Source organism: Mesorhizobium neociceri (genome assembly GCF_013520985.1).
Classification (GTDB): Bacteria; Pseudomonadota; Alphaproteobacteria; order Rhizobiales; family Rhizobiaceae; genus Mesorhizobium; species Mesorhizobium neociceri.
Map to the genome: position 1 here is coordinate 1 of NZ_JACDTY010000034.1, position 45,698 is coordinate 45,698.

General features: G+C 60.9%; 33 protein-coding genes. 24 read left to right on the forward strand and 9 right to left on the reverse strand.

Annotated features, from left to right (window positions below; all coding sequences use genetic code 11):
• Positions 1 to 77: 77 nt before the first annotated feature.
• From H0241_RS33575 to H0241_RS33615, 9 genes are all read left to right on the forward strand, one after another.
• The gene (locus H0241_RS33575; protein ID WP_181062010.1) at positions 78 to 1,481 is read left to right on the forward strand and encodes a lipopolysaccharide biosynthesis protein; all 1,404 of its coding nucleotides are present in this window, start codon (positions 78 to 80) and stop codon (positions 1,479 to 1,481) included.
• A complete protein-coding gene (locus H0241_RS33580; RefSeq protein WP_181062011.1) occupies positions 1,481 to 2,761 on the forward strand; it encodes a GNAT family N-acetyltransferase in 1,281 nt (426 codons plus the stop codon). Before H0241_RS33575 ends, H0241_RS33580 begins: the two co-directional genes overlap by 1 nt.
• Positions 2,762 to 2,997: 236 nt before the next feature.
• Positions 2,998 to 4,371, forward strand: a complete 1,374-nt coding sequence (locus tag H0241_RS33585) for a coiled-coil domain-containing protein (RefSeq protein ID WP_181062012.1) — start codon at positions 2,998 to 3,000, stop codon at positions 4,369 to 4,371.
• A 334-nt stretch (positions 4,372 to 4,705) separates the two neighbouring features.
• Positions 4,706 to 5,863 (forward strand): YVTN family beta-propeller repeat protein, encoded by a 1,158-nt coding sequence (locus H0241_RS33590; protein ID WP_181062013.1) that lies wholly within the window; start codon positions 4,706 to 4,708, stop codon positions 5,861 to 5,863.
• A 416-nt stretch (positions 5,864 to 6,279) separates the two neighbouring features.
• Positions 6,280 to 7,557 (forward strand): hypothetical protein, encoded by a 1,278-nt coding sequence (locus tag H0241_RS33595; protein WP_181062014.1) that lies wholly within the window; start codon positions 6,280 to 6,282, stop codon positions 7,555 to 7,557.
• A 440-nt stretch (positions 7,558 to 7,997) separates the two neighbouring features.
• Positions 7,998 to 9,422: a tyrosine-type recombinase/integrase gene (locus H0241_RS33600; RefSeq protein ID WP_181062015.1), complete on the forward strand. Its 1,425-nt coding sequence runs from the start codon at positions 7,998 to 8,000 to the stop codon at positions 9,420 to 9,422.
• 686 nt (positions 9,423 to 10,108) lie between these two features.
• Positions 10,109 to 15,844, forward strand: a complete 5,736-nt coding sequence (locus H0241_RS33605) for a GAF domain-containing protein (protein ID WP_181062016.1) — start codon at positions 10,109 to 10,111, stop codon at positions 15,842 to 15,844.
• Positions 15,841 to 16,230: a response regulator gene (locus tag H0241_RS33610; protein ID WP_181062017.1), complete on the forward strand. Its 390-nt coding sequence runs from the start codon at positions 15,841 to 15,843 to the stop codon at positions 16,228 to 16,230. The genes H0241_RS33605 and H0241_RS33610 overlap by 4 nt, the downstream gene beginning before the upstream one ends.
• Positions 16,227 to 17,480, forward strand: coding sequence for an adenylate/guanylate cyclase domain-containing protein (locus H0241_RS33615; RefSeq protein ID WP_181062018.1), 1,254 nt, complete (start codon positions 16,227 to 16,229; stop codon positions 17,478 to 17,480). The genes H0241_RS33610 and H0241_RS33615 overlap by 4 nt, the downstream gene beginning before the upstream one ends.
• A 222-nt stretch (positions 17,481 to 17,702) precedes the next feature.
• Here H0241_RS33615 and H0241_RS33620 read toward each other — a convergent pair whose 3' ends face one another.
• From H0241_RS33620 to H0241_RS33650, 7 genes are all read right to left on the reverse strand, one after another.
• Positions 17,703 to 18,077 carry a nuclear transport factor 2 family protein gene (locus tag H0241_RS33620; protein WP_181062019.1) on the reverse strand — a complete coding sequence of 125 codons (375 nt, stop codon included), beginning with the start codon at positions 18,075 to 18,077 and terminating at the stop codon, positions 17,703 to 17,705.
• A gap of 61 nt (positions 18,078 to 18,138) precedes the next feature.
• Complete coding sequence (locus H0241_RS33625) at positions 18,139 to 18,570, reverse strand: tautomerase family protein (RefSeq protein ID WP_181062020.1); 432 nt, start codon at positions 18,568 to 18,570, stop codon at positions 18,139 to 18,141.
• A 148-nt stretch (positions 18,571 to 18,718) separates the two neighbouring features.
• Positions 18,719 to 20,098 (reverse strand): aldehyde dehydrogenase family protein, encoded by a 1,380-nt coding sequence (locus H0241_RS33630; protein WP_181062021.1) that lies wholly within the window; start codon positions 20,096 to 20,098, stop codon positions 18,719 to 18,721.
• Between the two features lie 34 nt (positions 20,099 to 20,132).
• Positions 20,133 to 20,549, reverse strand: a complete 417-nt coding sequence (locus tag H0241_RS33635; protein ID WP_181062022.1) for a nuclear transport factor 2 family protein — start codon at positions 20,547 to 20,549, stop codon at positions 20,133 to 20,135.
• 38 nt (positions 20,550 to 20,587) lie between these two features.
• Positions 20,588 to 21,607: an alcohol dehydrogenase catalytic domain-containing protein gene (locus H0241_RS33640; protein ID WP_181062023.1), complete on the reverse strand. Its 1,020-nt coding sequence runs from the start codon at positions 21,605 to 21,607 to the stop codon at positions 20,588 to 20,590.
• Between the two features lie 276 nt (positions 21,608 to 21,883).
• On the reverse strand, positions 21,884 to 22,804 hold the full coding sequence (locus H0241_RS33645; RefSeq protein WP_181062024.1) for a helix-turn-helix domain-containing protein: 921 nt from the start codon (positions 22,802 to 22,804) through the stop codon (positions 21,884 to 21,886).
• Positions 22,804 to 23,436 (reverse strand): TetR/AcrR family transcriptional regulator, encoded by a 633-nt coding sequence (locus H0241_RS33650; RefSeq protein WP_181062025.1) that lies wholly within the window; start codon positions 23,434 to 23,436, stop codon positions 22,804 to 22,806. Before H0241_RS33650 ends, H0241_RS33645 begins: the two co-directional genes overlap by 1 nt.
• Before the next feature lie 414 nt (positions 23,437 to 23,850).
• Between H0241_RS33650 and H0241_RS33655 the strand changes: the two genes are divergently transcribed.
• The 3 genes from H0241_RS33655 (at position 23,851) to H0241_RS33665 (ending at position 26,242) form a co-directional block, all read left to right on the forward strand.
• Entirely contained in the window at positions 23,851 to 24,126 is a 276-nt protein-coding gene (locus tag H0241_RS33655; RefSeq protein WP_181062026.1) for a hypothetical protein, read from the forward strand.
• A gap of 244 nt (positions 24,127 to 24,370) precedes the next feature.
• The gene (locus H0241_RS33660; RefSeq protein WP_328824959.1) at positions 24,371 to 25,039 is read left to right on the forward strand and encodes a sigma-70 family RNA polymerase sigma factor; all 669 of its coding nucleotides are present in this window, start codon (positions 24,371 to 24,373) and stop codon (positions 25,037 to 25,039) included.
• A gap of 213 nt (positions 25,040 to 25,252) precedes the next feature.
• Positions 25,253 to 26,242 carry an alpha/beta fold hydrolase gene (locus tag H0241_RS33665; protein ID WP_181062041.1) on the forward strand — a complete coding sequence of 330 codons (990 nt, stop codon included), beginning with the start codon at positions 25,253 to 25,255 and terminating at the stop codon, positions 26,240 to 26,242.
• A 573-nt stretch (positions 26,243 to 26,815) separates the two neighbouring features.
• Here the strand turns inward: H0241_RS33665 and H0241_RS33670 are convergent.
• Positions 26,816 to 28,669, reverse strand: a complete 1,854-nt coding sequence (locus tag H0241_RS33670) for an adenylate/guanylate cyclase domain-containing protein (protein ID WP_181062028.1) — start codon at positions 28,667 to 28,669, stop codon at positions 26,816 to 26,818.
• Positions 28,670 to 29,211: 542 nt separating this feature from the next.
• Between H0241_RS33670 and H0241_RS33675 the strand changes: the two genes are divergently transcribed.
• From H0241_RS33675 to H0241_RS33730, 12 genes are all read left to right on the forward strand, one after another.
• Positions 29,212 to 30,225 (forward strand): ABC transporter substrate-binding protein, encoded by a 1,014-nt coding sequence (locus tag H0241_RS33675; protein WP_181062029.1) that lies wholly within the window; start codon positions 29,212 to 29,214, stop codon positions 30,223 to 30,225.
• Between the two features lie 29 nt (positions 30,226 to 30,254).
• Entirely contained in the window at positions 30,255 to 31,262 is a 1,008-nt protein-coding gene (locus tag H0241_RS33680; RefSeq protein WP_181062030.1) for an ABC transporter substrate-binding protein, read from the forward strand.
• Between the two features lie 45 nt (positions 31,263 to 31,307).
• Positions 31,308 to 32,315 carry an ABC transporter substrate-binding protein gene (locus H0241_RS33685; RefSeq protein ID WP_181062031.1) on the forward strand — a complete coding sequence of 336 codons (1,008 nt, stop codon included), beginning with the start codon at positions 31,308 to 31,310 and terminating at the stop codon, positions 32,313 to 32,315.
• Positions 32,316 to 32,346: 31 nt separating this feature from the next.
• Positions 32,347 to 33,357 carry an ABC transporter substrate-binding protein gene (locus H0241_RS33690; RefSeq protein WP_181062032.1) on the forward strand — a complete coding sequence of 337 codons (1,011 nt, stop codon included), beginning with the start codon at positions 32,347 to 32,349 and terminating at the stop codon, positions 33,355 to 33,357.
• Positions 33,358 to 33,401: 44 nt separating this feature from the next.
• Positions 33,402 to 34,409: an ABC transporter substrate-binding protein gene (locus tag H0241_RS33695; protein WP_181062033.1), complete on the forward strand. Its 1,008-nt coding sequence runs from the start codon at positions 33,402 to 33,404 to the stop codon at positions 34,407 to 34,409.
• A gap of 30 nt (positions 34,410 to 34,439) precedes the next feature.
• The gene (locus H0241_RS33700; protein ID WP_181062034.1) at positions 34,440 to 35,459 is read left to right on the forward strand and encodes an ABC transporter substrate-binding protein; all 1,020 of its coding nucleotides are present in this window, start codon (positions 34,440 to 34,442) and stop codon (positions 35,457 to 35,459) included.
• A 38-nt stretch (positions 35,460 to 35,497) separates the two neighbouring features.
• Positions 35,498 to 36,496 (forward strand): ABC transporter substrate-binding protein, encoded by a 999-nt coding sequence (locus tag H0241_RS33705; protein ID WP_181062035.1) that lies wholly within the window; start codon positions 35,498 to 35,500, stop codon positions 36,494 to 36,496.
• Positions 36,493 to 37,098: an SCO family protein gene (locus H0241_RS33710; protein WP_181062036.1), complete on the forward strand. Its 606-nt coding sequence runs from the start codon at positions 36,493 to 36,495 to the stop codon at positions 37,096 to 37,098. Before H0241_RS33705 ends, H0241_RS33710 begins: the two co-directional genes overlap by 4 nt.
• On the forward strand, positions 37,064 to 39,718 hold the full coding sequence (locus H0241_RS33715; protein ID WP_181062037.1) for a GAF domain-containing protein: 2,655 nt from the start codon (positions 37,064 to 37,066) through the stop codon (positions 39,716 to 39,718). Before H0241_RS33710 ends, H0241_RS33715 begins: the two co-directional genes overlap by 35 nt.
• Positions 39,715 to 40,080 (forward strand): response regulator, encoded by a 366-nt coding sequence (locus H0241_RS33720; RefSeq protein WP_181062038.1) that lies wholly within the window; start codon positions 39,715 to 39,717, stop codon positions 40,078 to 40,080. Before H0241_RS33715 ends, H0241_RS33720 begins: the two co-directional genes overlap by 4 nt.
• A 12-nt stretch (positions 40,081 to 40,092) precedes the next feature.
• Complete coding sequence (locus H0241_RS33725; RefSeq protein ID WP_181062039.1) at positions 40,093 to 41,241, forward strand: response regulator; 1,149 nt, start codon at positions 40,093 to 40,095, stop codon at positions 41,239 to 41,241.
• Positions 41,242 to 41,781: 540 nt separating this feature from the next.
• Positions 41,782 to 42,108, forward strand: a complete 327-nt coding sequence (locus H0241_RS33730) for an ATP-dependent DNA ligase (RefSeq protein ID WP_328824960.1) — start codon at positions 41,782 to 41,784, stop codon at positions 42,106 to 42,108.
• Between the two features lies 1 nt (position 42,109).
• Here H0241_RS33730 and H0241_RS33735 read toward each other — a convergent pair whose 3' ends face one another.
• Complete coding sequence (locus H0241_RS33735) at positions 42,110 to 45,682, reverse strand: beta strand repeat-containing protein (protein WP_210285172.1); 3,573 nt, start codon at positions 45,680 to 45,682, stop codon at positions 42,110 to 42,112.
• Positions 45,683 to 45,698 lie beyond the last annotated feature (16 nt).

The window sequence follows — 45,698 nt, forward strand, 5'->3', positions numbered from 1 at the left end:
CCCCACCCACCCTTTCTTAAGGTGTTTCGGGTACACCCGAAGCCTTGAAAAGAGGCGGAAAACGGAGAGACATCGGGGTGCGCTTTTCCGCGGCGACGACGGCCGAGCGGTTCTTGCCGCAGCGCTTGGCGCTGCGCATGGGGCCCCTGCTTGACCGCATCGATGCGGTGCTGTTCACCGCCGACGAGCGCGGCGAGGCCGGGCGCATGTCGCTGATCGCCTTTGCCATCCGCATCGTCAGCGCGGCCATCGCTTTCATCAGCCAGGTGCTGATGGCGCGCTGGATGGGCTCGTTCGAATACGGCATTTTCGTCCTCGTCTGGGTGACGATGGTCATCGTCGGCAACCTCGCCTGCCTCGGCTTCCACACCTCGGTCATCCGCTTCATCCCCGAATACCGCGAACGCAACATGCTGGCCGAACTCCGCGGCATCGTCGTCGCCAGCCGCCTGTTCGTGCTGATTGCCTCAACCGCGATCGCCGGACTTGGCGCGCTGGGCGTCTGGCTGTGCGCGGACTGGATCGAGAGCTACTATGTCATCCCCTTCATCCTTGGCCTGTTCTGTCTGCCGATGATTGCCATGGGCGACCTGCTGCAAGGCCAGTCGCGGGCCAATTCCTGGGCGCTGTTTGCGCTGTCGCCGACCTATCTGGTGCGGCCGGTGCTGATCCTGGCGCTGATGGCGCTGATGCTGGCGATGGGTTACGCGCCCGACGCCCGGACCGCGATCTTCGCCTCGATCGCCGCCACCTACGCCACCACGCTCGCCCAGCTCATCGGGGTCACCTCGCGTATGGGCAAGAATATCCCGGCCGGGCCGATGAAGGTGCATTTCGGCGAGTGGTTCATCGTTTCGCTGCCGATCTTCCTGGTCGAAAGCTTCTTCTTCCTGCTCACCAATGCCGATGTGCTGATGGTCGGCGCCTATCTCCAGCCCAACGACGTCGCCGTCTATTTCGCCACTGTCAAGACGCTGGCGCTGGTGCATTTCGTCTATTTCTCGGTCAAGGCCGGTGTTGCCCAGCGCTATGCGCAGTTCACCCATGGCGAACCGGAAAAGCTCGCCGCCTTTGCCCGCGAGACCGTGTCGTGGACGTTCTGGCCGTCGCTGCTGATGGCGCTGCTGGTGCTGGCGCTGGGCGAGCCGATGCTGGTGCTGTTCGGCCCCGAATTCACCGCCGGCTATCCGCTGCTGTTCCTGCTGGTGTTCGGCGTCGTGGCGCGCGCCGCCGTCGGCCCTTGCGAAAGCCTTTTGACGATGAGCGGCAACCAGAACATCTGCGCCGCCGTCTATGCCATGACGCTGGCCTTCAACATCGGCCTCAACATCGTGCTGATCCCGCTCTTCGGCCTGTGGGGCGCTGCGATCGCCACCAGCCTTGCCATGGTCTTCGAGGCGAGCGCTCTGTCCTTCACCGTGTGGCGCAAGCTTGGTATCGTCATGCTGATCTTCGTTCCCGCAGCCAAGGGAGCCGCCTGATGGCCGCCATCCCACTGATCGAGGAAACCAGCGGCGGTCCGGCCGGCGCCATGGTGTCGGGCCTTGCCGGTCTGGCGCGCGACACCGATCCGGCGCATCTCGAGGTCCTCGCCAACAACCGGCCGTTGCGCAAGCTGGCGATCTATCCGGCCTCGGCCGGTTTCGACCTGGTCGAGGAACTCGACTATCTCTGCGTCCGCACGATCGAGCCCAACGTCTTCTTCAACCCGCGCTTCCTGGCGCCGGCCATGCCCCGGCTGGAGGATCGCGAGGTCAAGCTGGCGGTGATCCGCGACGGCGACGAGTATCGCAACCGGCTGCGCCTGCTGGTGCCGTTCTCGGTCGAGCGGCCGGCCGTGCCGCTCGGCGTTCCGGTGATGCGTGCCTGGTCGAGCCCGTTCGGCCCGATCGGCACGCCGCTGGTCGACCGCGACGATCCCATCGGCGTCATCGAGGATTTTTTCGGTATGCTGTCGCGGCCGCATCTGAAGTTGCCGAAGGTCTTCGTGCTGCCCGACATGAGGCTCGACGGCCCGGTGGCCAGCGTGCTTGCCACCGTTGCCGAGACGCGCGGCCTGACAATGGTTACCACCGGCAAGGCGGACCGGCCGGTGCTCGAAAGTGCGCTCGACGGCGAGGCCTATCTGAAGGCATCGCTGCGCGCGCACCACTATCGCGAATTCCGCCGCCTGAAGCGGCGCCTGGGCGATCTCGGCCGGCTGGAACATGTCATGGCGCGCGGTCCCGACGAGATCCGCCACGCCATCGAAAATTTTCTGACGCTGGAAGCCGCCGGCTGGAAGGGCCGCGAGCGCACGGCCATGGCCATCGACCGCTACCGCGCCGCCTTCGCCCGCGAGGCCGTGCACCGGCTGGCCGAACACGATATGTGCCGCATCCATTCGCTGACGCTGGACGGCCGCACCATCGCCTGCCTGGTTGTCTTCGTCGAGGCCGGCGTCGCCTATACCTGGAAGACCGCCTATGACGAGACGCTGGCGACCTATTCGCCGGGCACGCTGTTGATGATCGAGGTGACCAACCAGCATCTCGATGACCCGAACGTCATGATGACCGATTCCTGCGCCGTGCCCGACCATCCGGTAATGAGCCGGCTGTGGAGCGAGCGCAAACCGATGGGCTCGCTGGTGATCGGGCTGACGCCGGATGCCGACCGCCTCGCCCGCCAGGCCGCCTCGCAGTTGCACCTCTACCGCGAGACCCGCAACATGGCCCGCCTCTTGCGCAACCGCATGAAGAGTTTGCTGGGGCGGCGCTGAGCCAGCCAAGGCGCAATGCCGGGAGAACTGCATACTTCCGCTGCAGGACTTGGACAATAGATGGAGGCAACCGGAACTTTACTTCGTATAGCCAAAAAATGAGCGAAAATATCAGCCCCTTGTGCGTAAAAATCGATATTTCTTGCATAAATTTTCAGTGAATACCACCAAAAACTTGCTCGCAATCTTGTTGCTGATCCGCAATACTTCAGTGATTCGGTAGCGATGAGAGGAAGATGTCGCTCAATCATGAGGCCAACAGCGCCCGGCACATCAGTGCAGAGGACGGCGCCGTTGTCCGAAAAAGCGACGCTGACCCGTTCGAAGAACTGATCCGAAGCATTCGAGCCAGCACGCATCAGCCTTCGCCTCTCCCCGAAGACAAGCCGGCGACCAGATTGCCCCAGCAGGATATGCCGGCTGCTTCCCCTGGCTCGGTCCAGACAGTCTCGACTCAGACCAGGCGCGTGTCCTCCTCCTTGCCCAACCATCAGTCGCCCAACCATCAGTCGATTGAGCGTACCGGCGACGACCTGGCGGCCCATTTGAAAAGCGTTGCGGAAGGGCTGGAATCGTCGCGTCGTGCATGGTCCCACGTGCAGGACCATTTTTCCAGGCTCGATGCGCAAAAGCGCCATGCCGATGCTCTCGATACCGAAAAGTGGGAATTGCAGGAGGAGGTGGCCAGGCTCGAACATTTGCACGATCAGGCGTCGAAAGAGCTGGAGCGAAAATCACGCGAGCTATCGAGCGCGAGCGCAACCATTGGCGACCTGCAGGTTGGACTGAGCAGGACCCGGCAGGCCATGGCGGAGGCCGACAGGCAAACCAGTCAGCGCGAAGCGCGGTTCCTCAAGGCGAATGCCGAGGTCGAGCGTCTGGAACGGACCCTGGCGCAGATATCGGAGCAGCTTCACGACGAGATCATGGCCAGGCAAGCCGCCGAGCAGGCGCGCGAGGAAGTCGCGTCGCGGCTCGCCAGCCTGGAACAGGCCGCCATGCGGCTTCATTCCAAGGCCGCCGACTATCAGCTCCTGAACGAGCAACTGACCGGCAAACTGTCACGGCAGCAGGCGGCGCAGCAGGACCTGCACGCGCGGCTGTCCACGGCCGAACGTGAGCGCAGCGCCCTCTACGATAGCGCCACCGCCGCGCAGGAGCGGGCCGCGGAGTTCGAGGCAGAGTTGCGCGCGCTCCAGCGTCGCGCCACCGCTCTGTCTGTCGATCAAGCCGTGTTCCGCGCACCACCGAACCATTTCGGGGAACGTGGCGGGGAAGCAGCCGAGCATAGGCGCCTGAAAGCAGAGAGCGCGAAGTTACGCGAGGAGCGCGACGCGGCGCGCAAGGAGTGTGCCGCGCTGAAGGTCCAACTCGCCGATCTTCACTTACGCGGCATGACCGACGAGCTCGCGCACGCCCGTTGCCGCGATGAGAACCGCGAGCTTCGCCACCGGCTGGAAACGCTGACGCGCCAGGACCGGCCCGGCGGACTGTCAGCGGATGAGAGCGCCGATCTCGAACGGGCATTCGACGGACTGGACCTGTTGGGAACCGGCGAGCTTAGCGCGGCCAATGACGGCGATCCCGCAGTAACGCGCAAGGCGTCTTGACCGCATTGCCCGCCCGGTCTCACGCCGGCAGCGCGACCAGCGCGTCGATCTCGACCAGCCATTCGGGAAGCCCCAGGCATTCGACACCGAGATAGGTGCTGGCGCACAGTGGCCAGCGATCGCCGAAGACCGCCTTGCCGGCATCGAATATCTCGAGGACCCGACGCTGCGGCTGACCATCGACGAATGGGGCGCGCGCGTCGAATGCGCAATTCCATGCGGGCGGCCGCGTAACCGTGTGGGAGCCTGACGAAAAGGCGCTGGATCAACTGCAAAACCCAAGCTATGGGTCCCCGACGGCAATTTCAGCCGGCCTTCACGACAAGCCATCCAGATGATCAGAACCTTTTTGCGTCACGCCGGTCCCTGTGCGGCCTTCCTGCTGCTTGCGCTGCTGCCTGTCCGGGCCTCGGCCGATAGCTGCCCCGAGGATTGCAGCGAGCCCACGCCTCCCATCAACATCTACAGCCACACCGGCGCCGGCCATCTTGGCCCGGCCACGCTGGGTGCATTGCCGCGCGTCTATGTGCCGAACCGCTCCTCCAACAGCGTCACGGTGATCGACACCATGACGCTCAAGGAAGTCGACAGGTTCTCCGTCGGCAGCAAACCGCAGCACGTGGTGCCGTCGTGGGACCTGAAGACGCTGTGGGTCGCCAACAATGGCACCGGCAAGAACGGCAGCCTGACGCCGGTCGACCCGATGACCGGCAGGCCCGGCCAGCAGATTGCCGTGGACGATCCCTACAATTTGTATTTCATGCCGGATGGCAGCGCGGCCATCGTCGTCGACGAAGCCCTGGAGCGGCTCGATTTCCGCGACCCTCAAACCATGGCGCTGAAGTCGAGCCTGCCGACGCCCAACTGCCCCGGCATCAACCACGCCGATTTCTCGGCCGACGGCGCCTATGCGATCTTCACCTGCGAATACGGCAATGGCGGAGTGACCAAGATCGACCTGAAGAACCAGAAGGTGCTTGGCCATCTCGACTTCTCGAAAATGGGCATGCCGCAGGACATCCGGCTCTCGCCCGACGGCAAGGTCTTCTACGTCGCCGACATGATGAATGACGGTGTCTTCCTGGTCGATGGCGACAGTTTCAAGGAGATCGGCTTTATCCCGACCGGCATCGGCGCCCATGGCTTCGTCGTCAGCCGCGACGGCAAGCGGCTCTATGTCTCGAATCGCGGCTCGCACAAGATGGAGCAGGGCAAGGCAAAAGGTCCGGGCAGCGTGACGGTGATCGACTTCGCCTCTCGCGCGGTCGTCGCGCAATGGCCGATCCCCGGCGGCGGCAGCCCCGACATGGGCAATGTCAGCGCCGACGGCAAACAACTATGGCTGTCCGGCCGCTTCGACAGTGCCGCCTACATGATCGACACGACATCCGGCGTCGTCACCAAATTCCGGGTTGGAGCAGAGCCGCACGGCTTGACGGTCTGGCCGCAGCCAGGGCGCTATTCGCAGGGCCATACGGGGAATATGCGGTAGCGTCGCGCTCGGCGGCTCTGAAACGAGCCGTCAACGGTCCTCCTTCGTCTAACGAGCTTCGAATGGCCCGCCACCCGAAGCTCGAAGAGCGAAGGGTGGTGCCCCCTATAGCCGGGATCGAACCAGCACTCCTTGCGGAACTCGATTTTGAGTGAAGTATGGGCTGACTAACAAATTGATATAAAAGATATTTTTTAGGACTCAACGTTTTGTGTAAGGCCTGTGTAAGAGAGAATCGAGTGAGGCCTGACTCGAATACCTCTGTTCGCTCAGCGGGTTCGTGTCCAGCCCACGTCCCGATGATTTGAGAACGAGAGGAGTACGCTTCCCGCTTAGTCAAGGGAGAACTATACTGCAGCGGAATCACACAGGCGGTAAGAACTCTCATGCCAAAGGACGCGTTCGGAACGAGCGATTTGAGCAAGCTGCTTTTCTCTCACGAAGACGAGATGAGAAAGGCATTGCAGGCTTTTGAATCCCCTCTCAACTCCGTCATGCAGACAGGCAAGTTGAACGTTGATCCCCTTGGGCTGAACCTTACGGGTCCGACCATCGACTTTTTAGCAGGGTCGCGAGGACTTTCGGAACTCGCCTCCGGCTTGGGTTCGGCACGTAGCCTTGCAGTCGAGATGGCGAGCAAAGGCTTCGCCCACCGGTCTATTTTGGATCAGGTGGCCGGAGGAGGTATATTTTCGCCGCTCGCGACCGGCGGGGTAACTGCCGCTGCGATGGGCCTACCAAGCCTGGACATCTACGGGCTGGCTCAGCGATCGGCCATGGGTTTCATGGATCAATTTCGTATCCCCGAAATCGAAGAGGTGTCGCGTCTTTTACGAGGCGTAGTGAATCCGATCGAGCGTCAATACGGACTTGGAGGTGCGGAACTCACACGATCGCTCAGCGCGATGAATCAGCCGTGGCTCAACGTCCACGACACATTGGCGTCCGTAACCGGCATCGCCAAACTGCATGGCATTGGACATCTCATTGCAAGTGAACCTCCCTTCGCTGCAAATCTTGCGAAAGTGCTGCGAGCGGACTTTGGCGATTGGCGTGACCCGATCACCTGGCCAAGTGGTTTAGGCAGCGATCTAGGTGTGCGGGCCGGTTTCTATGTCGATCGAGGGTTCAACCCGCTTCTGACGGAGTTCCCCGATTCTGCCTTTGAAGAAGGGCTGGAATCTTCCGGCTTACAGGAGGACGTACCGGTATTGGTGGCTGCTTACGGCGAGCCAGTACCGCGTTCCGCGAATGACGAAGAGGAGCAATCGTTCGCTCGAAACAACGCGGTGCATGATTGGCTCCAGCGTTTCGAGACGCAAATCCGCCAGTTCATCGACGTGGCAATGACAGCAGCGTTCGGAAACGACTGGCCTCGCCACCGATTGCCGAACGGGCTCTACGAAGAATGGACGAGCAAGAAAGCCAAAGATGCGACCGGGCTCTCCTGGCCGTTGATCTCATATGCCGATTTCACTGACTATGAACGCATCATCTGCAAGCAGGATAACTGGAAGGCTATTTTTGCCCACCATTTCAAACGCCCCGAACTTGTCAGGGAATCTCTCCAACGGATTTATCCATCAAGGCTAGCCGCGATGCACGCTCGCCCACTGATGCCGGAAGACGAATTGTTTGTGTTCGTGGAGATCAAGCGTTTGGTGCGACTGATGCTAACAATCACCTTCCGATAGAAGGGCATCTCTTTCCGATCCTGCCGGAGCTGTGAGCTGGGTGTTCAGCCTTTGGCTGCTGAACCCCTGCTCGCCGGCGAGACCGGGGTTGGGAGAGACAAACGAAATCGTCTTGCGGGTTCGGTTCACGCAAGGGCGAACTCCCGTCGGCCGATCAGGCCGCCCCAACGGAGCCCGTCAGCGAAGCGAACTGGCGTGAGATCGGAAAAATGGTGCCCCTAGCCGGAATCGAACCAGCACTCCTTGCGGAACTCGATTTTGAGAGGCCGGATATGCCTTATCCTAACTCTATCCGGCGGTATCCAATTGTACGGTAACCGATTGTAGACACTAGCTTTTTCGGCTCGTCCAATCATCCATACCTAACCGGATACACGCCACGGTTTGATTTCTGGCTGCACCTATTCTGCACCTGAAATCGACCTCAACGGAGGTTAGGAATGCCCAAAATCAAGCTCACCAAGACGGTCGTCGATGCAGCGACGGCCGATCGGGAACCCTACGAACTTCGCGACACAGTCATACCTGGGTTCCTGCTAAAGGTCACCCCGACGGGGCGCAAGGTATTCATGGTGGCCTACGTCGCCGCCAACGGCCAGCGGCGAAAGCCCGCCATCGGGCGCTTCGGCGAAATCACCGTGGAGCAGGCTAGGACGATCGCCCAAGACTGGCTCGCCGACGTCCGCAAAGGCAACGACCCAAGCGCCGAACGCAGCACCACTCGAAAGGCATCAACCGTCAAGGAACTCTTCGACCGGTTTATCGACGACTATTCGGAAAGCCGAAACAAGCCGTCGACCGTCAAATCCAACCGGGGCTACGGGAAGCTGTATATCGTGCCGCATCTCGGCCAGATGAAGGTGCCCGACGTCACGCGGGCCGACATCGCGAACCTCATGAAGAAGATGTCGAGGACCCCGACAAACGCGAACCGTGTTCTGGCTGCGGTGAGTAAGATGTTCAACATGGCCGAGGTTTGGGGAATGCGGCCCGACGGATCCAACCCGTGCCGCCACATTCCGAAGTTTCCGGAACGGGGAGAGACCCGGCTGATCACCGATACGGAGTTGAAGCGGCTCTACGCCTACCTCGACACAGCCGAGATGGAGGGACTGGAACATCCCTTCATCCTCCTCGCTATCCGGCTCCAGTTCGAATTTGCCGCGCGGATGTCGGAGATCCGGCAACTCGAATGGACTTGGGTTGATCTCGACAACCGTCGCATCGAATGGCCCGACAGCAAGACCGGCGGCATGTCCAAGCCGATGAGTGCGGAGGCGGTCCGGCTGTTCGAGACGGCCCCGCGGTTCGAGGCCTCGCCCTTCGTCTGCCCGTCAATCTTCGATCCAAACCTCCCGATGTCGAAGCACACCTACTATCACGGCTGGAAGCGCATTCTTGAGCGGGCCGGCCTGCCGCACATCGGCACGCACGGCATCCGACACCGCTCGGCAACCGACATCGCCAATTCCGGCGTGCCGGTGAAGGTCGGCATGGCGCTCACCGCGCATAAGACCGTCACCATGTTCATGCGCTACGTCCACACCGAGGATGACCCAATAAGGGCGGCCGCCGAGGCCGTGGCGCAGAGGCGTCTGACCCTGATCGGTGGTGCGCCAGCAGTCCCAGCCCCAACGCTCATTCCCGAGCCAATCGTCGCGCCCCCCACCATCGCCCCCGAGCCCGCTGAAGCGCTAACCCAGGCGGCAGATCAGAGGCCGCTTGGTCTTGTCGACGGCAAATACTCCTCACGCACCAAGCTCGGAAATTACAGGCCGTTCCGCCACCGTAGCGGCCAGAACCGGGCAGTGCCTCCCGGGACCAGGCGCGCAGACGGTGAGCAGGAGTCCTCCGATGTCCAATAAGCCGACACAGCAGCGCTGGCCGGCGCCGGACATCCTCTGTCGCGCGAAATTCGTGGATGATGCAGGATCGATCCTTTGCAAACGCTAAGCGGCTGCGGCTCCATCCTCCCATCTTGATCCAATAAGCATCTGATAAATATGACTATATTATCCATCTTGGTTGTGATTCACAGCGATCCCGCTCGACACCCCACGGTCATTGTGGATCACGACCGGTCACGCTTGGATCTAATTTCCACATGAAATCGGAAATTCGTGAGTTTCATTTTGGTCCGCCCAACCTCCGGGCAACGGATGATAGGAAATGTTGCAGTTGTCCGGCGAGGACGTCGTTCGAGACAAGACACGCGCCCTTCCCTGTCCCACAATGCAGCGCAAAGCCGATCGCCAAAACGCCAGGCTCAACTCGCCTGCGATCGGGATGACTGAAATGGGCCGGAAGCTGACGGACTGGTTTTAGGTCAAGGTGCGAAGAAGCGGGCACTCCGCCTACGACCCCATCTCGGACGTAATCCCTATCTGCAATAGCTCCGAAAGCCGACGCTCAGGTGCATCACCAAAGCGGCCGCGCTGCGTCACAAACGGACGGTGCAGGTCACCAAACTTGACGCTGGGCTGGCCAAAGCCGACACTGAGCAGAGAAAAAGAGGAGCACCTCTGTGGGAGGGCCAGACTCCGACTCAGAGATGACGATCAGCTCGCTCCGATCCGAGTTGACGGCGGCGCGCGAAGAAAATCAGGTACGCACCGCGGAGATCGCCAATCTCCTTGAGCAGCAGAATGCGACGAGTGCGATCCTTAGGGTGATCGCCGCATCGCCGACCGACATCCAACCCGTCCTGCAGGTCGTGGCGGAGAGTGCTGCGCGCTTTTGCGACACCTACGACGCCGGCATTTTCCTAGCACGAGACGGGACACTTTTCCCCAAAGCGCACTACGGCCCCATCGCCTTCGACTTCGAACCGATGCCGGTCGCACGCGATTGGGTCTGCGGTCGCGCCTTCGCCGACTGCAAGACTGTGCATGTCAACGACATAGCGGTAGCAGGTGCGGAGTTTCCTGTCAGCCAAACACTTGCCGAAAGGCTTGGCCACCGCACGATGCTCGCAACACCTCTCATGCGTGACACCGAGGCGATCGGCGCGCTCGTCATCAGGCGCATCGAGGTCAAGCCTTTCAGCGAGAAGCAGATCAAGCTGCTGAAGATCTTCGCCGACCAAGCGGTGATCGCCATCGAGAATGTCCGCCTGTTCGACGAGGTGCAGGCGCGTACACGCGACCTCGGCGAGGCGTTGGAGCAGCAGACCGCGACCGCCGATGTGCTCAAGGCAATCAGCCGGTCGGCCTTCGATCTCCAACCGGTACTGCAGACGCTGGTCGACTCGGCAATACGCCTGGCCGGGGCGGACATGGGCGCAATCACGTTGCGCGTTGGCGATACATTGCGGTTCATGGCAGGCGGCGGGCAGGCTGCTGAGCTGCATGCATACGAACGAGCCAACCCACATGTCGTGGGACGAGGGACGTTCCAGGGCCGCGCCGCGCTGGAGGGATTGACGATCCACGTGGCGGACGCGCTTGAAGACCCGGAATACGAAAGGCCGGAAGCGGCAATCATGGGCAGTTTCCGCGGAGTACTTTCTGTTCCGCTGAAGCGGGGTCAGGAGACCATCGGCGTATTCGGCATGGCGCGGCGGGCGATCGGGCTATTTTCGCCGCGTCAAGTCGAATTGGTCGAGAGCTTCGCCGACCAGGCAGTGATCGCCATCGAGAATGTGCGCCTGTTCGACGAGGTGCAGGCGCGCAACCGTGAGGTGACGGAAGCGCTGGAACAGCAGACCGCGACGGCCGAAGTGTTGAAGACGATCAGCAGTTCGGCGTTCGATCTCGATTCCGTGCTGCATACGCTTGTGAAGTCCGCGTCCGACCTCTGTCATTCCGGGATGGGCTACATCTATCTGCGCCAGGGCGACGTGTTGCAGCCGACGGTACAGATCGGATGGAGCCAAGAATTCCAGGACCACATGAACAACCTCCCGGTCACGCCGGGCCGGGGCAGCATCGCCGCCCGCGTTGCCCAGAACGGGTCCGTGGAGCAGATTGCCGACGTTCTAGACGATCCGGAATACACCAACATCGAAGGCCAGCGGCTCGGCGGCTTCCGCACCCTGCTGGGCGTTCCGCTGATGCGTGACGGCGCCGTGACCGGCGTGTTCGTCCTCGCACGCTCGTCGGTCTCGCCGTTCAGTACGCGCGAAATCGAACTGGTGCAGACATTTTCGGATCAGGCGGTCATCGCTATCGAGAACGTCCGGCTGTTCGAAGAGGTCGAAACCCGCAACCGCGACCTAGCCGAGTCGCTGGAACAGCAGATGGCCACCGGCGAGATATTGCGCGCGATCTCCAGATCCCCGACTGATGCGCAGCCAGTCTTCGATACGATCGCCCAGAGCGCTGCCAAGCTCTGCGGGGCGCAATTCTGCTTTGTCGACCGGTTCGATGGAACGCTCCTGCACTTCATGGCCCATTACGGGGTGCCGCCCGAAGCAATCGAGACGATCAATTGGAGCTTCCCAATGGCACCAGGACGTGGCAGCGCCGCAGCGCGGGCGGTGAGCAGCGGCGCCGTTGTGCAAATCCCCGACATACAGGCCGATCCGGATTATCAGGCCGATCCGGATCATAAGATGGGCGCGCTTGCCGATTTCTTGCATTCGCGAAGCACCGTCGCGGTGCCGATGCTCAAGGATGGCGTTCCGATCGGCGTGATCACGGTCGACCGGCTTGAAGCCGGCAATTTTCCCGATCGGCAGGTCGAACTGCTCAAGACCTTCGCCGACCAGGCGGTCATAGCCATCGAGAACGTCCGGCTGTTCGAAGAGGTCGAGTCGCGTGGCCGTGACCTGACCGACGCGCTAGAGAAGCAGACAGCGACCGGCGCAATATTGCAAGTGATCGCCGGGTCTCCTACGGACATTCATCCTGTGCTGGACGCCGTCGCTGAAAGTGCCGCTCGGCTCTGCGACGCCTATGACGCAACGATCTATCTGCTGCGCTCCGACAGGCTGGCTGTGGGAGCGCATCACGGACCGATTCCGATCGACGGCACTGGCTTGCCGGTCGCGCGCGACATCGTTACCGGCCGCGCCGTATTGGACCGGGTGCCGGTCCACGTTCACGACTTGACCATCGCTGGAGAGGAGTTTGCAACTGGCCGAATGATGGCTCAACGTCTTGGTTTTCGCGCGATTCTCGCCACTCCGCTGTTGCAGGAAGGAAAAGCAATCGGAGCGCTTATGATCCGGCGCATCGAGGCGCGGCCCTTTAGCGACAGCCAAATTGGCCTTCTCAAAACTTTCGCCAACCAGGCCGTCATCGCAATCGGCAATGTGCGGCTCTTCGAAGAGGTGCAGGCGCGCACCGCCGAGCTTGGCGAAGCATTACAGCAGCAGACCGCGACCGCGGATGTGCTCAAGGTCATAAGCCGCTCCGCATTCGACCTGCAGAGCGTCCTGCAGACACTTATCGATTCTGCTGTGAGGCTCTGCGGTGCGAAAACGTCTGGCATCTTTATGCGGGACGGCGACGTCTTCCGGCTTGCGGCAGGCTACGACCAAACCCCGGAGTATCGCGCGTATGAAGAGGCGAATCCGAGTCCGATCAGCCGACAATCCTGGGTCGGCCGAACAGCACTCGACAAGGCAGTCGTCCATATTCCGGATGTTACCAAGGACACCGAACATGGCCTTCCCGAAGCTCCGCGACTCGGAGGGTATTCGGCTGTGCTCTGTGTACCGCTCATGCGCGAAGGATCGGTAATTGGCGTCTTCGCAATGACGCGACCCAAACCCGGGCCCTTCACCGATAGCCAGATCGAACTTGTCCAGACCTTTGCCGATCAGGCGGTGATCGCCATCGAGAATGTGCGCCTGTTTGATGAGGTACAGGCACGCACGGCGGAACTGAGCGAGTCACTGCAGCAGCAGACCGCGACCGCGGATGTGCTGAAGGCGATCAGCCGGTCGGCGTTCGACCTGCAGACCGTGCTCGATACGCTGACGGAATCGGCAGTCCTGCTGTGTCGCGCGGACAAGGGCTGCCTCGAACGAATCATCGACGGCAGGTTCGAGTATGCCGCCATCACTGGCTTTCCTACGGGGTTCAGGGAGTATGGCGAGGCCAACCAGACCGAACCCGGGCGAGGATCGGCAGTCGGACGTGCCGCCGAGGAGCGGCGCGTTATCCAAATCAAAGACGTCACAGTGGATCCGGAATATACGCATTCCGCGATAGCTGCCGTCGGCGGTATGCGGACCGTGCTGGCTGTACCGCTGCTGCGAGAAGGCGAATTGCTCGGCATCTTTGCCATGATCCGCACCGAGGTGCGGCCCTTCAGCGAGAGGGAAATTGAACTGGTCAATACCTTCGCCGACCAGGCCGTGATCGCCATCGAGAATGTGCGCCTGTTTGAAGAGGTACAGGCACGCACGGCGGAATTGAGCGAGTCACTGCAGCAGCAAACGGCGACTGCGGATGTGCTGAAGGCGATCAGCCGTTCCACATTCGACCTGCAGCCGGTTCTCGACACGCTGGTGGATTCGGCTGCAAAGCTCTGCGATGCCAGCCAATGCGTGATTTACTTGCGGGAGGGCGACATGCTGCGTGCTGGCGCTACTGTCGGTGCCAACCCGCAAGAAGCGAGTATCATCAGGAACCAGCTTCTTGCGTTCGATCGCAAGACCATCTCGGGTCGGGTCGCACTTTCGGGTCGCGTTCAGAACAACCCGGATGTGCTGTCCGATCCTGAATACGATTTCCCGACCCTGGACGAACACGGCACGGTCCGCGCAGCGCTCGGCGTGCCATTGCTCAGGGATGGGAAGGTAGACGGAGTGTTCTTCATCGGCCGCACTGAGGCCGGCCTGTTCACGGAACGACAGAGTGAGCTCGTGCAGACCTTTGCCGACCAAGCGGTGATCGCCATCGAAAATGTCCGCTTGTTCGACGAGGTACAGGCCCGCACGGCGGAATTGAGCGAGTCGCTGCAGCAGCAGACGGCGACGGCCGACGTGCTGAAGGCGATCAGCCGCTCTACGTTCGACCTGCAGCCGGTTCTCGACACGCTGGTGGAATCAGCGGCCAAGCTGTGCGACGCGGACACGAGCGTCATCTTCAAGCGCGACGGCGATCTCTACCGGTGGTCGGCCGAGTACGGCAATTTGCCTGAAGCCGCGGTTTTCGCCAAAGCCAATCCCTTCGCCGCCAGTCGCGACAGCGTCACCGGACGGGTGGCCCTCGAAGCCCGCGCCGTCCACGTTTCGGACGTGCTCGCCGACCCGGACTACGGGGCAACGCAGCTTCAGAAGCTCGGCGGCTACCGGACCATTCTATGCGTTCCGATCTTGCGCGAAGGCGCGCCGGTCGGCGTGTTCGCGCTGACGCGGTCACAGGTGCGGGACTTCACGCCGAGGCAGATCGAGCTCGTCGAGACGTTTGCCGACCAGTCCGGCATAGCGATCGAGAACGTTCGGCTGTTCGACGAGGTGCAGGCGCGTACCCGCGAATTGTCACGCTCGCTCGAAGATCTGAGGACCGCGCAGGACCGCCTCGTGCAAACGGAGAAGCTCGCCTCACTCGGCCAGTTGACCGCCGGTATCGCCCACGAGATCAAGAACCCGCTCAACTTCGTCAACAATTTCTCAGCGCTCTCCGGCGAACTCATCGATGATTTGAGCAGTGTGCTGGCCGGGGCGCCTTTGGAGGCATCCGTGCGCGAAGAGGTCGCCGAGCTGACAGGCATGCTCAAGAGCAATCTCGACAAGGTGGTCCAGCACGGCAAGCGGGCCGATTCCATCGTCAGGAACATGCTGCTGCATTCGCGCGCGGGTTCAGGAGAGCATCGTCCGATCGACATCAATGCCGTCGTGGAGGAGAGCCTGAACCTTGCCTATCACGGGGCGCGCGCCGAAAAGCCAGGATTCAACATCACGCTGGCGCGGAACTTCGACCCGCAGGCGGGGGATGTCGATCTCTACCCGCAGGAGATCACGCGGGTGCTTCTCAACCTCATCTCCAACGGCTTTTATGCAACGGGCAAGCGGAGCGCCGCGGCGAATGGCGCGGGCTATGAGCCGACGCTCTCCGTCACCACCAGGAGTCTCGGCGACCGTGTCGAAATCAGGATCCGCGACAACGGCACGGGCATTCCGCCGGAGGTGAAGGAGAAGATGTTCAATCCATTCTTCACGACCAAGCCAGCCGGCGAGGGCACCGGGCTCGGGCTGTCGCTCAGCCACGACATCGTCGTCAAACAGCATGCCGGCACGATCGACGTCGACAGCCAGCCAGGCGAGTTCACCGAGTTCCGGATTGTGCTGCCGCGCGCGGAGGCCTCGCTCGCAAAATCGGCAGGTGAAGCATGAGCCTCCTCATCCTGGTCGTCGACGACGAGCCCGACGTCGGGCCGTTATTTCGCCAGCAGTTCCGCCGCGACATCCGAGCCAGCCGCTTCACCATGGAGTTCGCGCAATCGGCGGTCGATGCGTTGGAGCAGATCGACCACGCCGAAGGGGTGACACTGATCCTGGTTCTGTCCGACATCAACATGCCCGGCATGAGCGGGCTCGAGCTGCTGCCGAAGATCAAGGTGCTGCGGCCCGACGTCCCGGTCATCATGATCACCGCCTATGGCGACGCCGAAACCAAGAGCAAGGCGTTGGAGAACGGTGCCGAAGCGCTGCTGACCAAGCCGATCGACTTTTCGGCGCTCAGGCAACAGATCGAAACCCGGCTGGGAATGGTGGGGTGACGGCGCGCATCCTCGTGGTCGACGACGAGCCCGATCTTGAGGTCTTGATCGTCCAGAAGTTCCGGCGTCAGATCCGCGACGGCGCGGTCATTTTCCTGTTTGCCCACGATGGTGTGGACGCCCTGTCCGTCATCGACGGCAACAGCGACATCGACATGGTGCTGTGCGACATCAACATGCCCCGTATGGACGGCCTGTCGCTGCTGGAGAAGCTGCAGCAGGCTGAGGGCCAGCAGCTTTCGACGGTCATCGTCTCCGCTTACGGTGACATGGCCAACATCCGCACTGCGATGAACCGCGGCGCCTTCGACTTCATCACTAAGCCGATCGACTTTGCCGACCTGGAGACCACGATCGCCAAGACCTTGAAGCATCGCGAGGTGCTGCACGAGGCGCATCGGCGGCAAGCGGTCGCGGAGCGCGCGCATGCATCGCTGTCGCGCTACTTCTCGCCCAATCTGGCCGAGCGGCTGGCCGGCGACGCCGACGGGTTGGCGCTAGCCGGACGGTGGCGCGAGGTCGCCTCGCTGTTCACCGACATTACCAGCTTCACAACGCTGGTGGAAACGATCGACCCTGCCACGCTAGGCGCGCTCCTCAACGACTATTTGGCCGGCATGACCGACGTCGTGTTCGCGCATGAAGGCACCGTCGCCAAGATCGTCGGCGATGCGCTGCATGTGCTGTTCGGCGCGCCTGGCGACCAGCAGGACCATGCGGCGCGCGCGGTTGCCTGCGCGCTCGAGCTCGACGGGCTGTCGCAATCGTTCCGCGATAGCTGGCGCGACAAGGGCGTCACGGTCGGTACGACCCGCATCGGCGTCCATGCAGGTCCGGCGCTGGTCGGAAATTTCGGTGGTGGCCGCTTCTTCGACTACACGGCCTATGGCGACACCATCAATATCGCGGCGCGGCTGGAAAGCGCCAACAAGCAGCTGGGCACGCGTATCTGCGTCAGCGGGAGCGCGGCTGCAAGGGTCGACGGCTTCCGTGGACGGCCGGTCGGCGATCTGATGCTGCGCGGCAGGGCCGAGGCGCTGCGCGCGTTCGAGCCTTTGTCGTCAAAGCAGTATGATGATCCTTCGACGGCGAGCTATCTCGAAGCCTTCGGCAGATTGGAGGCCGGCGATGCAAACGCGCTTACGGCTTTCGCCGCGCAGATCGGCAAATGTCCGGACGACCAGCTCGCCAGCTTCCATCTCAAGCGGCTGCTCAACGGCGCCAAGGGAACGCGGATCAGCCTAGACTGATCTTTGCGCCTGTCGCGACCGTGACCGTAAGCCTCGTCGCCGGCAATGTCTGCTTTCACGAGGTGGCAAAGGTGCCCTCAACGGCCGAAACGGGGCGCATTCCAGTCCGGCAGCTTTGGGCCGACAGCAGACCGGCAGCTTCACGGTGCCAAACCTCAAAAAGCGGACATTCAGGTAGTCATCGGCAACTGGCCGGCACCGCACTACAAGCGTCGGCCTTTTCTACGGATGAGTGAACATAGGGTTGCCGCTCGCCGTTGCCGACCTAGGCACCTCTTCCTGCAACACGTCCCAATGCTCAGCCACCTTACCGTTCGCAACGCGGAAAATATCGACCGCGATCATCGGCTTCGGTCCCCAGCCGACATAGCGGCCGTGCACCATCACCAGATCGCCTTCCGCCACGACCATACCGGGCTCATAAGAAAAATCCTTACTCAAGCCGGCAATGAGCCCAGGGATGGCTGACGGGCCGTTCGGAATCGCGGGATTGTGCTGAATATAATCCGGGGCGAAGTATCGCTCCACCACGCTCGCATCTCGATCGATGAACGCGCCGGTCAATGCACAAAGGGCGATCTGTTTTGGCTCTTCCATCAATCTCTCCTGTCTATTGATTTGGGCATTTGGGACACATCGGCAAGCAAGCGGACTACGGTTATCGCCCCTTCAACCGCCCGATCTCAGCGCGAGCCGCGGCAACGATCTCCTCATTGGTCTGTGCTTGCCCCCACAGTCCCCACCCCCCAGGAACCGCTTCCGTGAGAAGCACCCAAGTGCGCGTCTTCAGTTCTGGATCGTTCGCCGCTTTGGCTACGAGGTCGGTCAGTTGCTCGACCACAGCGATTTGCTTGTCGCGGTCAAGCGCACCGGCATTCGTAAGAACCTGAACCCGCACATAATTATGGTCGCCATCTACATTGGCGATGGATTCCTTGGGCATTTCGTGGATGAAGGCGGCCGTGTTCTTACGGAACATCGGAATATCCGGGATCTGCTCCACTGCCTTCACGACTGCAGCGGCATCCTTCGCGAGCTTGTGGATATCTGCAAATGTGCCGGCGACGGCATAGACGTCGATCATGGGCATGAAAGAATCCTTATGGAAATTTAGACAAGGTTCGAGGGACATTCCTCGCTATTCGAATGAACCCTAAACGGTAAATCCCAGCAGGCATTCGACGCGGGTAGCTGGAACCATCGTTGTCGGCAACGACCATCGATGGACAGGCAGCGCGTCAATACTCAAACCATCCTTGAAGAGCTCGGTTCTTTTCGTCGGTGAAGGGCGAGTAGAGGTGCTCGATCACGACGTCGGGTGGTGAGATCAGCATCGACTTGGCGTGGGAGAGCGCGTCGAAACCGTACTTTCCGTAATAGTGGCCCATGCCCGCGGTCCCGGTCCCGCCGAACGGCATGGTCTCCACGAACAGGTGCACATTGACCAGGTTCACTCCGCCTCCGCCGAACGAAAGCTGGCCGATGAAGCGGTCGATCGTCTTCTGGTCCTTGCTGAAGATGAACCCCGCCAGCGGGCGGCCGGGCTTCGCCATGCGCGCCATCGCCTCGTCGAAAGACTTATAGGTCAGGACCGGTAGGATAGGACCGAACACCTCATCCTGCATGATCTTGTCGTCCCAGGTGACAGGATAGACAAGGGTGGGGTCGAGGTAGTGTGCTTCCGGATCTGACTTCCCCCCGGCTACCACCTTATTCGGATCTATGAGCGACGCCAGCCGGGAAACGGCCTTCCCGTTGATGATGCGCGAATAGTCGGAATTCGATTTTGGGTCGTCGCCGAAGAGTTCCAGCAGAGCCTTCTTGGCCTCCTTGACGAAAGGCTCGGCCACGGACTCGTGGACGTAGGCGTAACCGGGTGACGTGCACCATTGGCCGCCCCAGGCCATCGCGCCCCACACGATCTTTTTCGCCGCGTCGGGAATGTTGGCCGTCTCGTCCACGACCGCCGGGTTCATCCCGCCGAGCTCGAGCAGCACGGGCGTGAGGGTTTCCGCGGCGGCGCGCGCGACTACCTTTCCCACATTGGTGCTGCCGGTGAAGAAGATGAAGTCAAACTGCAGCCTCAGGAGTTCGGTGTTCGACTCCTTGCCTCCCGGCACTGCTGTCACGGCGCTCGGATCGAAATATTTCGGGACGAGGTCGAGCAGCGCCTCGGTCGTCGCCGGGAGTGCTTCGCTCAGCGTGAGGATGCAGGTATTGCCGGCCGCAAGCGCCGCCAGCGCCGGGCGGATCAGCAGGAGCAGCGGCCCGTTGAATGGGCCGATGATCAGCGCGACGCCGTACGGCTCGCGATAGATCACGCCTCTGTGGCCGGTTTCGGCGAGGAAGCGGGGCACCGGCGCCTCGACCGGCTTCATCCAGTCCTTCAACTGGCTCTTCTGAACCTCGGTCTCGCCGGCTGAGGCTTGCGTCTCGAAAATGTATTCCTGCGACGCGGTCTTGAAGTCCTTCGCCATCGCCTTTTGGAAGCGTCCCTCGTTCTCCCTGATCATTCTCGCCATGCGGTCGAGCTGCTCGATGCGCCACGCGTACGTGCGTGTCGTCCCTTTTGCGAAGAGGGCCTTCTGCGCGTCGAAGATCACCTGGAATCGATTCATTTGGCCCTCAATCGTATCTTCGGCGGAGTTATGCTCACACGGCGCTCGGCTTGACGCTTTGCAGAACCGTGTTGTCCCAGTAGGCGTCGAGGCGCGAGATGTTGCCGTGCTCGTCGAAGCGCAAGAAATAGGCGTGAGGGATGAACACGACCTGCGCCTTCCTTGCGATGCCGGGAACATCCGCTGGTATCGGACCGCTCATCACCGCCTGGACGGTGACGGTACTGCCCTCGGCGAGTATCTCGACCACTTCGACGCGGAAGTTTGGCACCGCCTGCGGAAAGGCGTGCCAGATGGCGTCAAGGCCCCCTCGGATCGGCACGATGCTGTCACGGCCATAGGGAACGTATCGCCCCTGTGCGTCATTCGCACAAAGAGCGAGCATGCCGTCGACATCGTGCGCGTCGTAAGTAGCGAAGAATTTGCGGGCGATCGCTTTCACGTCTTTCATGTTGTCTCCTAGACGGGGCCGCCGGTCGTCGATGGCTGCTAGGCCATGGTGAGAACCATCCGAAAGCGCGCCTTCCCCGACATCATCTTCGCGTAGGCTTCCGCGGCCCGCTCGAGCGGCATGGTCTCGATCATGGCGGCCACCTCACTCATCGCGCTGAAACGGAGCGTCGTGTCGCCGGCCTTCGGGGTGCCTGTGAGGGCGCCATCGACGCCGAGCTCTTTGAACAGCAGCTCGAACGCCGACAATTCGATCGGTTCCTCGGTCGCGCCCAGCGAAATCACGACGCCACCGCGGCGCAAGCCACCGAGCGCTGCGGCGACCGCCTTGCCGCCCGATGCTGTGGCCAGCACGACTTGTGCGCCGCCCAGCGCCTGCAACGCCTTGGCGACGTCGGCCGCAGAGCCGTCGATATAATGGTGCGCGCCTAGTTTCTTCGACACCTCGGCTTTGTCGCTGCCGCGGTCGATCGCGACAACTTCGAATCCCATGTGACGCGCATATTGCACGGCCAAGTGGCCCAGCCCGCCAAACCCGAACACCGCGACCACATCTCCCGCCCGCGCCGGGGAATTCCGCAGCGCGCTAAAGGTCGTCAGGCCGGCGCACAGCAGCGGCGCCGCGTCGACCGAGGAAAGTTCGTCCGGGACGGCCATAAGGCCGCTAGCCCTGGCGATCATCACCTCCGCGTAGCCGCCATCCCGCTGCACGCCGGTGTAACCTTGGTTTATGCAGTTCACGAGGGCGCCATCGCGGCAGTACTCGCAGTGCCCGCAACTGCCGCCGAGAAAGCCGACGCCGACGCGCTGACCCACAGCCCAGCCTTCGACGCCGCCGCCGAGCATATCGATCCGTCCTACCGCTTCGTGGCCGGGAACCCTCGGCCATTCGATCGGCAAGAGCCCCTCGACCGTCGCGGAGTCGGAGTGGCATACGCCGCAAGCCTCGACGCGGATGCGGACATGCCCGGCCGGCGGATCAAGCAGGCGCTTTTCCGTCACCTCCAGTTTGCCCGGGCTGACCGCATGTACAGCACGATAGGTCAAAGCGCCTTTCATCACCGGTCTTCCTTTGCGCTGTTGCGCACGTTTGAAACAGACTCCAAGGACGCCTGTGCCGCCAGCTTTTCTGCCAACGGTCGAAGCGTTGCCTCGACCGCAATCACGCGAGCCGGCTCCAAGGATCCCGCACCGACCTTCAGAAGGACGATAGCTCGAGGAACTTTGCCCAAGTTACCGAGCGCGATGCGTACGCTCTTGTGCAAAGAAGACATCTTTTGGCAATTCGAAACGAAACGAGCAAAGTTCGGGCCGAGCGGCAGCTCAGCCGCTTATTTATGACTTCGGAAAGATTTCCTTCTGTCGCCGCCAAGCGCCCGGGCTGATGCCGCGCCGACGCGTATAGGCGTTCGTGAAGTGGCTTTGATCGGCAAAGCCGCATGCGCGTGCAATCTCGGCAAGCGAAAGCCTGCTGTCGCGCAACAGTCCGTGTGCCTCATCTAGCCGGCGTCGGAGCAGCCACTGGTGTGGCGATAGACCAGTCGAATGTCGAAATGCGCGCGCGAAATGGCCGACCGATAGCGAGCATTCCTTCGCGAGTTCCGCCGTAGAAACATCTTCTTCAAGATTTGCGCCCATGAGCTCTTTCGCACGCCGTTCCTGCCAGGCGGCGAGACCGCCTTGCCGACGCGCGATGGTTCTCATGCCTCCATACGTGTGGGCGATATGAAAGCCCAGAGCGAGGCTAATATGATCCGCGAAGAGCTGGGACACCCGATCGGGATTGTCAAACGCAGGCAAGAGCGGTCGTGTAAGTTCCGCGACGACTTGATCCATGACACCCACGCCTGGAGTGAATGTCAGGTCGGAGACCCTTGACGCGTCTGCGTCGTCGGCGATTGCATTTAGAGTCTTACGCGGCAAAAAATAGTTCACGGAGTCGAGGGGATCGTGAAAACAAAATTGAACGCTCTGGCGCAAATCATGAAACACGACGCCGCCTGCACCGAGTATTTCGGTCTTTACCGGCTTACCATCTAACCAAAGCTCGCGAGAGTTTTTTCCACTTATCTGTATGACGATCATATAGGCATCTTCACGAGGCAGGGGGTTTGTGATTGCGTCGAAAGGGAGGTCCCGTCTGCATCGCGTCGCGGCAAGCGAATTGTTTTGAATGGTCTTGATGACGGGGATCCGCTGGTCGGGCAGCCCCAATACTTGCTGCATTCCTCTGCTGAAGATGTGCTGATTCGTCATCACGCTTGCCGGCGCTGCGGGCGAAGTTGGCCGATCACTGACCGGATTGTGCCAGCGGCCAGGCTTCGCAGCCGTTCCGGAGACCAGCCGGCGCGAGCCCGCAGGGCCAGGCTGTGCAGCATCGCGCCGAGCTGGGCGGCAAGCAGTGGCAGATCGGCTGGGCTCGTAGCGATCAACCCCTGCTCGAGCTCCAGGCGTCGCAGGAAAAAAGCGTCAATCGACTCCAGCGCCTGTTCGAGAATGGTGTGGCAGACCGGGTTGATCAGCGCCTCCGCTGGCGCCGTACAGAGCATGAAGCATCCGTGCGGGCCGTCTCTAGTGTAAATGTCGATGGCCGCATCGAACGCAGCGGTCAGCGCCGGGCCCAGGTCGGCGATCCTGATCGCCTCGCTCATCCGCGCATTCATCATCGCGGCGAACTCCGCCGCGGCTTGCACGTAAATCGCGTCCTTGTCGCCAAACGCCGCTGCCAGGCTGGGTCGATTTAGGCTGGCCGAACGCGCGATGCCATCGAGCGAGGCGCCGGATAGGCCAGTGGTCCAAAGCCGAAGCCGCATCTTGGTCAGGGCCTCCGCTTGGTCGAACTTGCGAGGTCGTCCGCCGCGCCCGGCCGGTTTTGTGCGGTCTCGCATAAGACGCTCACTCGTTTTATGCGAGATTGTACAAAACGTAAGCTGATTTGGCCAGTCCTCTATCCAGCCAGCAGGCAAGCCGAGGAGGACGCGGCGTTTCTCGGTCAGAGCAACAGTGAAGCCCTTACTTGTCCGGCATGATAAAAAACGCGGCCTATTCACGGGGCATCATGGCGCTTGCGGCCTCTGAATTCAAAAATCGCAGCAGGCAACTAACCCTGCATTCCGCCCCCGGCCTCGTGCGCGGTCGGCGGGGTTTTCCCAGAACGAAACGGCGCGCTTGTGGCCGCCTTTCACGCAGAAACAGACAAAACGCGCGCCTGCAGGAAATACGACTGCCGGAATGATGTCTATCTCATCGGGACCAACGTTAGCTGTCGTTAGGAAACCGCTTATCTGAGAAGGAACACATCTATGCACGTCAAAGCTGTCTGTCTCGGCGCAACACTTGCCCTTTCCATTTTTGGTGGTCAGGCGCTGGCCGGCGCACTGAAGGAGCCGAACACCATGAAGCCGTTCTATACCGATGCCAGCATGAAAACCATGAAGCCGCTCGAGGAATTTAAGGCCGTCTTCTTTGGCATGCCGGCCGAAAAGCAGGCACAGATGAAGGGTGAGTGCGCAGGCGAGGTAGAGCAGCCGTTCACCGCCTTCTGCGCGAACGTGAATACACTCGGAGGCCACAACTAAGACTGCGTTCATAACCGAACAAAATGGCGCGGCCGACGGCCCGCCATCGCCCCTCTGCGTGTGAATGCCTGCTAGTCGGCCGACACCAGTGTTTCGTTTCTCTTTGAGAGCGGCATATGAAATTCGGCCGATACGGAATGTTTGTGAGGTTTCGATAGGGAAAGGCCATACGGCGATGCGGCAGACGTTTCTTCTTCGATCGATCTCGAGTTTGGCTCCCTGGCAAACAGCCTCGTGCGGCTCCTTGAAGCAACCGAAGCAGCTCGCGCATGCCCAGGAGGCGGCAGAGACAACGCCGGCCACCGCTTCATCCATTGCTCGTGCTCGATCTTTCATCGACCGCAACCTGCACCGAACCATCCACGCGAGCCGACCTCAATGCCGTTGCGAGGCGGAGCACGGCGCAGCGCGAGACCCTGCTGCGTTGCTGAGGCGCGCAATCATCGAGGAAATCCCTCGGCTGCGCCGCTATGCGCGCTCGTTGCTGTGCGATCGCGACGCGGCGGACGACCTCGTGCATGACTGCTTGGAAACGGCGCTGTCTCATATCGAGGGTTGGCGGTCGGGCAATTCGCCGCGACGCCAGTTATTCACGATTATGCACCAACTCTTCATCGATCAGTTGCGTCGCACCAAGCGCCATCTCCCTGCCGAAGCGCTGATGCCCGAGAAGCTTGAGGCGGTCGCCGCTCCGGCCCGGCAGCCCGATAAGATCGCCTCGGCCGAGGTGCTGTCGGCCCTGCAGCAGATTGCCCCAGAGCGACGCGCCGCGCTGACGCTGGTTGCTGTTGAGGGCCTTTCTTATGCCGACGCAGCGAACGTGCTTGGCATTTCGCTCGGCACGCTTGCGTCGCGGATTGCAGTGGGAAGAGAGGAACTGCGATCGCTTCTGGACGACAACTCGCGTCGATGAGCGCGGGGTCGAAGGGATGAGGGGATGTCAGAGCACGACCAAGTCGTCTCCATCTTGATTATGACTTTGTTGCCTCAAACTCTACCACGTAGCTTCCGAAGTCCCGCGCGCTGGAAAGCCTCAAATATCCAAGAAGCCGCAAGGACCTACAATAAAGATGGGAAAGACGCCCTTAATCACATGCGGTGCCGGACAGCCCAGCACACTGTCAAGATGGAGCCATCAGTGACAAGCGAATTTTCCCTCCCCCTCTCCCGACGGCAGGCCCTTGTGGCTGGGGCGACCGCATCTCTCGTCATAGCCGCGCCGTCCCTCGCCGCAACCAAAAAGCACCCAAACACGCCCAATGGAGCAGTTCCCGTGACCGAAGAGTACGTAAGGACAAAAGATGGCGTGGACATATTCTGCAAGGATTGGGGTCCGAAACACGCGCAGCCAATCGTGTTTCATCATGGCTGGCCGCTGTCTTCAGACGACTGGGACACCCAGATGCTGTTCTTCCTCGCAAACGGCTACCGCGTCATCGCCCACGACCGCCGCGGTCACGGCCGCTCCTCGCAGGTCAGCGAGGGTCACGACATGGACCACTACGCAGCCGACGCGGCTGCGGTGTTCGAGCATCTCAACCTCAAGAACGCCGTCCACATCGGACATTCGACAGGCGGAGGCGAAGTGGCCCGTTATGTCGCAAAATTCGGCGAGCCGCAGGGCCGCGTGGCCAAGGCCGTCTTGGTGAGCGCTGTCCCGCCGCTGATGCTGAAGACGGATGCCAATTCAGGTGGCCTGCCGATCGAAGTCTTCGACGGCCTACGCAAGGCTCTTGCGGATAATCGCAGCCAGTTCTTCATCGACCTGCCGACCGGGCCGTTCTACGGCTTCAACCGTCCGAATGCGAAGACGTCGCAGGGCCTGATCCAGAACTGGTGGCGGCAGGGCATGATGGGCAGTGCGAAGGCCCATTATGAAGGGATCAAGGCATTTTCGGAAACGGACCAGACCGAAGACCTTAAAAGGATCAAGGTCCCGACGCTCGTGATGCACGGCGACGACGACCAGATCGTGCCGATCGACGATGCTGGCAAACTATCGGTCAAGCTCCTGAAAAACGGCACTATCAAAATCTATCCGGGCTATCCGCACGGTATGCTGTCGACCAACGCCGACGTAATAAATCCGGATCTGCTTGCCTTCATAAAGAGCTAAGCCGACAGCGTGGGGAGGCCCGGCTCGACCTCGCCGATCTGTTCGCTTTCCCCAGTCCGCAAGAGCCGGGCAAGTCGATCCTCGTCATGAACATACATCCTTTGGTCGGCGTGAACCCGCGTAGCCCGTTGCGGTTAGCACACTTTGAACAAATGTTCCGCAGCCTGACGTTTACCGCGGCAGCGAGTATCTCATCTGCGAGCGGAGTGTGTGCTCCGCGCGGGGCGGAGCTTACTGGGGTGGGAGCTGAGCGGGTCGTATTGCGGCCGACTGCATATCCTCGCACGGATTGAAGTGAAGGGCTTGAACGGCGGATACGCGACATTGGTCGTGGTGGAGATGTGCTACCGCGACCTCCAGAGCGGTCGTCTCAAACGTCCCCTTTTAGGCGGTGGCGACGCTAACTTTGACGACCGACATGCGGCGCATTACCGCCCGACAGCTTTGGGGCTGGGACTGGCAGCTTTTCAGCAGCGGAGGGTCCAAAGCTGACATTCAAATCAGTGCAACCTGAAGGTAATTAACGAGGCGGGGAAGGATGCTCTACGCACTGTACCCAGCCTCCAACCGAAACTACTTCATTGGCACTCCCGCGGCCACTAGGTCGGCCACCTGTCGATCAATCACTGCAGGATTGATATGGAACGTCATATCGCGCCACCGCGTGGCCTTGAGCCACGGCTGCATGGCAAGCGCCTTGAGGACTTCACTGCGTGCATCGTCAGTTTTTCCAAGATGGACATCGTTGATGGCACGTAGCAGCGGGACAGTGATCTGGAAGTCTGACGCCTTCGTGATCAGGGCAGCAGATTCGGCGTACTTTCCAATATCGGTCAGGGCATTCGCCTTCATAACGAGATAATAGTCGGCGAAGTTTGGATCGTTCTTGAGCCCGTATTCTGCTCGCTCAATGGCCTTGTCTGTCAGGCCACTGAAACGGGCTGCAGATGAAAGGTCGCCGATGAGAAACGCGTCTCCGGGCGAAAGCGCGATTACCTCGTCGGCCCTGCGCAGAGACAGATCGAAGTTCCCCTCATGAGCGCTGACGTAGACGGATGACCACAAGCAGCTTTTTCTTGCGTCGGGTCCGAGGTTAGCCCGCGGAAGAATCTTTGCTTCCAGTTCAGATGCCATGTGCCAATGCTCTTCAGGCTTATCGTCAAAAGCGAGGTTAGCCGCCAAGACGTGATCCCAGGCCAGTCCGCACGACAACAGCGACGAATCGGGAAATTTGGCCAAGCCCTCAAGAATTATGTCGGTCGCCTTTACCAGGCTCTCGGGCGTAAACTGCCCAAAGAAGAAATTGGATCGAAGGAAGAAGTCGTACTCTTCAAGATCCGGTGTGTCCTTTTCCCAGACCTTCTTGTATTCCATGTCGTACATTTTTCCGCGCTGGCCACCAAGCGTGCCAATGATGCGTTCGATCGCCTCGTCTTGAATCGCAAGGGGATTGCTTCCAGAGCGATCGAACTTTTCCGCCCAGAGATTTTCGCCTGTGCGCGCGTCGATCAGTTGTGCGGTGATGCGCACCCGGTCCGTCTCCTTCCAGACACTGCCCTCGATCACGTAGGCCACGTTCAACTCTTGGCCGAGCCGGCGGACATCGGTTGGCTTGTCCTTATAGACGAAACTAGAACTACGCGAGAGCACCTTGAGTTCGGTGACGCCTGCCAGCATCGAGATCAAATTGTCTGTCATGCCGTCGCTAAAATAATCTAGCGTCGTGTCGCCGCTCATGTTCTTGAACGGCAAAACCGCCACGGTCGGGATGCCACCTTGGCCTATCTCGCGCTTTGTTCCATAGACCTGCCACCACGCCAGGACCGCTGTGACTGCTAAGACCAGCACTAGGAAGGTCGCCACGGCCGGCAGCCGCGAGCGACTGCGGCTCGCGCGCATGAGCTTGGCCTTGCCGTCGGTCGTGACGCGGTATGCCTCAACCGGCTCCGCGATGTTCTTGACCTTCTGCAGGCCCATCGACTGAAAGCCGAAAGCCAGCTTCTTCTCAACCTCGCGCGCGACCTTCGCAGACACCCAGATACCCCCAGGCTCAGCAAGTTGTTCTAGTCGCGCCGCGATATTTACGCCCTCGCCAAACCGATCGTCACCCTCGACAATCACCTCGCCAAGATTGACGCCGATGCGCACTTCCACGCGCTGGTCTTTCGGCAACGAGGCGTTTCGCTCGGCCAGCCCACGCTGCAACAAAACCGCGCATTCCATCGCCTCGACGACGGAAGAAAACTCGGCCAGCAGACCGTCACCCATCAGCTTGAAGATAGTGCCATGATGACGCGCTACTGTCGGCTCGAAAAGTTCCTTGTGACCGGCGCGCACCCGTTCATGCGTACCCGCCTCGTCGCGCTCCATCATGGCAGAATATCCGACGACGTCAGCAGCAAGGATGGCGGCGAGCTTACGGTCCATTGCGGAGTACTCTGCCGGCGGCCAACCTCGGAGGCGAGGTGGCAAACCGTCCCGGGTTCCGATCAGTCTCGCCTATCAGGACCTTACCCGCAAGCGGCTGCTGGTTATGAAACGACATGATTGGGCCGACAGCTGAATGGCGGCTTTTCGCGTCCGAAGAACGATAGCGGACGTACAGCCGGTGGGACCAGCTCTGAAGCTGACCCGATGCTGACCTTTGCGTCGATCATTCGGAACGGCCGCAATTGAACTCGAAGTGGCTATTCACACCGCGCAAATAGTCTCCCTGACAGCGAGGTGCTGGCGGGACGTTTGGCTTAGTAAGTTTTGTGCTCGCAACCTACGCAAATTGGGCGTACCGTTGGCATATCGTCGGTTGCTAATTCATGAGCCGACGACTGAGAGCGCAAGACTCCCGCATCGGACTGGGCGCGCTAGGTTCCACAACTACTCGTCGCGCTCACCAGACCATCTGCCTCTGCTGAAACCTCTTTTCCTCGGTTCCGGCCAGTATTGCTTTTGATCGGAAGGGGAGCGTTCTGATGCAGATCATGCAAACCCGCCGCCGATTCCTGGCCGGCGCTGCAATGGCAGGCGCTGCCGGTATCGTCGGTCTTCCAGGGTCACTCCACGCGGAACCGCCGTTGGAAACGACCACGGTTCGTCTGCCGCTGTGGGTCGGTAGTTCCTACTGTTGGGCAGGTGCCTACATCGCCGGAGAACTGATGCGCGCCGAGGGTCTTACCGATGTCCGCTACGTAGAAGGCGACAGAAGCGTCAACCAATCGGTATGGATCGCACGCGGTGAGACCGATTTCTCCGTGAACTTTGCGCCGAACCAGGTCGCGTCGATCGCCGCCGGCGTGCCGATCAAGGTGCTGACCGGTTTGCACTCGGGATGCCTCGAACTGATCGCCAAGGAGAGCATTAGCAGCGTCACGGATCTGCGGGGCAAGAGAGTGGGCGTGAACGGTTTCAACAACTCGCGACACGTGTGGCTGTCCCTCATGTCCGCCTATGTCGGGCTCGATCCAGTGAACGATATCCAATGGGTCTTGACTAACGACGTCAAGCCGACGGAACTCTTCGTCGAAGGGAAGATCGACGCATTCCTCGGGACGCCGCCCCAGCCGCAGGAGCTGCGCGCCAAGAAGATCGGCCACACGATCCTCAACAATGCCGTCGACCGCCCGTGGTCACAGTATTTCTGCTGCATGATCTCGGCCACGACGGACTACGTGACAAGATACCCGGTGGCGACCAAGCGGGTCTTGCGATCCATCCTCAAGGCCGCCGACCTCTGCGTGTCGGATCCGGAAAGGGTGGCGCAGCAGATGGTCGATCGCGATTTCGAGACCAGCTATGACTACGCGCTCCAAACTCTGAAGGACATTCGGTATGACCGCTGGCGGGAATTCGATCCCAAAGACTCCTTGCGATTCTACGCACTGCGCATGCAGGAGACGGGCATGATCAAGTCGAGCCCTCAGCAAATTATCGCCAACGGAACGGACTGGCGCTTCCTCGACGAGTTGAAGCGTGAGCTGAAAACCTGATCCCACCTGTTTCGAGGGGAGACGTAGACATGCAAATCATCCAGAGCCGCAGGCGCTTCCTGGCCGGCCTGACGGCTGCCTGCACCGCAAGCCTCGTCGGCGCTCCAACTCGAGTTCTTGCCGAGCCAGAGCCGGAGACCACACGCATTCGCTTGGCCAAGACCCTTAGCATCTGCGTGGCGCCACAGTATGTTGTAGAGGACCTGCTGCGCGCTGAGGGCTTCACCGAGGTTGCCTATGTCGCCAAAGGCGCCGGTGCTGCCACGGCCTCGGCGGTGGCGAATGGCGAGATCGACTTTAGCCTCAACTTCGTGACAAATTCGATCGTCGCCTTGGACTCCGGTGCGCGGCTCACTCTGCTCGGCGGCGTCCATCCCGGTTGCTTCGAGCTGTTTGCCAAGCGCGGGATCGACAGCGTCGTCGATCTGAAAGGCAGGAACGTCGGCGTCCAAGGGCTCGGTACGGGCCCGCATCTGTTCCTCGCCAGCATCGCCGCCTATGTCGGGCTTGATCCGGCGCGCGACATCAACTGGGTGGTGGACCCGGCGGTCAAGCCCAAGGAGCTGTTCGCTCGGGGCGACATCGACGCGTTCCTGGGCTTTCCGCCGGACCCGCAGGAATTGCGGCGCAGCAAGGTCGGGCACGTGATCATCAACAGCACTGTGGACCGGCCTTGGTCACAATATTTCTGCTGCATGCTGTCCGCCAACAGCGATTTTGTGGCCGCGCATCCAGTTGCTACCAAGCGTGTGTTGCGCGCCATCCTCAAGGCTGCGGATCTATGCACCGCGGCGCCGGCCCAGGTTGCCGAGCGCCTGGTGGCGGGCGGGTTCGCCAGCCACTACGACGATGCGTTCGCAGCGATCAGCGAGCTGCCTTACCGGAAATGGCGGGACTACGATTCCACTGACACCGTCCGCTTCTATGCGCTGCGGCTGAAAGAAATCGGTTTGATCAGCTCCACACCCGACAGGATCATCGCCACCGGAACGGATTGGCGCTTTCTCGATCAACTAAAGCAGGAGCTGAAGACGTAGACCTATCGCCGATACGCGTTGCCTTTTTCAAGGGAGGACAGACTCGTGCAGATTGTCCAGAACCGTCGCCGTTTCCTCACAGGCCTGTCTGCGCTCGCAGCCGCGGGTCTTGCAAAGGGCCGCAACGCAGCCGCCGCCGAAGCGGCACCTGAAACCACGGTCGCCCGCTTTGCGGCGGCGCCCGGTATCTGCATCGCCCCGCAGTACGTCGCCGAGGATCTGATCCGCGCAGAGGGGTTCTCAGATTTCGGCTTCGTGGCCGCCCAGGCCGGCATCGCCCAGACCGAGATGCTGGCGCGCGGCGACATCGACTTCGGCATTGACTTTGCCACGGCTCTAATCATTCCGGTCGACACTGGCGCCCCGATCAAGGTGATCTCCGGAGTACATGTCGGCTGCTACGAATTGTTTGGCCGCGAGGACATCAAAAGCATTACGGATCTCAAAGGCCGCAAGGTCGGCGTCGGCGGCAATCTATCGTCGGATCCGCATATCTTCGTCAGTGCCATGGCGACCTATGTCGGCCTCGATCCGCAACGCGACATCGAATGGATCGTCGGCGAGGCAAAGCCGGCGGAGCTCTTCGCCGAGGGTAAGGTCGACGCGTTCCTGGCTTTTCCGCCTGAGGCTCAAGACCTCCGCGCCCGCAAAGTCGGCCACGTCATCCTCGACAGTTCCAAGGACCGGCCGTGGTCGCAATATTACTGCTGCATGCTGGCGGTCAACGCCGCCTATGCCGAGAAAAATCCAGCTGCCACCAAGCGCGTAATCCGGGCCATCATCAAATCGGCCGAAATCTGCGCGGCCGAGCCGGAACGGGTGGCACGCCTCCTGGTGGATGGCGGACGCACCGAACACTACGACTACGCAGTGCAGTCGCTCCGCGAGATCCCGTACTCCAATTGGCGCGACTTCGATCCCGAGGACACGATGAGGTTCTTCTCGCTGCGGCTGCATGAAGCCGGGATTGTCAAGTCGAGCCCAAACGAGATCATCGCGAAGGGCACCGATTGGCAGTTCTTCAACGAGGTCAAGCGTGAGTTGAAAGGCTGAGTCTGCTCGCGCCGAGGAGAGGAGACGTGACATGGAGATTGTCCAGAGCCGCCGCCACTTCATGATGGGCCTGTCGGCGGTCGGCGCCGCGGGCCTCGTCAGCGTGCCGACATCGGCTCATGCCGAGCCGGCGCCAGAGACCACGACAGTGCGTTTGCCAAGGACGTTCCGCGCCCTTTGCGAAGCACCCAAGAATATCGCCGGAGAGCTATTGCGCGCCGAAGGGTTCACAGATGTACGCTACATAGACTTGGCCGCCGACTCCGACCCGGCCGCGATGCTCGCAAACGGCGAACTGGATTTCACCACCGACTTTCCGCCAGCGCACATCATGGCGATCGAAGCCGGGATGCCGATAAAGGTGGTTACCGGCCTGCACTCCGGCTGCCTCGAACTGATCGTCAAGGAAAGCATCAACAGCATCTCCGACCTCAAGGGCAAGAGGGTGGGCGTGTTCGCGCTGACGTCGGCTCCGCACGTGCTCGTGACCCTCATGGCCGCGTATGTCGGTCTCGATCCCGCCACCGATCTCGAGTGGGTCGCGAACCCGGACGTCAGCTCGATGCAATTCTTTAACGAAGGAAAGGTCGATGCCTTTCTGGCGGTGCCACCCGAGCCGCAGGAGCAGCGCGTCCGGAACGTCGGCCACACGATCCTCAATACGACCGTCGACCGGCCATGGTCGCAACACTACTGCTGCATGCTTGCCGGCAACGCGGACTTTGTCGACAGACACCCGGTGGCGACCAAACGCGTGCTACGAGCCATTCTCAAGGCCGCCGACATCTGCGTGTCGAATCCAGGACTGGCTGCGCAACTATCGGTCGATGGCAAGTTCACCGATCGATACGACTATGCGTTGGAAGGCTTGCGCGAAGCGCGCTACGACGTGTGGCGGGAGTTCGACCCCGAAGACACAATGCGCTTCTACGCACTGCGGATGAACGAAGTCGGCTTCATCGAGGCCGGCCCTAACAAGATTATTGCCAACGGCACGGATTGGCGTTTCCTCAACGAGATCAAGCGCGAGCTGAAAACGTGAGCAGCCAACCGGCATTAGTTGCCTTTTATGGGAAGGAGAGGCCCATGCAGATCATTCAAAATCGCCGCACCTTCATGGCTGGCGCTGCGGCGGCCGGCACCGCCGGTTTCATCGGCGCAACGACTGAGGCCTGGGCCGAGGCACCACCGGAAACGACCACCGTCCGCTTGCCGCGGTGGATCGATGGTGCCTACTGCTGGGCGGGGATGTACCTGGCCGGAGAGCTCCTCAAAGCGGAGGGCTTCACCGACGTCCGCTACGTCCAGGGCGACGAGAAAGTCGATCAGGCGGTGTGGATTGCACGCGGCGACACGGATTTCAGCATGAACTACGCGCCGGTCCATGTCGCGTCGATCGACGCCGGCGTGCCAATCAGGGTGCTTGGCGGTCTGCACTCCGGGTGCCTCGAGCTGATCGCCAACGACAGCATCCGAAGCATCCCGGACCTCAAGGGCAAGCGGGTGGGCATGCACGACATCGATGCGCCGTCGCGCGTGCTGGTCGCCCTGATGGCCGCCTATATCGGACTGGACCCCGTCAACGACATCGAATGGGTCCAGGAAAGCAAGCCGGTGGAAGCCTTCGCCGACGAGAAATTCGATGCATATCTCTTCACGCCGCCGGAGACGCAGCAACTGCGCACCAAGAAAATCGGCCACACGATCCTCAACACGACCCTCGACCGCCCTTGGTCGCAATACTTCTGCTGCATGACTTCGGCCGCTGCGGACTACGTGAACAGATACCCGGTGGCGACCAAGCGCGTGCTAAGGGCCATCGTCAAGGGCGCCGACCTATGCATTTCGGATCCCGCATGGAGTGCAGCGCAGATGGTCGATCGAGGTTTCGTCCCCAGCTACGAAATCGCGCTGCAAACGCTGAGCGACACGCGGTACGACGTCTGGCGGGACTACGATGCCGAAGCCTCGATGCGCTTCTACGCGCTGCGCATGCAGGAGACGGGCATGATCAAGTCGAGCCCACAGCAGATCATCGCGGATGGAACGGACTGGCGCTTCATCGAGGAGCTGAAGCGTGAGTTGAAAACCTGAGCCTGCTTTGTCCCAGGGAGGAAGCGTGACATGCGGATCATTCAGAATCGACGCCGTTTCATGGCCGGCCTGGCAGCCGGCACCATGGGAATTGTCGCAACCCCGAGATTGGCGTTTGCCGAGCCGGAGCCCGAGACGACCAGTGTCCGGCTTGGGCGGTGGATCGGAGGCGCCTACTGCTGGGAGTCGCTCTACCTCGCTGGCGAATTGCTCCGCGCCGGCGGCATGACCGACGTCCAGTACGTGCAAGGTGATCAAAAGTACTTCGACAGCAGCGAATGGATTGCAGCGGGTGAGACGGACTTCGACTTCAACATGCCGCCGATGCACATCCGCAGCCTCGAGGCTGGGGTGCCCGTCAAGATCCTGGCCGGCGTGCATTCCGGCTGCTGGGAGTTGCGGGCGAACGATCGCGTCAACAGCGTTGCCGACCTAAAGGGCAAGCGGGTGGGGGTCCGGGCGATGAACGACCACCCGCAGGTGTTTCTCCAACTGCTGATCAACTATGTCGGGCTCGATCCCAACCACGATGTTGAATGGGTCGTAGGCGTCCAGGAGAACGGCTCGCTCATGCAGAACTTCATCGACGGCAAGGTCGATGCCTTCCTTGTAGACACCAGCCAATACTCCGAGGTTCGGAACAAGAAGGTAGGTCACACGGTCTTCAGCAATCTTATCGACCGTCCTTGGTCGCAGTATTTTTGTTGCATGCTCGCCGGCCGGACCGATTATGTCGATAAGTATCCGGTCGCCACCAAGCGTGTGCTGCGGGCCATCCTCCAGGCTGTCGAATTCTGCGTGTCGAACCCGAAATCGGCCGCCCGCGCGGTGGTCGATCGAGGCTTTCTCCCGAGCTACGACGTTGCACTGACCACTCTGCAGAACACCGGGCACGACAGGTGGCGGGAACCCGATGCTGAAGACTCGGTGCGCTTCTACGCGCTGCGCCTCCTGGAGACGGGCATGATCAAGTCGAGCCCGCAGGAGATCATCGCCAAAGGGACGGATTTCCACTTCTTCGAAGAGATCAAGCGCGAACTGAAGACGTGAAAGGCGCAGCGCGAAGGACCGCTGAAGAGGAGAACGTCATGCACATCATCCAGAATCGCCGCCGCTTCATGGCCGGGATCGCGGCGGGTGCCGCGGGATTAGTCGCAGCCCCGAGGTTGGCGCTCGCCGAGCCGGCGTCAGAGACGACGAGAGTCCGGTTGCCGGTGTTCGCCAAGGTTTCGGACTGCCAATCGCCGATGTATGCGGCCACCGAGCTTCTGCATGCCGAAGGCTTGACCGACGTTGAGTTCGTGTCTTCGGGCACCGGCCCTGATTCGTCGGACTGGATCGGCCACGGCGAGATCGACTTCGACTGGAACTACCCGCTCGCGCATGTGCTTAACATCGCAAAGGGCGCGCCGATAAAAGTCTTGACCGGCTTGCATGTCGGCTGTCTTGAGCTGATCGCAAACGATCCCGTCGTTGGCATCCCTGATCTGAAAGGTAAGACGGTCGGAGTGGATGGCAGCACCATCCAGTATCTGTTGCTGAATGTGATGTCTTCCTATGTTGGCCTTGATCCAGCAAAGGATTTCGAAACTCTCGTAACCCCCGATGCGGTTCAAAGCCTCGCGGAGGGTAAGATCGATGCGTTCCTCGGCGGACCGCCCACGCCCCAGCAGGCGCGCGAGCGAAAGCTCGGCCACGTACTTGTCAGCACGGCGATCGACAAACCATGGTCGCAGTATTTTTGTTGCATGCTCGCGAGCACCGCAGATTACGCAGGACGTTACCCGATTGCGACCAAACGAGTCATGCGCGCGCTACTTAAGGCGGTGGACCTCTGCATAACCAATCCGGAAGCGGTTGCGAAAAGTGCTGTCGATATAGGCTACGCCAGCAACTACACGCTTCAGGCTATCCGTTCCGACATACGCTACGACAAATGGCGCGAATATGACCCCGAGGATTCCCTGCGTTTCTATGCGCTGCGTATGCAGGAGACAAATGCGGTCACGATGAGGCCACAGGAGGTCTTGGACCGCGGCACCGACTGGCGTTTCATTAAGGAGCTCAAGCGCGAGATGAAGACGTGAGCCCCTGGCCGACGCGCGCGTTGCTGCTCCTCGCCCTCGTCGCTGAGCCTACGCACACCTCTGCGCATGAAGCGTCAGCGCACGTCGGGGACAGCGAGCGCCTGCCGATGATGGGCGCTGCACCGGATTTCACGCTGATAACGCAGGACCACAAGCCGGTGTCGCTGCACGACTTTCGTGGCAAGGTGGTCGCCGTTGCATTCATCTATACGTACTGTACCGACGTCTGCCCGATGCTGACCGCTCATATGGCCAGCGTGCAGGAGAAGCTGGGCTCGACGTTCGGATCGAAGATCGACTTCGTTTCGATCACTGTCGACCCGGAGCGCGATACGCCCGATGTCTTGAAGGAATATGCGCAGAATTTTGGCGCCGATCTGAAGGGCTGGTCGTTTCTTACCGGTGATCCGGCGGTCGTCCATGAGGTGGGACGGAAATACGGGGTCATCGCGAAGAAGGCGGCGAACGGAGATGTCGACCATACCTTGTTGACGTCGCTCGTAGACCCCAATGGCATCTTGCGAGTACAGTATCTTGGCGTCCGGTTCGACTTGGAGGAGTTCCGGGATGACCTTGTCAGCCTCTTGGACGAATCCAAATAGCATAACGAACCGGCTGGTTGGCTGGGTTGCCCGGCTGCCGGCGCGCGTCCAGACCAAGCTCTTGATCGCTTTCCTGTCGATCGTCGGCCTGCTGATCGTGCTCGGGGCCGTCGGGTTGCAGGTGCTGAGTGGGGTCAACGATCAGACCAACGAGCTGATCAAACTGCAGCGCAGGATCGCGGCCTACCGCCAGGTACAGCACGATACGACCACCCAGCTCTACGGCATCTCCACCGCCCTGTTGCTTCAGGACGACCGGATGCTGGATGCGGCGCTGCGCCAGCTCAATCAGTTCGGCTACGACCTCGACCGCATGGAGTTCGTCGCCAAAGCCGAGGTGGAAGTGCTTAGCCAGGTCAGGCAAGAGTACGAACGGCTGACGGCCGGGGTGACGCACGTGGTAGAACTCGTCCGCGCCGGCCGCACTGAGGAGGCGCGCAAGGTTCAGCTTGATGAAATTATACCGTCGGCTGACCGCCTCGAGCGGTTAACAAACCAGCTAGTTAACATCGCCGAAGCCGACATGGTGGCGGCCATCGAAACGACCGAGGGTGCGTACAGCACGTCCAGACTGATCGTGGTCTCGTTTGCGGTGGGCAGTATCCTGCTGGCGTTGGCGCTCGGCTACATCATCTCCTGGTCGTTGATCGAACCGGTCAAGAAGATCGAAGCGCGTCTCAGCCAGATAGCGGCCGGCGACTTCGCCCAACAGGTTGCCGTCGCCAATCGCGACGAACTTGGAGTGCTCGCCGCTAACGTCAACCGGACCTCCGACCAGCTGGGGCGCCTGTATCAGGAGATTGAGACGCGCACCCAGCAGCTCGACGAAGCCCTTCAGCAGCAGACGGCCACTGCAGACGTTCTGAAGGTCATCAGCCGCTCAACCTTCGATCTGCAGGTCGTACTCGATACGTTGGTGGAATCGGCTGTCAGGCTCTGCCGTGCCGACAAGGGTGGCATCGTGCAGTTGCTGGATGGCGTATTCCGCTATGTGTCGACGCATGGCTACCCGCCCAGTTTCCGTGCTTATGTCGACGCCAATCCACTTCCAGCACTTGCCGCAGGTCGAGGCTCCGCCGTAGGGCGCGTAATCGAAGAACGGCGGATCGTGCAAATCGAAGATGTGACCGCTGATCCGGACTACCGCGTTGCCTTGATCGCTGAGGCAGGCGGATTCCGCACCGTCCTCGCTGCCCCGCTGTTGCGGAAAGGTGATCTCGTTGGCGTATTTGTCATGACAAGGGTTGAGCCGCAACCTTTCAATCCCAAGGAGATCGCGCTCGTCGAGACATTCGCCGACCAGGCGGTGATCGCCATCGAGAATGCGCGGCTCTTCGAGGCGGTGCAGTCACGGACGCGCGAGCTTGCAGCGTCTGTTGGTGAGCTCGAGGCGCTTGGTGAGGTTAGCAAGGCCGTCAATTCGACGCTGGATCTCGACACGGTGCTGAAAACGATCGTCGCCAAAGCGGTCCAGTTGTCGGAGACGGATGCTGGCACCATCTACGTGTTCAGCAGCACGCGGCAGCAATTCCGTCCGCGCGCAAACTTCGGTATGAGCGATGAGCTTATCGCCGCAGTCTCACAACAAACGATCGGGCTGGCCGACATGGGGATCGGCGACGCACCCGGGCGCTGCATGCCGGTGCAGTTTCCCGACCTCAGCGAGGAGACCTCATCCTTCCTTGTAAGAAAGACGATCGTCGACGCCGGATATCGCGGTATCCTGATCGTTCCGCTGCTGAGGCCCAACAAGATCGTCGGTGCACTGGTCGTCAGGCGCCACAAGCCAGGTGCCTTCCATGAGCAAGTTGTCCGCCTGCTGGAGACTTTCGCTGCCCAATCGGTGCTCGCGATCCAGAATGCCAAACTGTTCCGCGAGATCGAGGAGAAAGGCCGGGAGCTCGAGACAGCCAGCCGCCACAAGTCCCAGTTCCTGGCCAATATGAGCCACGAGCTCAGGACACCGCTCAATTCGGTCTTGGGCTTCACCGAACTGCTGGTCGACGGCATCTACGGCGAACTCCCGGACAAGGCAAAGACGACCGTCGCGCGCGTCCAGGCAAACGGCCGTCACCTCCTCGGGCTCATCAACGACGTACTCGACCTTTCCAAAATCGAAGCCGGCCAGCTCACGCTGGCAATCGAGGACTATTCCGCCGCGCAGATTGTTCGATCGACCGTTACGGCTGTCGAGCCGCTGGCACGAGCGAAGGGTCTTGAGCTTTCAACGACTGTTGCCGAAAACCTTCCAATCGGCCGCGGGGACGAACGCCGTTTGACGCAGGTCCTGCTTAATCTTGCAGGCAATGCCGTCAAGTTCACCGAAACGGGTGCTGTCGACATTCTTGCCGATGCGGTAGACGGGCACTTCGAGATCACCGTCCGAGACACCGGTCCCGGCATCGCGTCCAAGGACCAGGCTCTCATCTTCGAAGAATTCCAGCAGGTCGACAACAGCAGCACGAGGCAGAAGGGTGGCACAGGTCTTGGCCTGGCGATCTCGAAGCGCATCGTGGAAATGCATGGCGGAACCATAGACGTCGAGTCCGTGATCGGGTCAGGGTCGACCTTCCGCCTGAAGATACCGATCCGGGTGAATGAGGACGTGAGGGCCGCATGAGCAAACGAATCCTGATGGTGGAAGACACCGAGGACAACCGCCAGATCATCCGCGATCTCATTGCCACCACTGAATACGAACTGATCGAGGCGGCGGACGGCGCCGCCGGCGTCGCAGCCGCCGGCGCGCACAGGCCAGATCTGATCCTCATGGACATTCAGCTCCCGGTGATCGACGGGTATGAAGCGGCCCGCCGGATCAAGGCCGACCCGGCACTCCGACACATACCGATCATCGCCGTCACCTCCTACGCGCTGTCGGGCGACGAGGCGAAAGCCCTTGCTGCAGGGTGCGATGGCTACATTGCCAAGCCGTTCAGTCCGCGCCAGCTGCTCGCCGAGATTCGCCAGTTCCTTTCCTGAGGGGAGACAGCCTTGCACAATCCGCCACGCATTCTCGCGGTCGACGATACCCCGGAAAATCTCGAGATCCTGCGCATGCGACTCGAGGCGAATGGCTACGAAGTGGTGACTGCCGCGGATGGTGAAGAGGGGCTTGCTAAGGCCCGCGATCTCACGCCGGATCTGATCCTCCTCGACATCATGATGCCGAAGCTCGACGGCATCAGCGTGGTGCGCATGCTGAAGCAGGATGTCTCGCTGCGATCGATCCCCGTCATTCTTGTCACCGCGAAAGCCGACACGAGCGATGTGGTCGAGGGGCTGGACGCCGGGGGCGATGACTATTTGACAAAGCCCTTCGAGCACCAGGCGCTGTTGGCGCGGGTGCGCTCGGTGCTGCGCCAGAAGGCGCTTCACGATACCGTCGCAAGCCAGGCCCAACTCCTCCAGGAACAGGCCGCACAGCTTTCCGATTGGAACCGCTCGCTCGAGCAGACCTTGGCGGAGCAGGTGATCGAGATCGAGCGGATGGGCCGGCTGCGGCGTTTCCTGCCCGAGCAGGTCGCCGACCTCATCCTTGCGGCAGGAAATGGCGACACGCTTCTGCAAAGTCACCGTCGCGAGGTGACCGTCGTTTTCTGCGATCTACGCGGCTTTACAGCCTTCGCCGAGACTGCCGAACCCGAGGAGGTGATGGCGGTTCTTAGCGAATACCACGCCTGTCTTGGTGAACAAATCATCCGCCACGAGGGAACCCTTGAGCGATTCGTGGGCGACGGTATCGTCGTGGTTTTCAACGATCCACTGCCCTGCGCCGACCATACGGAGAGAGCCGTCCGCATGGCTACGGCGATGCGTGATGCGATTGACGAGCATTCAGAGCAATGGCGCAAGCGCGATCACTTGCTCGGCTTCGGAATCGGCATCGCCCGAGGCCATGCAACCATAGGGCGGATCGGTTTCGACCAGCGCGCCGATTATGCAGTGATAGGCACAGTGTCGAACCACGCCGCCCGATTGTGTGAGGAAGCCAGGCCACGCCAGATTCTCGTCAGCCAGCGGGTCGTTGGTGCCGTGGAATCACTGGTTGAGTCCGTCGCCGTTGGCGAACTGACACTGAAAGGTTTTCGCCGCCCGATGCCTGCCTATGAAATCGTGCGGTGGATCGGTCGGCCAAGCTAGCGTTGGACGCACTCCGGTCTCTTTCGGACCATACGGCCCGTCGAACCGCCGACACAAAGCAGCCCAGCCATCCACCGATCTCGAGTTCGCTGCAACGGGGCAAAGCGGTCGCCCCGCGAGTAACAACCCAATGTCAGCCTACGCAAATGAGGCCTTCACTCGGATGTCTGCTTTTGGGACGCGGCTATGGCGTGCTCGACGACCGACATTGGGCGCGTAGCCGATAGGCAGCTTTTGGGCCGAAGGCGGACAGGCAGCCTCTGGCCTCGGTTCTTCATTTCCGGACATTCCGTGCTACCCGACCGGTGGCCGACATAAGCTGGAGCAATTAGGCAACTCACGCCACGACAGCCGGGGAGATAGCTATAGGGTAGCTAACTGGTCAATAGAGCCGCGTCGCGCCGTCATCGTCATGTCCATTTCGCTTAGTGATCCAAAAGCACGGCATGGGCCACCATTGCCTCGGCCAGCGTTGGTACACTATCACGCTCCTTCGACGGTTACCGCTCCCAGATCGTCAAGGATGCCGAGGGCGCGCGGATATTCACAGGGCGCGGCTTCGACTGGACCTCGAAATTCCGCGACCTCGCTAAAGCCGCCAACGAGCTGGAGGTGGAAAACACCATCATCGACGGCGAGGTGATCGTCACCCGTGAGGCCGGACTGTCCGACTTCAAGGCACTGCGCAAGGCCATTACCAGTCGGCAGCATGACCTCTATTTCGTCGCCTTCGATTTGCTGCAGCTCAATGGTCACGACCTCCGCGATACTGGTCTCCGCTCAAAAAGGTGCGATCCCCGGTTAGGATCTATATCCTCGGTTCATCGCTCGCAGATCGGTCCACGAGGGCATTCTGCACTGAACTAATTCACAGTAGGAAATCCGTCGCGGTCAGGCCCAGACCTATCCCCGTTAACTCAAGGACGAAATCAGCTCCGCCTTTCCCGTCCACATCTGCCTGAACGAACGTGTTGCCACCGGCCTCATACCACGTGACGCTGTTCGCGATCACGCTGGCGTCCTGGCCCGCGAAGGCAAACGTTTGGTCTCCCTTGAAAGCTGGCTTGTTCGATGTATTAGCGTCGATCGCTGAGAGGTCGATCAAGTCCGCCCCGTGCACGAAATCGGCAATACGGTCCGGTGCGGCGGCCGAGCTACCAGCGACGTTATTAAATATGAACTGATCCTGGCCTGCCAAACCTGTCAGAATGTTGGAGCCCGAGTTTGCGGTTAGTCGGTCGTTGAAGGCGGAGCCGGTGAGATTTTCGAAGAGCGATATCGTGTCCAGACCGGCGCCGACGGTATTCTGCGCGGACGACACGGCCAAGCTGACCGTAACGCCACTGAACGCGTGCTCATAAGAGACGGTATCTATGCCTCCCGCGCCGATGAGCACGTTGTCGCCCGGGTCTCCTTCGAGAACATCGTTGAATGCAGAGCCGACCAGGTTCTCGATGTTGATCAGCGTATCGCCTTGTGAATCGCCTCCACTGCCGGTTCCTGCGGCGAGGTTGACGTTCACGCCCGAGGTCGACGTCGCATACGACGCCGTGTCACTTCCCGTCAGGCCATTCAGAACATCGGCACCGGCCAATCCCGAAAGAGTGTTGTTGGAGCTGTTGCCCGTAATTGAGTTGTCGAGGGCATTTCCAGTGCCATCGATCGGATTCGAGCCGGTTAATATCAGGTTCTCGAAATTTACTCTGAGGGTGTAGGTAATGTTCGATTGGACAGTGTCCGTTCCCTCATTGGCGTTCTCCGTTGCGGAATCGCCCTTGTCGTCGACCACATAGGTGTCGCTGCCGGTGCTGCCGGTAAGGACATCCCTACCCGAACCGCCATCGAGGATGTCGTCTCCAGCAAGCCCAATGAGCGTATCGTTTCCGCCGAGGCCCGACAGGTTGTCGCCTTCTGAAGTGCCAGTCAGCGTGTCGCCCTTGTTGGGATTTCCCACTTGGGTGACCCCGCTGACGTCGGTGACGGTGATCGCGACGTTCTGGGCGGTGTTCAGCGTGCCGTCGGAGGCGGTGACGGTGATGTCGTAGACGTTGTTGGTGCCTTGATCGAGTGGGTTCTCAAAGTCGGGCGCGTTCTTGAAGGTGACCACGCCGGTCGAGGCCGTGATGTCGAACAGGGTCGAGTCCGCCCCCGACAGTACGTAGGTCAGCGCCGCGAGATTGTCGGCGTCACTGGCATTGGCGTCGTAGACCGTGCCGGTGGCGTTCTCGGCGAAGTTGGCCGTCGTGCCTGATGAGAACACTGGCGCATTGTCGTTCTGGTTGGTCAGCGTCACGGTGATGAGCTGCTCGTCGAAACTGCCCTGGCTGTCTGTCGCGCGCACCTGGACATCATAGAGGTGATCGAAGGCGCCGCCGTTGAGGCTTGGGTTCTCGTAGTCCTCGGGCTGGATGAGCGAGAGCTCGCCGGTCTGGCTGTCGATCTGGAACAGGTTTTGATCGGAGCCGCCGACGGTCGAGTAGGTGAGCGTGTCGCCAGCATCCGGATCGGTGGCCTCGACGGTGGTCACCGCGGTCGTGTTCTCGGGAATCGAGATCTGAGCCGTGTCGTCACCGCCATCCGAGGTGATGACAGGCGCGGGGTTGAGAAGCTCGCCAAAAGTCTTCTGGCCGTCCGCGAACTGGAACAGTTCGACATTGCTGACGGTATCTGTCCCTTCAGGAGAGCCGGCACGCAGATCGGCGATGGTCAGGCTCCCGTCCGGGTTCAGGTCGACTTGGTAATCCGCCCGGGTTCCCTCGTAGATCACTGTATCGGAGTCCGCGCCGCCGTCGAGAACATCATCGAGTGCACCGCCCTTCAATATGTCGTCCCCGTCCCCACCAGACAGGTTGTTGTCATGATTTCCTCCGTAGATCTCATCGGCGAACTGCGTGCCGATCACATTGGGGATTCTCGCTATGGAATCGGTGTCGCCGAACGTGTCAATCGCCGTGTCGGAGGGCAGTCCTCCCTGAACGCCACCATCCCCCAACAGATTGACAACAACGCCGTGGGATCCACCTTCGGAACCGTAGTCGAGAGTGTCGGAACCGGCTCCGCCGTCCATCGTGTCGTTTCCGGCTCCGCCGATGAAGGTGTCCGCGCCCCCGTTTCCAAGCAGCGTGTCGTTGCCCCCTTCTCCCATCAGGAAATTGTCGCCGGCGTTGCCAAAGAGATAATCGGCGAAATCCGATCCGCGGGCGTCCTCTATGTTGATCACAGTGTCGGTGTCGCCGAAGAGATCGATCGCGCTATGAGGTCCGGCCGTTCCAAGGAAGGACGTCTGCGTCGTTCCCGAAAGGTTGACGAACACGCCGTGGCTGGCTGTTCCATCATTGTCCCGCGAATAGTCGATCATGTCCTCGCCACCGCCGCCGTCGACGAAATCATCGCCCGCGCCCATCTGGAACTGGCTGAAGGATTGGTCGCCGCCGTACACCGTGTCGCCGAATATGGTGCCGCTAACCTTGTTGATGTTGACCAGCATGTCGGTGTCGCCGAATCCGTCGGTCGCGCTGTTCGCCGCTTGGCCTCCTTGCGCTTCATCCGAAAGGTTCACGGTGACGCCGCTGCCGCCGCCGTGATGAATGTCCTGGTCGTAGTACGCCCAGGAGTCACCGGACCCGCCGGTAAGAATGTCGTCGCCGCCGAGCCCCTGGAAGCCTTCGTAGCCTTCGCCGTCTCCGACCAGCACGTCGGCGAACTCCGATCCGATGATGTCTTCGATGTTCTGCAACGTGTCGGTGTCGCCGTAGAGGTCGATGGCTGTGCCTGCCGCGGCCGTTCCAAGGAAGGAGGTCTGCTCGGTGTCCGACAGGTTGACGAAAACGCCATGGGTCGCGGTGCCCCCCTCATTGTCACGCGAATAGTCGATCGCATCCTGGCTGTCGCCGCCGTCGACGAAATCGCTGCCCGCGCCCATCTGGTACTGGCTGAAGGATTGGTCGCCGCCGTAGACCGTGTCAGCAAACTGGGTGCCGCGCACCTTGTTGATGTTGACCAGCGTATCGGTGTCGCCGAATCCGTCGGTCGCGCTGTTCGCCGCTTGGCCTCCTTGCGCTTCATCCGAAAGGTTCACGGTGACGCCGCTGCTGCCGCCGTGATGAATGTCCTGGTCGTAGTACGCCCAGGAGTCACCGGACCCGCCGGTAAGAATGTCGTCGCCGCCGAGCCCCTGGAAGCCTTCGTAGCCTTCGCCGTCTCCGACCAGCACGTCAGCGAACTCCGATCCGATGATGTCTTCGATGTTCTGCAACGTGTCGGTGTCGCCGTAGAGGTCGATGGCTGTGCCTGCCGCGGCCGTTCCAAGGAAGGAGGTCTGCTCGGTGTCCGACAGGTTGACGAAAACGCCATGGGTCGCGGTGCCCCCCTCATTGTCACGCGAATAGTCGATCGCATCCTGGCTGTCGCCGCCGTCGACGAAATCGCTGCCCGCGCCCATCTGGTACTGGCTGAAG

Bases quoted from the DNA above. Each gene is read 5' to 3' on its own strand.
- H0241_RS33620 (WP_181062019.1), bottom strand. From the start codon at position 18,077: ATGGAAGAGCCAAAACAGATCGCCCTTTGTGCATTGACCGGCGCGTTC.
- H0241_RS33715 (WP_181062037.1), top strand. From the start codon at position 37,064: ATGACCTTGTCAGCCTCTTGGACGAATCCAAATAGCATAACGAACCGG.
- H0241_RS33700 (WP_181062034.1), top strand. From the start codon at position 34,440: ATGCGGATCATTCAGAATCGACGCCGTTTCATGGCCGGCCTGGCAGCC.
- H0241_RS33585 (WP_181062012.1), top strand. From the start codon at position 2,998: ATGTCGCTCAATCATGAGGCCAACAGCGCCCGGCACATCAGTGCAGAG.
- H0241_RS33580 (WP_181062011.1), top strand. From the start codon at position 1,481: ATGGCCGCCATCCCACTGATCGAGGAAACCAGCGGCGGTCCGGCCGGC.
- H0241_RS33645 (WP_181062024.1), bottom strand. From the start codon at position 22,804: ATGACGAATCAGCACATCTTCAGCAGAGGAATGCAGCAAGTATTGGGG.
- H0241_RS33600 (WP_181062015.1), top strand. From the start codon at position 7,998: ATGCCCAAAATCAAGCTCACCAAGACGGTCGTCGATGCAGCGACGGCC.
- H0241_RS33590 (WP_181062013.1), top strand. From the start codon at position 4,706: ATGATCAGAACCTTTTTGCGTCACGCCGGTCCCTGTGCGGCCTTCCTG.
- H0241_RS33650 (WP_181062025.1), bottom strand. From the start codon at position 23,436: ATGCGAGACCGCACAAAACCGGCCGGGCGCGGCGGACGACCTCGCAAG.
- H0241_RS33720 (WP_181062038.1), top strand. From the start codon at position 39,715: ATGAGCAAACGAATCCTGATGGTGGAAGACACCGAGGACAACCGCCAG.
- H0241_RS33680 (WP_181062030.1), top strand. From the start codon at position 30,255: ATGCAAATCATCCAGAGCCGCAGGCGCTTCCTGGCCGGCCTGACGGCT.
- H0241_RS33610 (WP_181062017.1), top strand. From the start codon at position 15,841: ATGAGCCTCCTCATCCTGGTCGTCGACGACGAGCCCGACGTCGGGCCG.
- H0241_RS33625 (WP_181062020.1), bottom strand. From the start codon at position 18,570: ATGCCCATGATCGACGTCTATGCCGTCGCCGGCACATTTGCAGATATC.
- H0241_RS33690 (WP_181062032.1), top strand. From the start codon at position 32,347: ATGGAGATTGTCCAGAGCCGCCGCCACTTCATGATGGGCCTGTCGGCG.
- H0241_RS33695 (WP_181062033.1), top strand. From the start codon at position 33,402: ATGCAGATCATTCAAAATCGCCGCACCTTCATGGCTGGCGCTGCGGCG.
- H0241_RS33655 (WP_181062026.1), top strand. From the start codon at position 23,851: ATGCACGTCAAAGCTGTCTGTCTCGGCGCAACACTTGCCCTTTCCATT.
- H0241_RS33630 (WP_181062021.1), bottom strand. From the start codon at position 20,098: ATGAATCGATTCCAGGTGATCTTCGACGCGCAGAAGGCCCTCTTCGCA.
- H0241_RS33635 (WP_181062022.1), bottom strand. From the start codon at position 20,549: ATGAAAGACGTGAAAGCGATCGCCCGCAAATTCTTCGCTACTTACGAC.
- H0241_RS33735 (WP_210285172.1), bottom strand. From the start codon at position 45,682: ATGGGCGCGGGCAGCGATTTCGTCGACGGCGGCGACAGCCAGGATGCG.
- H0241_RS33675 (WP_181062029.1), top strand. From the start codon at position 29,212: ATGCAGATCATGCAAACCCGCCGCCGATTCCTGGCCGGCGCTGCAATG.
- H0241_RS33705 (WP_181062035.1), top strand. From the start codon at position 35,498: ATGCACATCATCCAGAATCGCCGCCGCTTCATGGCCGGGATCGCGGCG.
- H0241_RS33640 (WP_181062023.1), bottom strand. From the start codon at position 21,607: ATGAAAGGCGCTTTGACCTATCGTGCTGTACATGCGGTCAGCCCGGGC.
- H0241_RS33670 (WP_181062028.1), bottom strand. From the start codon at position 28,669: ATGGACCGTAAGCTCGCCGCCATCCTTGCTGCTGACGTCGTCGGATAT.
- H0241_RS33665 (WP_181062041.1), top strand. From the start codon at position 25,253: ATGGAGCCATCAGTGACAAGCGAATTTTCCCTCCCCCTCTCCCGACGG.
- H0241_RS33605 (WP_181062016.1), top strand. From the start codon at position 10,109: ATGACGATCAGCTCGCTCCGATCCGAGTTGACGGCGGCGCGCGAAGAA.